Here is a 57671-nt window from a genome sequence, read left to right on the forward strand (position 1 = left end):
GGATATTCAGCGTCCGGAAAGCTTTGCCATCGTCAGTTCGACAATGAACGAAGTCATAGCTCCATACATGATTGCGATACTCAGGCCTCAGCCGAACACACGAGCCATCGTTCAGCCAGAGCCGTCCTTTCTTCGGTTGTTTCACTGGCACTTTCAGCCCCTCTCGTCGCCAAAGCCGTTCAATTCGCCCATCGCTGACAGACCATCCAGCCTCTCTCAGCAGTGCAGCGATCCTGCGATAGCCATATCGGCCATATTGACGGGTCAGCTCGATCATGCCGGCCACCAATCGGTCTTCGTCTGCGCGACCTTGTAGGCCACGCCGTTGCGTGGACCGGTGTTGTCCAGGCACGCGGCAGGCGCGTCTCTCGGAAACGTTCAGCTGGTTGCGTACATGGTTAATACAAGCACGGCGACGAGCGGGACTCAGTAGTTTCCCTTGGCCGCCTCCGCGAGGATCAGTTTGTCCAACGTCAGATCTGAAACCGCGCGTCTCAACCGCTCGTTCTCTTTCTGAAGCCGCTTGAGTTCTTTCAACTGATCTACACCCATTCCGCCGTACTTCTTTCGCCAGCGGTAATAGGTTTGTTCAACAACGCCGATCTGTCTGATCGCATCAAGACGGGACATGCCTTGCCCCATCAGAACTTCAACCTGCCGTAACTTCAAGACAATCTCTTCGGGCTTCGGTCGCTTGTTTGTCATTCTTAGTCCTCCGCTTCCTAAACATAACGGTGGACCCGTTCAGATGGGGAGACTCAGACTCAGCCTGCGCTTTTTATACGCCTGGTCAGCTTGTACTCATACATACGCAGGCGGGGCGGTTCGAGGTAGTTGAGCGAATCACGATCATGCCGCGCCAATTCACGACTGCCAATTCGGCTGTCCCTATCCACTTCGACAACTTCGGAGATTGGCGTGACGACTTTGACAGTACCTGCAAGACTATTTGTCGCCACCAACAGGCTATGACTTTGGCGATACCAAGCCTCCGGGCCTGTTGCTAGGCGGAACTGGGATAGTCGGACTAAGCATGCCTTTCAAACTACAAAAACAGATCAAGCCGTTTCAGATGAGCGACAAAACTACCGGATCTATCGTTCTTGGTCTTGCTGAACTCGTTACAACGACAACGATGTGCGCGGTGCGCGCGCTGCCCCCATCGTTGCCTGTTAAATGATTGACCGCATCGAGGAGCTATCGGGTGTCAACCGCAATCTCGGCGGCCATCTTCTGGACCAAGTGAAGCAGCGTAGCCGCTTGGTCAGGTGCAAGGACGTGAATCCCTTTTCAGTAATCTGTTGAAGGACTTCTTTTTTATTCCGAACCTGATGTCCCGTTCAGAGGCTACATTGGCTCAATCCTTCAAAACGCAGTCTTCGCACCAGATATCAACTGCGTTTTCCTAACCTTGCATTTTAAGGTTCTCCATCACTGCAGAACTGATAAGCCCGCGTGCGCCGGAGACCATTATGCGATAAGCTACATCCATATTGTAATCATTAGAGGCAGGTGTTCGCCGATCAGTTCATCGAATTAGGAAATCGCTTTCGCCGCTGATGCGATTACGCCAGTAGTCCAGCAGATCTAGCATGGTAGTTTCAAAAGGAATTTCCGCTTTCCAGCCTGTATGTGTCTCAAATTTTGCTGTATTGGGGACTTGTAAATCGGCATCGATAGGTCGCAAACGATCAGGGTCAATCTCCACGCGAATATCATTATGGGTGGACAACTCAATAAGTTTATCGAGCATGGCTCGGACAGAACAAGTGAAAGTACCACCGATATTGTAATACGCGCCCGGTTGAGGGTTCTCAGTGACCAGCATATAGTATGCGCGTACTGCATCACGGACATCCGCCCAAGTTCTTAGCGAATCCAAGTTCCCGACGTAGACCACCGGATCACTTTCTCCTGCTTCGATCATCGCGATCTGCTTAGCAAACGTGGATTCAGCAAAAACATCTCCACGGCGTGGACCTGTATGAGTGAACATCCGTGTGGTCATAACGGTCATTTCATATGCTTCTGCATAGTACCGACCGATCAAGTCAGTACCAACTTTTGAGATCGCGTAGGGGGACGCTGGGTGGAAAGTGCACTCTTCATCAATTGGCAGTTTTTCTTTTGGAACGCGACCAAAAACCTCCGAAGAAGCACAAACGTGAACCACGGCACTTGGGCAATGATTACGCAATGCCCCCAAAAGGCGCTCGGTGCCTTGGACGTTGGTATCCATTGTATCAATCGGGCTGTCGAAAGAGGTCTTTGGATAGCTTTGTGCGGCCAGGTGAAACACGAAATCGGGTTTGCACTGTTTCACCGCCGCATCAATCGACATCGTATCGCGCAAGTCTCCGTAGACCAGCTTAATTCGGTCACCCCGGTTGATAGCCGAAATATGATCGTTGATGTTGATAAGCGGACTACGCCAGCGGAGCAGTCCCCATATTTCCCAGTCAGTGTTTTTGATAAGGTAGTCAAGCAGGTGCGATCCGACCATGCCAGTGATACCTGTAATCAAAGCGCGTTTTGCTGCCATTTTTTTTCCTAACTTCATATGCTTTTTGTGCTTTCGCCTGCTGCGCAGGTTAGGCGGATTTCGACAGGCGCGAACCTTCGTCTTGGAACTCGACTTTGACGACGGCTTCTGCGCCAAACACTTCACGCATCCTAGTTATGGCATCGGGTGGTGCCAGGAACACGAAGAACCCACCGCCGCCTGCGCCAGCTAGTTTACCACCGTAAGACCCGGCTTTCATTCCGGCCTTGTAAATCTCGTCGAGCTCAGAATTTGATATGGACGACGACAGCGATTTCTTTATTTCCCAACTGTCGCTCAGCATTTGCCCGATCTCGACAATTGCTGCATCGGCATCAGGGCTTTGAAACAAGTTTAGCGCATCATAAGCCAACGCTTTGATCGAAGCCAAATCATTGTCTACATGTCCTGCCTTCGTTTCGCGTATCTGTTCTTCCAATATTTTTGATGCCGAGCGGAAGCGTTTGGTATGAACCAAAACCAAAGAAGCGTTCAAGTTGTCGCGAAAACTAGTGCTCATCTGAACTGGCGATATAGAGGTTTGAGTTTTTTTGAACTCATACAGGTTAAACCCGCCAAATGCCGCATGATATTGATCTTGGACGCCAACCCTTTCGTTCAATAGAACGGATTCCACGCGGACCGCAGAGCGCGCCAAATCTGATTTTGTCGGGCTCAAACCTTTAAGGTGACGTACAAGATTGAGGAAACCAACTGTGAAGGAAGACGAACTTCCTAAACCGCTACCTCCGGGGATATCAGAAATCACCGCGAGATTAAATGGAACATCATAGGCTTCGTCCTTCAAGACCTCGCGTATAACGGGGTGTTGAACTTCATGCGGATAGTCCACCTCTTCAACACGGCTGTAAGTCAGTCGGTAGCGGGTCTCTGCAATTGGGGACATCGGAAGACAAATGGTGTATATGAATTTGTCAATTGTCCCGCCAAGAACCGCACCGCCGTGGCGTTCGAAGTATTCCCGATAATCAGTTCCCCCACCGAACAAACTGATGCGTAACGGTGTCTTAACAATAATTGGCATTCAGATTCCTATTCTCTCAATAATCCGCGCAACATCCGTTCCATCGGTCATTACTGCGTCAATACCAAACGCGCGCGCAGCTTCAATATCGCTCTCTTTATCGCCAATCATTACTGCGTCACTGAGATCCAAATCCCAATCGGCTGCTGCCATTTCGAACAAACCAGTGCCTGGCTTGCGGCAGTTGCATGAAATCGACAAGCTTGGTTCCGTACCTTCTGGATGATGCGGGCAGATGTAGAAGGCATCAACATGCGCACCATTTTTTTGCAAGTGCTGGTTCACACTTCTATGAAACGTGTCAACCGCAGTCCGATCATAGTATCCGCGCGCGATCCCAGCTTGGTTTGTTAGTACGATGACCAACCGCCCAGCGTCGTTGCAACGTTTTATTGCGTCGGGCACATCAGGAAGAAGTTTGAGGTCCTCGACCTTGTGTGTATAGCCACGGTCCCTGTTCAAAGTGCCATCGCGGTCAAAAAACACAACTTTGCGTTTCCGCCACGCCGGCAGTTCATGCTGCGCTCTTTTGTAGCTTTCAGGGAGTCCAATATCGATAAAGTACCCGTCGAATACTTGCCCATAAACACAGCTGTGTTCCACCAATTCAGGGAGGACGTTGTTTTCAAGTGAAACCATGCCTGGCCCAATCCGAGCCAAAATGTCTCGCGAGACGATGTAAACACCGCCGCTTATCAAACCTGGTTCACCTTTGTTTGCCGATTTCTCAGCATACCCGATTACTTTTCCAGATTGGTCAAGGCTGACGCTTCCATACCGTGACGCATCACTTACCTTCGCCAGGGAGAGCGCAACTTTGGCCTTCGATTGCTCGAAAGTCTGCTGAAGGGCAAGGAAGTTAAAGTCAAAAAGCGAGTCACCGTTGGTTAGCAAAAAGACGTCATCTAGGTATGGCGCAGCTTCTCGCAGAGCACCACCCGTTCCGGCCGGTTTTACTTCATCGAAAACCCGTATTGAAACGCCGTCCACAGGGTTATTGGCGTAATGGTGGCTAATGTAATCTGCATTGTGCTGAGCCAATAGCAGGATCCGATCAAACCCAAAGCGAGCAAAGTTTGCAATCAGAATGTCCAGGAAGGGCAATTCACCGATCGGTAGCATTGGTTTCGGAACTTTTGTTGTAAGCGCCCCTAGGCGCGTACCAAGCCCGCCAACGAGTATGACTACTTGGCGGAGCATAGTGATTTCTCAATTGTGCCACATATGATGTGACCAACGGCAATGTGCATTTCTTGAATATGGTTGGTTGAACTCGACGGCACGCATATCGCGTGATCGGCAAGTTCGCTCATTAAACTTTGAGACTGCCCAGTCAACGCAATGCATTTGATACCCATAGTCTTGGCGACCTCAAACGCAGCAATGACATTTTTACTAGATCCACTAGTGGAAAGGCCAAATAACACATCACCCGCTTGGCAGATACCGCGCAATTGCCGAGCAAAAACCTGATCATAGCCGTAGTCATTCCCAATCGCTGTCAATGCTGACGTATCAACTGTCAAAGCCAATGCGGGCAATGGATTCCGATCAATTAAAAATCGGCCCATCAACTCGGCTGCGAGGTGCTGGCTATCTGCAGCAGAACCGCCGTTTCCGCAAAAGACAACTTTGCCTCCCTCCCGAAGGGATTCGATGCAAATTGCCGCGGCTTCATCGATGACTTCTGTCATTTGTCCGAGGGCGATGAAATTACTCGTTACGGTTTTTAGATAACTCTGGGTCTCGTTCACTGAATATTCCTTAAATTGTTTCGCTGACACTAGGCAGGGCGCGTTAGCCTTAAGAAACGCGGATAGTTCATTTCTGGGCGCGACATATCTGTTTTGCCTTTATATTCAATTCGCTACTAAAGATTGTTTGAAACGAAAAGACGCAACTATCATTCAACATTTTCGCTTTTCAATTGTTTTTGACCTTTCCGAAACTGTTGATCGAACAAGTTGCGGAACGCTCCGTTTAACTCCAAGAGTTCGTCTAAACTACCCTCTTCAACGACGGCTCCATCCTGAACAACTATGATTTTGTGGGCCTCTAAAATTGTCGAAAGGCGGTGCGCGATAACGACAACGGTCATACTTTGGGTCAATGTATTCAACGCAGTTTTGACCAATGCCTCTGACTCCGCGTCCAGCGCGCTTGTAGCTTCGTCCAGCAACAATATATCCGCGTTTCGCAAGATCGCTCGCGCGATCGCAATCCGTTGCTTTTGGCCGCCAGATAAGAAGGTCCCATTCTCACCGACCTGAGTGTCATAATCGTCCGGCAGATTGCAAATAAAATCATGAGCATAAGCCGCCTTGGCGGCTTCGACGACTTCTTCGTCGGATGCGCCCGGCGCAGAGCAGCGCAGGTTTTCCATAATAGATGCTGAAAACAAAAATGTGTCTTGGCCTACATATGACATTTTTCGTCTAAGTGACGAAAAGCTGGCTTCCTGTAAATTCTGGCCGTCGATCTCAATGCTTCCCGAAGCTGGATCATAGAAACGCATGATCAAACCAAAAATCGTAGACTTGCCACCACCAGATTGCCCGACCAAGGCGGTTGTTTTTCGGGCTTCAAAAGTCATGCTCAGGCCCTCAATGACAGGAAGCGTTCCGGTGTAGCCAAATGTGACATCGCGCAAGGTTATCTCGCCTGGCCCGTCTAGCAGGTCTCGAGCTGCGGGACTTTCCTGCATAGTGTCTTCCTGATCCAGCAGGCCAAACAACAATCCCACTCCAACCATGGCCGCTTCGATTTGAACGCGCATTCGAGAAAGTCGTTTGGCGGGCTCATAAGCCATCAGGAGCGCAGTTATGAACGACATTAACTGACCAGCTGTCGGTTGTTCCGCGCCTGCTATGCCGAGTGTCGAGACAATCAAAACGCCGGCAACGGCTAAGCCAGCCAAGAATTCCATCAGTGGACTGGCGATTGACTGCAGTCGCGCAATATCATTTGAACGCTCTTCGACTTTTAGGACTGCTGTTTCCATTCGGCTAATCATGCGGTCCTCAAGCGAGAACACCTTAATAACCTTAATGCCGGCAGAAGTTTCTTGAAGTACGCGAATGATTTCAGCGAGTGATTTGAATTCCTGCTGCATAATCGAACGTACGCTTTTCAGGAGGTATCGCACACCCAGAAGCGCAATCGGGCCCACGACAAAAAACATAACTGATAACACAGGCTGCTGGTAAACCATCACAATAACTAGGCCAAACAGAGTTAACGCGTCACGAACATATCCAGTTACGATAACATCAATCAATTTTCGAGCGGCTTGAGCGCCATGCGTTGTCCGCATTAGAAGATCAGACGACTCGTTCTCGGCAAAAAATGAAACGCCGTGCCGCAATAGTTTTCGATAGACTCGATCTTGTTGCATCGCGATGATCCGGTTTCCTGCGCGCGCGAGGTATATTGACTGAGTATAGGATGCGACCGCTTTAGTTAGGAAAAGCAGAACGACTCCTAGTGCAATCATACCCGCCCATTGACGCATATCCGGGCTGGTCATCGCATCCACGATGTATTCCATCATAAATGCAGATCCGGCTGTTGTGGCGGCAACTGCAATCATTGCAAAGATGGCTACTGCATACAGGGAACCTTGAGCAAAAAAACTCTCGGTGATGAGGCGGCCCATATAGCCTGATCGCCATTCGGTCCAGGCACGCTTAATCATCGAATTCTCCAAAACATGAAATCATGCGCTCGCTCATTTACCCTATTATCGTTTCTGCCAAAAGGGCAGAGCAATTGACGCGACAGAGTTGTCCATTTTAGTGCTATACGATGCGTCGACCAAATAGACGCTGTGTTCGAACGGTTCAAGTGCTTGATGTCGATAGGGTGCGCAGCGATGAGCCGCTGATATGCTGAGCGCTCAGATGATGGTTAGAGACCATGACCGGGAAATTAAACGGTCAACATGCGGGCGCTCGCACTTTAAACAACCTTTGAGCGTTTGAGGCAACAATGTGCTCGATTGAATAAAACACAGCAGCATTGGTGGGGCTGCGTCCGTGACTTGTCGCACCAAAGGATTTTCTTCATGGTTTCATTATGATATGATTATGTTACGCATAAAGTGAAGTTTCATCTTTCTCGAGGATTGTCCTTATTTTGCTAGTTATTGGCCGTTTTTCAGCAGATTTCTGCCGCGAAGGCGCTTTCGTGGGTGCGAAAAAAAGGATCGATCATTTACGCTTGTGCTTGGGCCCCTCGGCCCATAGGAACACAGTGAAAAGATTAACGGTTAAAGTAAAGTGTCTATAAAGGCTGTCATTCTGAGTCTGCCAAACGACGTGGAACGTCGACGTTGCTGCGAACATGAGTTTGATGGCCTTGGGCTTGAACACGAGTTTTGCGACGCCATCTCTGGCGACCAGACAAGCATTTCCGAGTTGAAGGGCATTTATGATGCGGACATGAACCGTATCAAGTTCAAGCGTCCGCTCAGCCGTAACGAAGTCGCTTGTACACTGGGCCATCGTATTATCTGGAAGGCAATAGCGGATTCCAAAGAGCCAGTAAGCCTTGTTCTGGAAGATGACGCAACATTTGTGCAAGATCCTCGAGCTTTTCTGGAAGCGCTTGCCGAACGTGGTACGTATTTTGAAGACGTGATGATAAAGCTCGACGGGGTCTCGAGGAAAAACGGGCAGGTAATCAAAACTGTCGGAGGTCAGGATCTAGTCCTGTCGGATCATCTTCCGCCCCGAACCACAGGCTATGTGATTGGCCGCCGCGCTGCGACTCGGTTGTTGGCCCTTGACAAACGTATCGCGCGGCCGATCGACATCGATTTGAAGTTCTATTGGGAACACAACGTTCCCATTCTGACGCTAAAGGAACAAATGGTTGCCGAGCGTGAAGGTGCCGTTAGCACGATTGACCACTGCAGAAGCCGAACCAAATCTGGTTCTCCCTTGTCCAGATTTGTCCGAAACCTGCTATATCAGGCCAAATACACCTATGGACGGTTGAGCCACCCGCTGAACCCGGACATGATTGAAGGGCTCGGCCCATTGATGCAGGCCGAAAATCGGGTTCGGAACCGCGCATGAAGAATAGCCTTGTGGTTGTCCGTGCGGGCAACAAGTCATTGCACCATCGGTGGCAAGAAATCCCCTATGAAGATCGCACCTACGATCTTCTGATCAGCTATTTCTCGGACGAGGCTTTTGCGGCATTCAAACCTGAACCCGGTGTTGAGGCCGTGCTGGTAAAAGGCGGCAAATGGGACGGGTTGTTCAAAACCCTGGCGGATCGTGACTTGGATCAATATGACTACTATTGGCTGCCGGATGATGATCTGGACATCAGCGCCACGGCGGTAAATGCGCTGTTTGATGCCATGCATGTTCACGGCCTGCGTATTGCGCAACCGTCGCTGACCCCCGAAAGCTATTTCTCGCATTTTGTGTTCAGCCAATGCCCGGGCTTCGTACTGCGCTACACGAACTATATCGAGATCATGGCCCCGTGCCTGCACAAGGATATCCTGAAGAAAGCACTGCCGCTTTTCCAGGGCACCATGAGCGGCTACGGCCTGGATTATATATGGTGCAGATGGGCCGAGGCTGGCGCGTTTCGAACTGCCATTCTGGACGAGATCGCGATGCACCACACGCGGCCGATCGGAAAGAACCTGAAAGCTGCGATGGCCGAGTCGAACAACCTCAGCTCGGAAGAGGAAGAAGCCGTTCTGAAGCAGATGTTTGATCTGTCGCGGCGTACCGTTCCGGTCGTCTTTGCCGCGATCCTGCAGGGAGGGCAACCCATCTCGGGTCGTCTGCAGCTGGGGTGGCATATGTGCCGGGCATGGATGTCGGTCCTGCCGAAATTCCGCAGTGCCAGCGAGGCGCGGTCGGGTATATTCAAGATTGCCCGCCGTCAGCTGATCAAACCGCTCGACATGACGACGATTTCGATGAAACAGGAAAGCCCCTGATATGCAGTTTTTGATGGTTGGGGCCGGATTGTCTGGGGCTGTGATCGGTCGCCAACTTGCGGAACAAGGGCATGATGTCACCGTGGTCGACAGCCGTGACCATATCGGTGGAAATTGCCACACAGAACGGGATGCCGATACCGACGTCATGGTCCATGTGTACGGGCCACATATCTTCCATACGGATGACGAAGAGGTTTGGCAGTATGTGAACCAATACGCCAACTTCCTGCCCTATAAGAACCGGGTCAAAACCACCTCGCGGGGGCAGGTCTATTCGCTGCCGGTGAACCTGCACACGATCAACCAGTTCTTTGGCAAGACCATGCGCCCGGACGAGGCCCGCGCGTTTATCACCGAAGAACAGGCTGATACATCCATCACCGACCCGCAGAGTTTCGAGGAACAGGCGATGCGGTTCGTCGGTCGCGATCTGTATGAGGCGTTTTTCAAAGGCTACACAATCAAGCAATGGGGCTGTCACCCGTCCGAGCTGCCGGCGTCGATCCTTAAGCGTCTGCCAGTGCGGTTTAACTACGACGACAATTACTTTTTCCATAAATTCCAAGGCATGCCCGAGAATGGGTATACCGACATGATTGGTGGCATCCTTAATCACCCTAGTATCACCGTTAAGCTGAATACCACTTTCGATCGCAACATGGCGGATGGCTTCGATCACGTGTTCTATTCTGGCCCGCTGGATGGCTATTTCGACTACGAGCTTGGGCGCCTGGGCTATCGCACGCTTGATTTCGAACGGTTCACCTATGACGGCGACTATCAAGGCTGCGCAGTGATGAACTATGGCGAGGAAGAGGTGCCCTTTACCCGGATCACGGAGCACAAGCATTTCTCGCCTTGGGAGGCGCATGAAGGATCGGTCTGCTATCGCGAGTATTCCCGCGCCGCTGGCCCAGATGACATTCCCTACTACCCGATCCGTCAAGTGAAGGAAAAGGCACTGCTAGGTGAGTATGTTGACTTAGCTGAAGAGACCCAGAACGTCACATTTGTCGGTCGCTTGGGTACCTATCGGTATCTGGATATGGATGTCACCATCCGCGAGGCTCTCGACACCGCGCGCGCTTCGTTGGAAGCGATCGCAGCGGATCAGGACCTGAAACCGTTTTTCGTCGCGCCGATTTAGGCGCGCCAGACCGCTTCGGTCCAGCGCTTAAGCGTTTCACGTTCTGGGCTGATCGGATCGATCATCTCTGTTTTGCAACCAACTTGGATGCAATTCACGCGCGATCGTAGGTGCTATAATGGGTGTCGGCCCTAATCGGTTAGCAGCGAATGGAGGTAAGCGCCATACGTTGATTTCGCGAATAGTTTAGCACGCTTCTCAAGAGCGGCATCATCAATCCACCCATTGCTCCAAGCGATCTCGTCCAGGCTACCGGTCTGCATTCCCTGACGTTCTGTCAGCGTTCGCACAAAACTTCCCGCCTCCAACAAAGTGCCGTGCGTCCCTGTATCCAGCCATGCAAAACCCCTGCCCATTGTTTGAACATCAAGCAGGTTTTCGTCCAAGTACATCTGCAAAAGCGACGTAATTTCAAGCTCGCCGCGCTCAGACGGTTGGATTTCTTTGGCACGCGCAGGTGCATCACCATCGAGAAAGTAAAGGCCGGTGACCGCGTAGTTCGACGGCGGGTTTTGTGGCTTTTCAATAATCTGGCGAACCTTTTGGCCCTCAAAAGCAACAACGCCATACCGTTCCGGGTCGGCGACCCGATATGCAAAAACCGTACCACCTTGTTTGTCGGCATCTGCCTCGGCCAGCAGGGTTGGAAGGCCGTGGCCAAAGAATACATTGTCACCCAAGATCATCGCCGAGGGAGCACCAGCGAGGAAATCTTCCGCCAACGTGTAGGCTTGCGCCAAGCCGTCGGGAGATTCCTGCACAATCCAGGTCAGTGACAAGCCATATTGGCTGCCGTCACCAAAAAGGCGGATGAACTGCTCTTGATCCTGCGGCGTTGTGATGATCGCAACCTCGCGAATCTGCGCTAGCATCAATACGCTGAGAGGGTAGAAAATCATCGGCTTGTCGTAGACCGGCAGTAGCTGCTTCGAAACAGCCATCGTGATCGGGTAGAGCCGTGTTCCCGAACCTCCGGCAAGAATAATTCCTTTACGTTGCATTCCCTAACCTTTCGAAGACGGGTTTTTGACCTGATCTGACTGCGCCAGCACGTCCGCAAGGCCTGCTTTCCAGTCAGGGCGTGAAAGCCCGTAGGCCTTTTTCAGCCGCGAGCAATCCAGCCGCGAGTTTTGAGGGCGCGCAGCGGGGGTCGGGTACGCGATGGTCGGGATATTCTTAACTGAGGTCGCAAGCCCTGCCTGCTGAAAGATCTCGCGCGCGAAATCTGCCCAGCTGGTATCCGGCGCGCCGGTATAGTGGAACAGGCCGCCATCGACCTTTGATCCTTTCTCGGCCATGGTCAATAGTGTCGTGGCGATATCCGCCGCAGACGTGGGCCCGCCAATCTGGTCGGCGACAACGCTCAGTTGATCACGGCTTTCAGCCAGTCTCAGCATCGTCTTCACAAAATTGCTTCCGTGCGCCGAGAAAACCCAACTCGTACGTAGGATTCCATGCCACCCACCGGCCGCAGTCACCTGTCTTTCGCCCTCCAGCTTGGTGCTTCCATATACGCCAAGCGGACCTGTTGGATCTTCTGTCGATCTCGGGGTGTCACCAGACCCGTCAAAGACATAGTCGGTGGAGATGTGGAGAAATGGAATACCGCGCACCGCCGCCGCGCGCGCCATGGCTCCTGGTGCGTCGGCGTTTACCAGTTGGGCAATATCGCGCTCATTTTCGGCCTTGTCGACGGCAGTATAGGCTGCGGCGTTTATCACAACATCCGCATCCGTATCGCGTATACGTTCGGCGCACATTGCGGGATCGGTCAGATCGGCTTCCGATCGCCCCAGCGCTTCCACCACTATGCCACGTGCGGGCGCTTGCTTTTGCAGTTCCGTGGCGACCTGTCCATTCAGGCCAAAGACAAGAACTTTCATTTGGCGACACCAAGTCGTTCGCCGACACCGTCGCGGGCCAAAAGCGTGTTCAGCCACGCTTCGTTGTCCAGGTACCACTGAACCGTCTGCTCCAACCCGGTCTCTGGCGTATACGCCGGATGCCAGCCGAGGTCTTCGACGATCCGTGTCGGGTCAATTGCATAGCGACGGTCGTGACCGGGCCGATCCGTAACGAAAGTGATCTGTTCAGCATAGGGTGTTCTGGCCGGACGAAGTCGATCCAGAATGCCGCACAACATTTGGACCAGTGCAAGATTTGTCATCTCATTTTCGCCGCCGATGTTGTAACTTGAGCCAGATGGGGCTTTTTCGAGCACCAGCAACAGTGCTTCTGCGTGATCTTCAACATGCAGCCAGTCGCGAATATTATCGCCCTGCCCATATATCGGAATCGGCTCCCCCGACAGGGCTTTTAGGATCACGACCGGAATCAGTTTCTCAGGAAACTGGAACGGGCCGTAATTGTTTGAACAATTTGTCAGAACAATCGGCAGCCCATAGGTTTCGTGCCACGCTCGGACAAGGTGATCCGAACTCGCTTTCGAGGCCGAATAGGGCGAGTTTGGCTGGTAGGGGCTGTCTTCGGTGAAAAAGCCGGTTTCCCCCAGAGACCCAAAAACCTCATCGGTCGATATGTGGTGAAAGCGAAAGTCTGCGGGCTTGCCGGCTTCGGTCCAATAGGCGCGCGCGGCCTCCAAAAACACATAGGTGCCGGTCACATTGGTATCGATAAATGCGGCGGGGCCATCGATTGATCGATCAACATGGCTTTCGGCCGCAAGATGCATTATCGCATCTGGCTGGTGCGTTTTTAGAATGGCCGCCATCGCCGCAGCATCGCGGATGTCGGCATGTTCAAAGGCATAGCCCGGCGCATCCGCGACCATTGCGACATTGTCGAGGCAGGCCGCATAGGTCAGCGCATCCACATTGACGACCGAGTGGCCCTGAGCAATTGCACGGCGAACAACGGCGGAGCCAATGAAACCGGCGCCTCCGGTAACCAGAAGTTTCATTCCGTATCCTCAAAAGAAAAGGGGGACTCTTGACCCGATAAGAGCAGCGCTGCGGCGTCCTTGTCCGAGAGCTTTACCTCGGCCGGCTTCAGCGGCCATTCGATGCCGATATCAGGGTCGTCCCAGCGTACGGCGCCTTCTGTTTCGGGGGCGTAAGTATCAGAACACTTGTATACGATTTCAGTGTCAGGCTCCAACGTCATGAACCCATGGGCAAAACCTGCGGGAACCAGCAGCATGCGCCCGTTTTCAAAGCTCAGCTCTTCGCCAACCCACTGACCGAAGGTTGGCGAGCCTTTGCGAATATCTACAGCGACATCAAACAACATACCGCGCCCGCAGCGTACAAGCTTTGCTTGTGCTTTCGGTGGTGCCTGGAAGTGCAGGCCTCGGACGGTTCCGACCTCGCTGGACAAGGAGTGATTGTCCTGAACAAAAACCGTTTCGATCCCGGCGGTTGAAAATTGAACGCTATTGTATGTTTCTTCAAAAAAGCCACGGTGATCGCCAAACCGCCTCGGCGAAATCAGCAAAACCTCGGGTATGGCGAGGGATTTGAATTCCATAATAAACAGTACCTATCAGTGCCAGATTACTGCGCTAGCAGAGCCCAGAATGGGCTAACGCAATCGCGAGCATTCGACAACATCCAATTTCTGTGATCGCGGATCGGGATTGTGTCACGTTCGCCATCGCAAGCGCACCGCATCATATGGCAAAATCGCGATCTTGCGAAGGTTCAACCGGCAATGTTCAGGGTAGGAAACTTGTTTGTAAGTATTTTTCGCGGGGCACGATTTGGTCTCTCAGTAGCGATAACTAATGCAAATCTTTTGAATCGGTTGATCGCAGGCTATCTTGAACGCCTGACGCGGTTTCATGTGGTCTTAGCCAAGCCCGCCTTCGTGCTACCAGGTGCTTACGTCTGTACTATCGGTTTGATAACTGGCAGCCTCTCATGAGACTTGGTATTAGTGCCGTTGAATTTGACACTTACCTCATGCTGGAGGGTTCATGACTTCGCTGGAACGAAACAGGGCCGAGATTGTTCGACGGACAGGGCGCGCGTTTTCGACATTATCGAACCTCATTGATAGTCATGATGTCATCTCGTTTGATGTGTTCGGCACGCTGCTGGCGCGGTATGTTCCAAGTCCACATGATGTTTTTCGGTACATGGGTCAATCGCTAGAAATCGACGACTTTTGCTCCGCAAGATTGAAAGCAGAACAGCTTGCGCGGCGGCGGTTCGGAACGGAGAAAAGTCCTGAAATCAGCCTGGACGAAATTTATGAGGTTCTTTCGGTCCTCCTGCCGGGCCACGGCGTCAAACCGGATGACGAACGGGTGTATGAGAAGGGCCTCGCCTATGCAGATCAGGCTTTTAAAATGGTTGCAGAAACCGCCCGGCAAAAAGGTAAGCGGGTAATCGGCATCAGCGACACCTATCTGAACAAGTCAGAAGTTTCGGGGCGGCTTGAAGCAAGCGGGATTGTACTGGATGAGGTGTACACTTCTTGTGAAAGCCGCCGACATGGACTTGGAAAATTCAACGGGCGCATGTTTTCTCACGTGGCCGACAAAGAAGGGGTCGCGCCGCAACGCGTTCTGCATTTTGGCGGAGATCTGATCGCTGATGTCGAAAATGCGTTGGCCCGCGACGTTACAACAATTCACGTGCGGTCACGCCAGGCTTGCCTGAAGCAAGACAAAGCCCCTTTTACCGACCCGAATTACGATGAGGGTTCACTTACTGCGGATTTGATATTGGGCCAAATCGCGGCTCGCCTGCCACATCTAGACCCGGAAGAATCCGACCTTTACGGTTTTGGTTTCAACATGTGCGGGCCCTTGCTGTTCGGGTTTTGTGACTACATCGCAGAGCGTTCAAAGCGAGATGAAGTTGATCATCTTCTTTTGCCGGCTGGCCAAAGTCACATTATCGAACAGGCGTTGGACATATTGCAGCTTTCAACACCGGAATATTCGGTCATCGACGTCAAAGAATCTCTTCCGGTCGATCTTTCAGAAGATCCCAAGGTTGAGGGCGAGCTTCTAAAGCGGGGCCTTGAGAAACATATCAGACAAGACGCACAAAATGCCGCCATCGTGGATGTTGACTGTAACCTTCCGCCCGTCGGTCCGATCGGCACAATGGGCCAGTCGCGTGTGCATTGTTACTGCTTGGGATTGCGCAACGACTCTGGCGACAGGGAAGGACTTTCAGCCTATTTGTTTGACGGTTTGAGCGTGGCGAATTTCGATGTGGCGGCAACGAACGGCGTCGTGCATTTCGAGTTTCTTTTTTCGAATCTGGATACGGAACCCAAATCTTCAGGTGACAAGAACGACGCGCCCAACCGGATTAGATGCATCGCTTTGCAAGATGTCCATCGAGGGGCTCTGGAATTTCTTCGCAAGATTGCCCCTATGAAAGACGCGTTAGACCGCCGGGGACTTACAGACTACAATCGACGTTGCTTTTCGCGCCTGGTTTCGATTCCAACGGAACCGGAAATCCGCGCACTCGAAGACGTGCCACATCTCTTGCATCGAGACCAAGATAGCTGGACATCCATCGGCTCCGTCTGGAAGTTTACGCCAGCGTCGCCTCACACTTTGCCGACCATGGAAAATCTGCTGACAGAGCGTCGGTTGGAAAACTATGATCTACTTCTTCCAGCTGCCATAAAAGAGTTGTCCTTGCGTGATGACATTGGGCAAATGAACTGGCGTCGAATTATGTTTCGTCACCCTTTAAAAATATCTTACTGGAACTCCATTCGGCGTTATTTGCGGCGCTCCGGGAACAATTGAGGCTGGATTATGAACACCAAAGTAAGAGATCCACTAAGGATTTTTGTTCCGTTTGTGAACGAGACGATGGCCACGGATCTGTTCACCAGAAACCCGTACTTGTCCGGCCAAGACATTCACCTAATCGATAATCGCGATAGGTCCGCAGGTTTGCCCGAGCTTTATAATGAAATCATAGAAAAACACCTTGATGAAGACGCATGGCTGTTCTTTGTCCACGAGGATTTTGAAGTTCAAGGTGAGTTGTTGGACACCGTAAGTCTGGCTAAAGAAGCTGTATATGGCACTTTCGGTATAAGGATGAGCGGGCACCTTCCGAACGCGTATGGGCAGCATAAATGCAGCGATCGGGATGGCACCAGCGTCCAGCAAGTTGGCTTGCCGATAACTGCCCCTACCTGGGTTGAAACATTGGATTGCGTAGCGATCCTGCTACACACCCGGCTTCTGCGGGAACGGTCGGGGTTGCGATTTGACCAAACCCTGACGTTCGACCTCTATGCCGAAGATCTTTGCATCAATGCTCAGGAAAATTTCGGCATCCCGGTTCTGGTCGTTCCGCTTGAGTTTCAACATTACTCAAAAGGATATGCCACCGAGCGCTATTGGCGCGGTATCCGGCATCTGGGCGAAAAATACCCAAATGTTGCTATGCCGGGAAGCTGCTCTTTTATCGGGGGAAAGGCGGCTGATCTTGAAGCCAACTTTACCTATGATATCCCAGCCAATACCAAAAAGCGGCGTGATCTCAGGAACAAATCCGCGTCCTGATCGCTCGGCTTCTGCAAACTCGGTGCGCCGCGGCTGGGCTGCTATAACTTTATCTTCTTTCGTTTGCGTAGCACAAACTTTAACCAGGCGTAGGAGAACGGGTTTAGCTGCGCACCGTACGCGGCCCGCCAACGGCTGTTCTTTGCATTGCGGTAATGTGTATTGAGTTCTCCAATTCGCGTCAAACTTTCGCCCGTGGTGTCGCCGACACCCGCAAAAACTCTGACGTTCTTGAATCGCAGAGCGTCCAGACGATGCGGCTTGCTCAGGAATTGCCGCATGTCCTTCTCATCCTTTGGGTCGGTGTACTTGGCCAAAGTGTCGACAGGCATCGCTTGCAAAACGGATCCGATTGCTTGTAGCGCGGCATCTTGAATTATCTTCGCCCGACGGAGGTTAGCCGCCTCCAATTCGCTGACTTCCGCGATGTCCCACGACATGTCACCAGTATCATCTTCGAGAATTCGCAGCACACTCCCGTGGTCTGCCGAGCAGAGAAATTCGACAATGTCCCGAAAATCATTGACCCACGGCTGCATGACCACAGGCATTCCATTTGAAATTGCGTAGCTCTCATATTCCAGTCCGCTACGGCTGAGGATCGAAGCTGCTTGCCAGCCTGTTCCAAAATACAGGCCCAACACATCGGCTTTGGGGTCCACGATCTCGCAAATGGATCGCTGTAGGCTGCCGCGCCAACCGACGTCAAAAACCGCAGTTTTCGTGCCCGCGGGGAAGGCCGTGCGGTAGTACTTTGTCAGCACGGCCCGTTCATGTTCGAAGGACTGAAAAAAGGTGTCAGGGTTGTCCTTCAGTAGGCCCAGGATCTTTTTTCTGGTTTTGCGCTCAAGCGGTTCAGTACCCTTGACACCATGGCCTTCAAACAACGTCTTCAGTATTGGCCCGCCTGAGATCTTGGCTAAGAAATCATCGATCGTTTCGGAGCCCTCAAGCGTGGCGTGAAGCATCCCGCCAATGGTCTCGGGCTCCAGAACCGTAAATGGCAAGGTGAGCAATCGTCGGGATGCGCCTACGTACTGGGTGTCAAAACCTTCAGGCCACATCAGTTCGAATGCGGCTTTGGGAAACATGCCATCACGCGCAAGAAATGCGATCCGTGAGATTTTTCTGCTTTCCATCTCCTGCTTCATCCAGATCATCATGGATGTGATCAAAGGGGCAACCAGTACCGCTCCGAAGGCCTCGAAATACTGGTCGTCGGATAATGTTCGAAAGTCCAGTTTCTCAGAGTCGTAGTGATGGGTTTCCAGGAAATTCGCAGCAAAAATCTGTGAAATCGGGCGTTGTCCAGCCAATAGATTGGAATGACGCTTTGGCTTTGGAGATCTTGCAGGCACATCCTTACTGGCCAAAACAACATGAGAGCGCATACCGGCGTTGATGGCCATTTTGCCATCTGCATGCCGATTGTCGCCAATGTGAAGAATTTGGTCATTCGGCACACCAAAGTGCGCGGCTACGTCGTCGAATAGACTACCGGAATGTTTGGTTTTTCCTTGCTCGTTTGAGACGAAAACGCGTTCCCAGCCTGTTATGCCTTTTGCTTGCAGTGCTTTCTCAAGATAGTCCTGCGGCAGGTACATATCCGATGTGATGACGAGACGCTTTTTAATTTTCTGTAAATGTGCAACCAGTTGACGGCCAAAACTGGTTGCGTGAAGTAAGTCCATTTCAGTTTCAAGTTCAAGCCGTTTGATTTGCTCAGCTTGTTGCTGACTGCAGTTCGTCAACAGTTCAAAACAAAGGTAAATCTCGTCCAGCGAGACATCTTCCAAACCTCGCTTTTCGGAATCCTCGCGCGCCAACTGTTCAGCAGCTTCCCGGTAGTCCTTGAAATACTCGGTTACTTGTTTTGTTTGTTGCCGCGTGGACATGAAATCAAAGACGTCGACAGGAGATTTGCAATGGCGAAACAGCAACGTATCAAAAACATCCACTGACAGGAAATCATGCGTTTCGATCTGCTCAAAAACCTTGCCGCTAGACGAAACGACGTTTTTTTTGTCAACTTCGCTTGTAGATGGCAATGATGCCTCACGCTGTTTAGTTTTGTCTGCCATGGTGCTCGTTTCAGAAATCGCCGTAATCTCGTAACAATTGTGGGGACGTACCTCGTTCAACGGATCAAAATTTACAAGCTGAAACTTGATTAGAACCACCCTTGTCTTCGGACACTGTCACACCCACATTACCGGCTGCTCGTACTAAAATTGCGTGGTGCGAAGTGTGGCGCACCACGCTAGGTCGTGGCGCGGGTAACTTTCATTATTGCAAACGATAGCGGATCGAAGCGAAACAGTCACATTCTAGATCGTTTCCTTTTCCGGAAACCACGCGCGTGTGCGGTTTGCGAAGGCAACCAGCGACAGCATCACCGGGACCTCAACCAGAACACCGACAACCGTCGCCAGCGCCGCGCCCGAGTTCAGACCGAACAGGCTGATGGCCACAGCGACAGCCAGCTCAAAGAAGTTCGACGTGCCGATCATGGCGCAAGGTGCGGCGATCCGGTGCGGCACTTTCAACGCAAAGGCTGTGCCGTAGGCTAGCGCAAAGATACCGTAGCTCTGGATCAGGATGGGTACTGCGATCAGGACAATCACCAGCGGTTTGGCCAGAATGGTCTGTCCCTGCAAGCCGAACAGAATGACGACAGTGGCGATCAGGCCCATGACCGACCACGGTTTGACACGTGCGGAAAATGCGTCGATGGCCTGGGGCGATCCCAATGTACGGCGCGTTATCAGGCCGGCGATCAGCGGTAATACCACATACAACACAGTTGCCAGAACCAGTGTCTGCCATGGAACCTGAATGTCGGTCACACCCAGCAGAAAGGCCACGATTGGGGCGAATGCCACCACCATGATCAAGTCGTTTACGGAAACCTGCACCAGCGTATAGGTCGCATCGCCCCTAGTCAGCTGAGACCAGACGAACACCATGGCGGTGCACGGTGCAGCACCCAGCAGGATCAGCCCGGCCGTATATTGAGCCGCGTCTTCAGGTTCGATCCATGGTGCGAAGACGTGCTCAAAGAACAAAACCGCCAGAAAGGCCATGGTGAACGGCTTAATCAGCCAGTTGACCACCAGCGTCACGATCAGCCCGCGTGGCTGGCGTGCAACGCCCGCCACTGCGCCGAAGTCGACGCCGACCATCATGGGGTAGACCATCGCCCAGATCAGAAAGGCCACGACCAGATTGACGCTGGCCACTTCGGCCGAGGCGATCAGTTGAACCAGGCCGGGTGCAACCAGTCCGATCAATACGCCGCCAACCATGGCCAGCGCGACCCAGACGGTCAGGTAGCGTTCGAAGATGCTCATGTATATGCCTCATTCGTCTGGTCGGTTAGTTTGCCGGATGTCAGGGCGGCCAGCGCGACCATAGCAGCAGCGGTGCCCAGAACCAGTGGAAGCCCGCCAATCTGATAGGTAAGTCCCGACAGGACAGTGCCGACCAAGCGACCAGTCGCGTTGGCCATGTAGTAAAAGCCCACATCCATCGTCACACGCTCGGACTTGGTGAAGGCCAGGATGAGGTATGAATGCAGCGCCGAATTGACGGCGAAGATTGCCCCAAATGCCAATAGGCCCACAACCAGCGTAACGGTCAGCCATGTCTCGGGGCCGGATGAGAGCAGAACCGCGATGGTCAGGGCAGCAGGCACGCAGAACAGCGCCGCGGCCCAATTCCTGGCGGCGAGGATAAGATCCCCTTCCGGGCGTTCCTTTGCGCGCAGGATTTTCGGCGCGCTGGCCTGAACAGCGCCGTAAAGTATGACCCAAACGGCCATGAATGTGCCGATCATAAAAAATGCGGCACGGTTGCCATCCTCAGTTCCATCCGACAGAACTGCGTAAAAATAGATCGGAATGCCGACCACGAACCACACGTCCCGCGCGCCAAACAAGAAGACACGAGCGGCGGATAGCCAGTTCACATTGGCGGATTTTGAGAAGACCTCGGAGAACTTGGCGCTTTTGCGCCCTTTGGGCAGGCCGGTCGGCATGAACAGGATGACGGCGACGAGGAATGCAGCAAGTATGATCGCCATAGCCAGAACGGCCCACATGAAGCCCACTGTCGCCAACAGTGCCGCCCCAAGCAGAAACCCAAACCCTTTCACAGCGTTCTTCGAGCCGGTCAAAATAGCGACCCAGCGAAACAACCCTCCGCCCTCGGTCGGGGCCAGCAGTTTGACGGCGGATTTTGAGGACATCTTGGCCAGGTCCTTTGCAACCCCACTGGCCCCTTGCACAATCATCACAAAGACAACTTTTACCGGGATCGCCCAATTAGGGTCTAGTTGCGTAAGAACCAGCAACGCTGCAATCTGCAGTGCCAGCCCTGCATAAAGCGTCGATGTCAGCCCGAACCGCGCCGCGATCCAACCGGCAGCAAGGTTCGTGCCCATGCCGGCGATCTCATACAGAACAAACAGATATGCCAACTGAACCGGCGAGAATCCCATGCTATGAAAGTGCAGCAGCACCAGCATACGCAGGGCCCCGTCGGTCAGCATGAAGGCCCAATAGGCTGCTGTGACCGTGATATAGGCCGACATACTTTCGGGCCTTTGGGTCACAGCGATGCACCAACCATCAGGGCAACGTCGACCAGACGATGCGCGTAACCCATTTCATTGTCGTACCAGGCATAGATCTTCACCTGTGTCCCGTTCACCACCATGGTCGAGGGCGCATCCACAATCGAGGACCGTTCGTCGTTGGTGTAGTCGGTGGAAACCAGCGGCCGCGTCTCATAGCCAAGGATATCTTTCAACTCACCTTCGGCCGCGGCCTTGAAAAGCGCGTTGACCTCTTCGACTGTGGTTTCACGCTCAACCTCGAAGACGCAGTCGGTCAGCGAGGCATTCAGCAAGGGAACCCTCACCGCGTGGCCGTTCAGCCGCCCCTTGAGTTCCGGGTAGATCAGCGTGATTGCCGTGGCCGACCCGGTGGTGGTCGGGATCAGAGAGTTCAAAGCAGATCGCGCCCTGCGCAGATCTTTGGCGGGGCGGTCCACGATGGTTTGCGTGTTGGTCACGTCGTGAATAGTGGTCATCGACCCGTGGCGAATACCAAGGTTTTCGTGGATGACCTTGACCACTGGGGCCAGACAATTCGTGGTGCACGAGGCCGCCGTCACGATGCTGTGGACATCCGGATCATAAGTGGCCTCGTTCACGCCCATAACGATGTTGGCGGTCGGGCCATCCTTGACCGGGGCCGAGACAACAACCTTCTTAACACCCGCTTCGAAATAGGGGGCCAGCTTGGCCTGAGTCTTGAAAACACCGGTGCAGTCGATCACCACATCGACACCGTCCAGCGGTAGTTCCGCCAGATCTCTGGTGCCGATAAAGGGTAGGCGGGTGCCGTTGATCGTAACGCTGTCGGCGTCATGCGCGAACGCGGCATCCCAGCGGCCATGTACGGTGTCAAACTCCAGCAGGTGCGCGTGCATCTCGGGGTCGCCCACCGCATCATTGATCCAGGCGATCTTTGCGCCTTTGTCGAGCAGCGGTTTCAAGGCCAGCTTTCCCATCCGGCCCAATCCGTTTACAGCATAAGTCGTCATTTCATGTCCTCAGTAGGCGTCCTGCCGATGTCATCAACAGCAGATTGCAGTGCGATCCGGTCGAGGCTTTCGACCGGCAAAGACGTAAAGGCCTCAATCCGGCGCTTGAGCGCGCCATATGCATGTTGAAATGCAAGGCTTTTTTCGGCATCCGTGCCCTCGGCCCTGACCGGGTCCGGCATGCCCCAATGGCCACTGATTGGCTGGCCTTCCCAAGCGGGGCATTCTTCATTTGCGGCCTGATTGCAGACCGTGAAGACGAAATCCATCTCAGGCGCGCCGGGGGTTGCAAATTCGGACATGTTCTTGGACCGCAGGATGGATGTGTCGTGTCCTTTGTCGTCCAGAACTTGCACGGCCATCGGGTTGAGCTCGGATGTGGGTTGCGTGCCGGCCGAGAAAACGTTGAACCGGTCGCCCCCCAACGTGCGCAGCAGGGATTCCGCAAAAATCGAGCGGGCAGAATTGCCCACACACAAAAACAAGACGTTGAACTTACGGTCTGTCGCGGCCTCATTTCCCTGAGAAAATGGCATGCAGATATCAGGGCGACCGCGACAGCAATCGACAATCAGATAATCAAGCATCTGCTGCACGTTTTTCATTTCAATCGAATAGAGCAGCGACGTCCCAGAACGTTCCTGCTTGACCAGCCCCGAACGCTGAAGCGCGTTCAGATAGTTCGACAAGGTGCTGGCCTTCACGTCGAGCTCCGCCGCCAGCTCGCCCGCCGGAACACTGTCAGGAAAACGTCGCATGAGCATGCGAAACACAAGGATACGCTGCGGATGACCCAGGATGGCCAATTGGTCTGTTATCTGTTCTATCATATTTCATGAAATATTAAAATAAGACAAACCAGTCAACCGAAAATACATGGCCATCGAAGGTGAGCGTAAGCGTTGGAACAGGCGTGATATTCTTGCTGGAGCGTGGTGATGGAATGGGCTTCAAGCGATCTGAGCTGTGGGAATCACCATCACACACCGGTAGGCGTCCGAGGATATCGAGACTTGCACGCATCTGCCCGAGGGTTTAAAGGAACCGTCGCTTGCCTCAATAGCTCAGCTGGTAGAGCAGGTCCTTCGTAAGGACAAGGTCGGGGGTTCGAGTCCCTCTTGAGGCACCACTTTCCCTTGGATAGTCAAGCTAGCGGCCTACCTCGTAACTCACTTTTGGTTCGATCCTGCGGGCTATCATCGGATGCTAGCGCAGCTCAATCTCCGAAGCTTTTTGCCTGCGTGATTTTCATCCGCAAGGGCCATGCTTCCGATCGGTAAGCAGGTATCAGGGAACCGTATGTGCGGTGGAAAAACGCTTTCAAGTGACGGGTTATGATACAAACGAGAATCGTCAGGAAATTTGCAAATACCTATTTTAAGACAGATATTTGAAGGTTTTGGGTTAAGCCGCTCTGGTGGTAGCATTCAGCTTTAAAAGTTGTTTCCACGCCAGTTCTTAGACATAGACAAGGAGTTTCATCATGAAAGGTGACAAAAAGGTAATTGAATACCTGAACAAAGCTCTGCGCCACGAACTAACGGCCGTCAGCCAATACTGGTTGCATTATCGCCTGCAAGACGATTGGGGCCTTGGCAGCATGGCCAAGAAAAGTCGAGAAGAATCCATTGAAGAGATGGAACACGCCGACAAACTGATCGAACGGATCATTTTTCTGGAAGGTCATCCCAACCTGCAAAAACTTGATCCCCTGCGGATCGGCGAAAACCCCCGGGAAACGCTGGAATGCGATCTTGCGGCGGAACAAAGCGCGCGCGCGCTTTACAAAGAGGCGCGGGATGTCTGCAAAGAGGCCGGAGATTATGTCTCGATGGGATTGTTCGAAAGCCTGATGTCGGATGAAGAAGGCCATATCGACTTTCTGGAGACTCAGATCGAACTGTATGATCGCGTCGGGCCAGAACTTTTCGCGCAACTCAACGCAACAAAAATGGAAGACGCCGAATAGGTGGTCGTGTTGGCGACAATGGCCGCAGACGTTGGGATTCTTGACAGCAGGCGGTTGCAGGATTAGGGCATCGTCGGCCTAAGCGCATTCCCGCACACCGAGACCTATCAGGTATTCACCGGTCACGAACAAAAGCTCATTTGGTTCGGCAAACCGCGCTTTGGACATGAACCAGGTTCTGACCGGATTTGGGTAGTAGCTGGATAGCGACGCGCTTTTCCTGTCGAACTCATCTGCCGTCATTTTCGTTCGGTTTGGGTGATGGGGGCCGTGAAAACCAAAGATCGTCTCGGGCGAAACACAAACATCGTCCGCACCCAGCAGCATGGTGCAACTAGAGTGGCAATAGTCCCCGTTGATCTGGAATTGCGCGTTGGTCCGGTTGGCGATTTCGATCTGGACCATGCGATCCACAATCCGCCCGCCCGGATCATTGCCAACCTGAATCTCTTTTGAACTTGCCGCCACGCTCATCAAAAAAAGCGCGACCAAAGCTGCCATTATGTTTCTCATCCGCCCGCCTGCTCAAGGGTGGAGTTTTTGTTTTTCTTACTACTATCAGAAATGCGGGAAAGCGGGAACGTTGCGCCGCGACTCAAGTAGTTCCTGTGTTCTCAAGGACTCACCCAAAACCGGCTGAATTCGGCGGCTGCCCGAAATTTCCGCAAAAGCGGTGCTCGCAGATTTTCAAACAACGGTGAAATTCAGTTGCCTAGCGTCATGACTCAGGCACGTTTTTCACCGATGGTTGCAACACCCAGTACGGACAGCACTTTGGCCTCGATTTGCTCGGCATTCAGACCCGCGACTGCGTACATATCCGCAGGGTTGGCCTGATCTATGAAGGTGTCGGGCAAAACCATCGAGCGATACCTGAGACCCTGGTCAAAGGCGCCTTCATCGGCCAAAAGTTGGGCAACATGGCTGCCAAAGCCGCCGATGGCACCTTCTTCAATGGTGATCAACGCCTCGTGGTTGGCGGCCAGATCCAAAATCAGGTCGTGGTCCAAGGGCTTGGCAAATCGAGCATCAGCGATAGTGGGGTTGATCCCACGCGCGGCCAGAGCTTCAGCCGCTTTCTGCACTTCGGCCAGCCGTGTCCCGAAGGACAACAGTGCGACCCGCGCGCCTTCTTGGATGATCCGGCCTTTGCCGATTTCCAGAACTTCCCCACGTTCGGGCAAGTCGACGCCGACACCTTCGCCGCGAGGATAGCGGAAGGCAATCGGGCCTTCATTATGCGCGACGGCGGTGGCCACCATATGCACCAACTCGGCCTCATCCGCCGCGGCCATGACCACGATGCCGGGCAGGTTGGACAAATAGGCGATATCGAACGACCCCGCATGGGTCGCGCCATCCGCGCCCACCAACCCCGCACGGTCGATCGCAAATCGAACCGGCAGGCGCTGAATGGCCACGTCATGCACGACCTGATCGTAGCCACGCTGCAAAAATGTGGAATAAATTGCGCAGAAGGGCTTCATCCCCCCCGCAGCCAGAGCGGCGGCGAAGGTCACACCGTGTTGTTCGGCAATCGCCACATCGAAACAGCGCGACGGATAGCGTTCCGCAAACAGGTTCAGCCCAGTTCCGTCGGGCATCGCGGCCGTGACAGCAACGATCTTGTCATCGCGTGCGGCCTCTTCCACCAGGGTTTTGCCAAAGACCGACGTGTAAGACGGTGCGTTTGAGGGCGCTTTCTTCTGCTCCCCCGTTACCACGTCGAACTTTGCTGTCGCGTGACCTTTGTCCCTGGCTAGCTCGGCGGGGGCGTACCCCTTGCCCTTCTTTGTCAGCACGTGGATCAGGATCGGGCCAGTGGCGCGGGCCTTGACCGTGCGCAGGACAGGCAACAGCTGATCCATATCGTGCCCGTCGATCGGACCGAGATAGGAAAAGCCCAGCTCCTCAAACAATGTGCCGCCCACGGCCATGCCCTTGAGCATCTCCTTGGCGCGTTTTGCCCCTTCGCGGAAAGGTTCCGGCAACAAAGACACTGCACCTTTGGCGGCGGCTTTCAGATCATGGAACGGCTCTTCTGCGTAAATTCGGGACAGGTAATTGGACAGGGCACCAACCGGCGGGGCTATGCTCATTTCATTGTCATTGAGAATGACGATCAGGCGTTTTTTCAGATGGCCTGCGTTGTTCATCGCCTCAAAGGCCATGCCTGCAGACATTGAACCGTCACCGATCACGGCAATCGCGTCACCCAATCCCTCGGGCGTCACACCGCCCAGATCGCGCGCAACGGCAAACCCCAGCGCGGCACTGATCGAGGTTGAGCTGTGTGCTGCGCCAAACGGGTCATAGGGGCTTTCGCTGCGCTTGGTGAAGCCGCTCAGCCCGTCCTTCATGCGAAGGGTACGGATACGGTCGCGCCGTTCGGTCAGGATTTTGTGCGGATAGCACTGATGACCAACGTCCCAGATGATCTTGTCGCGCGGCGTGTCGAACACGGCGTGCAGGGCGGTCGTCAATTCGACCACGCCCAGACCCGCGCCCAGATGCCCGCCGGTAACAGACACGGCCGATATTGTCTCGGACCGCAATTCCTGCGCCACCTGATGCAGCTGCGCGTCCGAAAACTGCTTGAGATCCGCAGGGCGGTTCACAAGGTCCAGCAGGGGCGTATTCGGGCGGTCAGACATGTGGCGTTCCTGGCTTAGCTGTCCCGGGCAATAACGAAGCGTGCCGCGTCCTTCAAGGTTTCAGCATTGGCACCGTAACCATCCAACGCCGCGCAGGCCTGATCGACCAGTTCTACGGCGCGGGATTTCGCGGCGTTCAGACCCAAAAGCGAAACAAACGTGGCTTTGCCGGCCTGGGCGTCCTTTTGCAATCGTTTGCCGGCCTTCTCGACATCACCTTCAATATCCAGAATGTCATCAGCGATCTGAAAAGCAAGGCCAAGCGCCTGGGCATATTGGCGCAAGGGTTCGGGATCTGCCTGAGCCAAACGCGCACCGGCGCAGGCGGACCATTCAATCAGAGCACCGGTTTTGCCCGCCTGCAACTTGGTGATCTGCTCCAGTGTCAGGGGCGCGGCCGCTGTTTCAGCCGCCATATCCAGCGCTTGCCCCAGCACCATTCCCTGCGCACCGCTTGCTTTGGCCAGGGTTAGAGCCAATTCAGCACGAGCCTCTGCATTTCCGACCTCGGGCCGGGTGCACAGCTCAAAGGCCAATGTCTGCAGGGCATCACCGGCCAGAACGGCGGTGCCTTCGTCCCACTTTAAGTGCACGGTCGGACGTCCACGTCGCAGATCGTCATCGTCCATGCAGGGAAGGTCATCATGGACCAGCGAATAGGCGTGCAGGGCTTCGATGCCTGTCGCAGGCCAGATTGCCTGTGTTGAGTCGATGCCATGCATCCGCGCGCTTTCCATCACGAGAAACCCACGCAATCGCTTGCCGCCCTGCGTGGTGTAGGCCATCGCCCGGGTAACATCCAATTCGTCCAGCGCGCTTAGGACCAGATCGAACTGAGCCTGAATCCGCGAGGCATCCTGCGCCAGAATTTCCTTGAACATTTACTGACCTTCGACAGGCGTCGTCCCGGTTGGCTGCCCATTGGCATCCAAAGTAATGGCTGCGACCTTTTCTTCAGCCCGCTTCAATTCGTCTTCGCAGCGTTTCTTCAACGCGGCACCGCGCTCATACAGCGCAATGGACTGATCCAGCGCCACGTCACCACGCTCCAACTGGCCGACAACGGCCTCAAGCTCTTTCATCGCTTGTTCGAATGTCATCTGATCAACAGGAGTATCGGTCATCGGGCTGCCTTCATCAGTTCTTCCACATGGGCACGAGTGGCCTCGGCAAGGGCGTTCAGATCATACCCGCCCTCCAAAGTCGAGACGATACGACCCTCACACAACTCATCGGCGATCTTGCACAGCTCAGCCGTAACCCAGGCAAAATCGCCTGTGGACCAGTTCAAGTTGGCCAGCGGATCGTCCTGATGCGCATCGAAACCTGCCGAAATGATGATCAGCTCCGGCTTGAATGCGCGCAGTCTCGGGAAGGCTTGCGTTTCGTAAGCTGTCCGCATCTCGGCCCCACCTGTGCCGGGCGCCAACGGGATGTTCAAAACGGTCTCATAAGCGCCGGTTTCATCCGGGCGCCCTGATCCAGGCCAAAGCGGCATTTGCTGGCTGGTGATCACCAGTGCACGTCTTTCGTCCCACAGCAGATCCTGCGTGCCGTTTCCGTGGTGAACGTCGAAATCGACGACGGCTACGCGTTTCAATCCATGATGATCCAATGCGTGCTTGGCCGCCAGCGCGGCGTTTCCAAACAGGCAGAACCCCATTGCCGTTTCGGTTTCGGCATGGTGACCGGGCGGGCGGATGGCGCAAAACGCATTCGAGGCTTCGCCACCCAAAACCATATCCACCGCCCGCACAACCGCACCGGCAGCCCGGTAAGCCGCGTCCACCGACCCCGGAGACATGAAGGTGTCGCCGTCAATCTGTTTGAAGCCATCGGAGGGCCTGTTGTTACGGATTTTACGGATATGGCTTTCCGGATGCACGCGCAGAAGGTCGTCATCCGCCGCCAAAGGGGCGGTTACACGTGTCAGTTCCAAGCCTTCTAATGCGTGAAGAATGTGCTCTAACCGCGCCACCCTCTCGGGGTGACCTTGCGGTGTCACGTGATCAAGGCAATCGGCGTGGGTCAAAAGGGCGGTTGTCATCGGGATCCCATCTTCATCTGGCCAAAAATATCCTCGCCGAAGGCAAGAAAGCGCCGCGCCGCGGCTGAATCAATCTGGTGCCAGCATATATCCGGCGCCGCGGACGGTCTGCAGGTAACGCGGCTGCTTGGGGTCTTGTTCAATCTTGCGGCGCAGACGGGTGATCTGAACGTCCACCGCGCGTTCCTGCGCCTGACCTTTGTCGCGGCCCAAATCTTCGACCAGTTTGGTGCGGCTGATCGGTTCGCCCGGCTGGGCCGAGAAAATTTTCATCAACTGGCTTTCGGTCGCCGTCAGGCGCACCGGGTCTTCACCCTGCCACATCTCGCCACGCTCGATATCGTACCGGATCGGGCCAAGATGCAGTATCTTCGCCGTCGCGTCCTGCGCAGGTGTTTCTGGCATCCGACGCAGGATCGCATTGATCCGCAACAACAGCTCTTTTGGCTCGAACGGTTTGGCTAAGTAGTCATCCGCACCGGCCTCAAGCCCGGCAATGCGATGTTCGGTTTCACCGCGCGCGGTCAACAGCAGGATAGGAGTGGTATGGGTTTCGCGCAGCGCCTTGGTCAGGCTGACCCCATCCTCGCCGGGCATCATCACGTCCAGCACGATCATGTCGAAATCCAACCCCGAAAGCACCCGCCGTGCATGTGGTGCATCCCTTGCAGCCGTGACCAGAAATCCGTTCCGCATCAGAAACTTCTTCAACAGATCGCGAATGCGCTCGTCATCGTCGACGATCAGCAGATGGGCATCCATTTCGTTCATGAGGTGGTTTCCCGCAGTTTCGTATAGGCATGACGCATATCAGCATCCATCATCGCTTCAAGCACTTTACGAAACCCCGACACAGCCTCGGGTCCCGCCTTTTTGTACGCTGCACGCATTCGGACGCGCTGCGCCTCAGACAGTTTGCCTTCTAGTGCCTTGCCCTGTTCTGTCAGAAATAGGTGTCTTTCGCGTTTGTCCACTGATCCGACCCGGCTTTCGACCAGACCGTCGTCGATCAACGTCCGTAAAACCCTGTTCAGAGACTGTTTTGTTACGCCCAGAATGGCCAGAAGGTTATTGACCGTCGTACCCGGCGCACGGTTGATGAAGTGGATTGCCCGATGGTGCGCCCGTCCATAGGCCATTTCGGTCAGGATGCGATCGGGATCTGCGGTAAAACCGCGATAGGCGAAAAACATCGCCTCAATTCCTTGCCGCAACTGCTCGTCGGTCAAAAACAACAGGCTCTCGCCACCAAAGGCTGGGGCGGGACGGGTATCCGACATAGTATGCCTCATTCGTTACTCTATCCGAGTTTATGTCAGCGTTATTGACATTCCAAGAGTGGACAGGTATCGAATCGCAGTTTTTGCGTAACTTTATGTCCGAAACGGACTTAACCAGCGCAATAATCGGAAATTTTTCCCAGGTCAGGAGGTTTCGCATGGCGGGGTATGATGATCGTGACGGTGTCATCTGGTTGGATGGCAAACTGGTGCCCTGGCGCGAAGCCAATGTGCACATCCTGACCCATGCGATGCACTATGCGTCTTCGGTGTTCGAAGGTGAGCGTGCTTATAACGGCAAGATCTTCAAAAGTCGCGAACATTCTGAGCGTTTGATTGCCTCGGCCGAAGCGCTGGATATGCCGATGCCCTATTCGGTGGACGATATCGAGGCCGCCAAGGAAGAAGCACTGAAAGCCAGCGGCTTGCAGGACGCCTATGTCCGGGCACTGGTCTGGCGTGGTTCGGGCGACGATATGGGTGTGGCATCGGCCAAGAACCCAGTCCGGATGGCCGTCGCGGTCTGGCCCTGGGGTGCCTATTATGGCGACGCCAAGATGCAGGGCGCCAAGCTGGATATCGCGGAATGGAAGCGCCCCAGCCCGGAAACCATCCCGGTTCACGCCAAGGCAGCGGGTCTGTACATGATCTGCACCATCTCGAAGCATAAGGCCGAGGCCAAGGGCTGCTCGGACGCGCTGTTCATGGATTGGCGCGGTTACGTGGCCGAGGCGACCGGTGCGAATGTGTTCTTCGTAAAAGATGGTGAGGTTCATACACCTCTGGCCGATTGTTTTCTGAACGGGATCACCCGTCAGACCGTCATTCAGATGCTGAAAGACAAAGGTATCACCGTCCATGAGCGCCGCATCAAGCCCGAGGAAATGGCGGATTTCGAACAGTGCTGGCTGACCGGCACCGCAGCTGAGGTGACCCCGGTGGGCCAGATCGGCGATTATACGTTTGAGGTCGGAGACCTGACCCGCGAGATCGCCGCCGATTATGAGGCACTTGTGCGCGCCTGATAACTCTCAGATGCATTGACAGAAGCCCTCGCGCTTTCGCGGGGGCTTTTTCATTGCCGCACGTCCAAGAATCTTTGCAGATCGTCCACATAGCTGGACGAACGCGCAGCCGCGCTTATCTTAAACCAATGTTGGATCTGCTTAGCGATATTCTCACCCGCCTGTCCTTGAAGGGCACGTTTTACTTTCGAACCTCTTTCACGCCGCCCTTTGGTATACAGGTGCCGGCCTATCAAAATGTGGCCAGATTTCACTTTGTACAACGCGGAGAGTTGAAAGTTTTTGTCTCTACCACAGGGCAAACTCTGCGATTGAAGCAAGGCGATCTGATCGTGATCCCGCACGGATCAGCCCACGCGTTATTGTGCAATGAGGTTCAACCGCTGGATGCCTTGCCGCTTGAACACGTATTGGAAGAGGCCGGGTACAAGGGCGACGGGGTTCTGATTTATGGCGGCGAAGACAAAAGCCGCGATACGCAATTGATCTGCGGTCATTTCTCTTTCACCGGACCGCCGGGGCGACAGGGAACCGGGCATATGCTGATTGATCGGCTTCCCCCATACATCCTAATCGAAAACTATGGCGAAGAAGCCGGGGCTTGGATCGAAGCCACGCTGCGCATGATCGGGTCCGAAATCAACGGCGCGCGGATTGGTGGTGACCTCATAGCGCTGAAACTGTCCGAGGTCCTGTTTGCGCAGGCCATACGCGCCCATCTAGAACATCAAAGCCCCAGCGAAACCGCGCTTGCCGGGTTCGCCGATTCCCGCATTTCGCGTGCATTGACTGCGTTTCACCATTCGCCCGCGCAAGAGTGGAGCGTCGAGTCTCTGGCACGTGAGGCCGGAATGTCTCGCACTGCGTTCGCACAGCTATTCGCAGACAAGATGGGGACAACGCCCATGCAGTATCTGACCGATTGGCGGATGCAGATTGCGTGTCACGGATTGACTGAGGCCCGCTGGAACGTGGCCGATGCCGCGGCCGAGGTCGGCTATGCCTCGGAAGCCGCCTTTTCGCGGGTGTTCAAAAAGCAGGTTGGCGTATCGCCAGCCGCCTATCGATCAATGCACTGATCGAATTGAAACTCTGGACGATCTGCAACGTTTTACGAACGATCCGGAATTAAACGTTCCGACTTACTTTCCTAGCTTGAGGTTGTCTCATATCAGGAAAGGAACTCTCATGTCTCTCCGCTTTGTCACCCGCAATATTCACGCTTATCTGGACTACCCTGTTGCCTTTGCGCTGATGGGGCTGCCCTTTTTGCTTGGACTGGGGCAATCCAACCCGATGGCGTTGTGGCTGTCGGTGGTCACCGGCGTCGCGGCGTTTGTCCTGACGGTGTTGACCGATCACCATTTGGGGATCTGGCGCGTTCTTCCCTACAACTTTCACTTGGCGGTCGATCTTCTGGTCGGAGTCGTTTTCCTGGCCGCGCCCAGCCTGTTTGGGTTTTCGGGCCTGGATGCGATCTTTTACTGGCTGAACGGGGCTGCGGTTGTCGCTGTCATCTCGCTTAGCGCACCAGAGCAGGGTGTTACGGCTTGAACCTGACGCACCTTGGATTGATCGCAACAAGGTGAATTCTCAAAAAACCAAAGCCGCTTGTCCCACCGACAGGCGGCTTGCTGATCTGTTTGTTCGCGCCGTGTATCAGCATATGTGAGCCTAATAAGTAAGAATTTAGGAAATTGGTTTCCTCAAAACGCCTGAAATAGTTCCGCTCCAAGCCAGTTAACTTCGGGGTTACTCAGGATGTGTTTTTTTGATCTTGCAAATTCCGACAAAAATAATCAGATAAAGATTAAGGCCAGATGTGCTAACATCCAGCACGGGGTTTCGAGGCGGTCTGCGGGCTTAGCGTATAGCCTGGTGAGAGCGCGCCACCGCCTCGGAAACGACACGCGCAACAGGAAATGACGATGGGTGACTCACTTGACGAAATCATGGCACGGCACGAAGCGGCCACCGCTTGCGGATGTTGCTGTGACGACGATTATTGCGCCTATGTCGATAAACCCAAGTCAGCCCAGGGCGACGGGGCTGCACAACCTTTGCCGGACAGCGCCGCCTGCCGACGCGGATCGGTCAGGTTTCTCAACGAAAACCCGCCTGCGTAACAGCCCCTGAGGGGGGCTGTTTAGACTCTGATGTTCAGAAATCCACCCCGCGCTGGGCTTTGATTCCGGCCTGAAACGGATGCTTTTCCTCGGTCATCTCTGTGACCAGATCGGCATAATCGCGCAGCGCCTGCGGTGCATCCCGGCCCGTTAGGAAAACACTGGTCTTGTCAGACCGTTCTTTCAGCCCATCGATCACCTGTTCAACCGACAGGTATTCGTACCGAAGCGCAATGTTGATCTCGTCCAAAACGACTAGATCGTAGTCACCGCTGGACATGAGGGCGCGTGCCTTGTCAAAGGCGGCGTTTGCGGCAGCAATGTCGCGTTCGCGGTCCTGGGTATCCCAAGTGAAACCCTCGCCCATTGTGTGCCAGGTCACCAGTTCGCGTTCTTCGAAAAAGCGACGTTCGCCGGTTTTCCACTTGCCTTTGATGAATTGAACAACGCCGACCTTCTGACCCCAACCCAGCGCGCGGATCACGACCCCGAACGCGGCCGAAGACTTTCCTTTACCCTTGCCAGTGTTGATCAGCACCAGCCCGCGGTCCGGATCAACGGCCTCGGACACTTTCTTGCGGTGCTGGGCCTGCACCTTCTGCATCTTTTCCTTGTGGTCTTCTGCGTCGCTCATAGGAAACCCTCATCTTCTGTTGGGCACACCCTAGGGGAAGTTCTGCAAAGGTAAAGGTCAGGCTTTGGGATCCGTGACCGCGCGCGCCTTTGCGCGCTCCAAGCCTAGTTGATGTTCGCGCCAGATCACCACGACGTTACCGACAATCACCAGCGCCGCTCCGGCCAGCATGACCAGCGTAGGCAGTTCACTGAACCAGACATAGCCAATGACGATGGCAAACAGCATCGAGGTGTAATCATAGGGCGCCAGCATCGAAGCCTGCCCAAACCGATAGGACGAAGTCACCAGAATCTGCGCAACACCTCCGATCAGACCAGCCAGAATCAAAAAGCCTGCCTGCTCCCATGTGGGCATGACCCATCCCCAAAAGAAAGTCAGCCCGGACAGGATGGTCGCTGTCATCGAAAAATAGAACACTATCGCCGCCGGATGGTCGACCTGCACCAACTGCCGGATGTGGATCTGCACAAAGGCCCGGGCAACGGTCGCACCCAGAATACACAATGCGCCGAAGGTGGCAGCAGCTTCCATGTTGTTGCCGCCCAGTCTGGGCCAGATCATGATCAGGACACCCAAAAGCCCGATGGACACGGCCGCGATTCTGATCTTACGGATGCGTTCGCCTAACATCACCGCGGCAAGGATCAGGGTGAAAATCGGGGTGGCATAGCCAATCGCCGTCGCTTCGGGCAGCGGGATCAAGCCAAGGCCGGTAAATGTAAGCCCCATCGCCGTGGTGCCCAACACGCCGCGCCAGAAATGACCCGAGGGTTTGCGGGCTTTGAACCCTTGCGCCAATTCTCCGCGCGCCATCAGCCAGATGACAATCACCGGAATGGCAAAAAGGGATCGGAAAAACACCATCTCGCCAGGAGGGAAGTGATCGGACTGCGCTTTGACTATTGCCGCCATGACCGTGAACAAAAACACCGCGCTCGTTTTCAGAGCGACGGCCAGCAAAGGTCGATGCGATGTTAAGGGTTTTGCCATCGGCGCGAACCTGCGCTTTTGGTCGGGAAAGATCAACGCGTTGTTTACAGATTGGTCCAATCGGTCGGCAGTGGGCTGCCGATCTCTTGCGCGAACTCTTCCAGAAAGCGGATCATGCGTGTGATTCTGCGCTGTGCGATCTCTTTGCCACCCTCGGTCAGCATATCGCCAGGAAGGCCCAGTAGTTTGACCTTCCAGTGGTCGATTGAAAAATGCAGGTCGTCCAGCGGGCGGTTGGCAGCAAAGGGATCTGCCGGATCATAAAGCGACCGTCCCAAAGCACCGGAAACCGAGAAATTCCGGGCAACTCCAATCGCGCCCAGCGCGTCCAGCCTGTCGGCATCGCGCAGAATGCAGGCTTCGAGCGTTTCCGGCGTGATGTTGGCCGAAAAACTATGTGCCTCGATAGCATGTTTGATTGCGTGGATCTGACCTGCAGAATAGCCTAAGTTTACCAAAATAGACTCTGATTCTTCGGCCGATCGGCGCGATGCCAAATGGCGGTCTGGGTCGTCCTTGGACAAATTTACCAGATCATGCAGATAAGCGGCGGCCAGCAGCACCGGCATGTCGGTCTGGTCGTTTGCAATGGCCTGCGCGTTTACCCAGACCCGGTCCAGATGGGCCAGATCATGCGCCGGGTCGGTTTCCATACGCTGCGCAACGACGGCCCGCAGGCGCGTGCGCAGATCAGCCGATCCGTCCACGGTTCTCTCCGATCTGGCCGCGATGCAGCAGCAGGTGGTCGAGGATCACGCAAGCCATCATCGCCTCACCCACCGGAACGGCGCGGATGCCTACGCAGGGGTCGTGACGGCCTTTGGTGATGATCTCGGTCTCTTCACCGGATTTGGTGATGGTTTTGCGCGTGGTCAGAATGGATGAGGTAGGCTTGACAGCAAACCGCACAACAACGTCTTGTCCAGTCGAGATACCGCCCAAGATACCGCCCGCGTGGTTCGAGCTGTATTGCGGGCCGTTCTGGCCCATGAAAATCTCGTCCGCATTGGCTTCGCCCGTCAGTTCGGCGGCGGCCATGCCTTCGCCAATCTCGACACCTTTGACGGCGTTGATGGACATCATCGCAGCGGCCAAATCAGTGTCTAACTTGGCGTAAACCGGCGCGCCGATGCCTGCGGGGACACCGCGAGCCACAACCTCGACAATCGCACCAACCGAGTTCCCGGACTTGCGCAATTCGTCCAGATAGTTGGCCCAGTCTTCGGCGGCTTGTGCGTCCGGGGTCCAGAACGGGTTCTGTTCGACCTGGGACCAGTCGAAATTGCCCCGGTCAATCTTGTGCGGGCCGATCTGGGTCATGTATCCGGTAATCTGCACATTGGGCGCGATTTGCCTGATCGCTTCACGCGCAAGCCCGCCTGCGGCCACACGCGACGCAGTTTCACGGGCCGAGCTGCGCCCGCCGCCGCGATAATCGCGGATGCCGTATTTCTGCCAGTAGGTGATATCGGCGTGCCCGGGACGGAACTTGTCCATGATATCCCCGTAGTCTTTCGAGCGCTGATCTGTGTTCTCGATCATCAGCTGCACCGGTGTGCCCGTGGTTTGCCCTTCGAACACGCCCGACAGAATTTTGACCTGATCTGGCTCGCGCCGCTGGGTGGTGAACTTGTTCTGACCCGGTTTGCGCTTGTCCAGCCATTGCTGAATCATCGCCTCGTCGATCGTAACACCCGGAGGGCAGCCATCGACGGTCGCACCCAATGCGGGCCCGTGGCTTTCACCCCAGGTGGTGACGCGGAAAAGGTGGCCAAAACTGTTCATCGACATGGGGCATGCTCCTTTGCGCGTCGTGATTAGCGGGCGAGGCTCTTGGCCTCAAGCGGATTTGCGGTTGGGGCAGGGGAACCCCAACCAGCTGTGCCTATGCGGCACGGGTCAACGACGCACGGGTTTGGGTGATCTTCAGGGCCGCCTGCGCAGCCTCGCGACCCTTTTCGACAAAATGCGCGCGGTAGATGGCATTGTGGTGATCGGTTTCCTGATACTGGTGCGGCGTCAGCGAGACTGACAGTACCGGAACACCGGTGTCCATACTGGCGCGCATCAGCCCATCGACTACGGCTTGCGCGACGAAATCGTGCCGGTATATGCCGCCATCCACGACAAACGCCGCGCAGGCGACCGCGGCATAGCGCCCGGTTTGGGCCAGATCGCGGGCCAGCAGCGGCATTTCGAATGCGCCGGGGACGTCGAAAACGTCAACCTGTTCGGCGGGGACAAGCTCCAGAAACCCTTCGAGAGCCTGGTCAACGATATCGGAATGCCAGTTGGCTTTCACAAAAGCATAGCGGGTGTGTGTCATCATGATCTCCTTTCGCAACAGACACGTCACCCAAGGCGATCACGGGCAGGCGCAAGCCAGGGCCGACGCGCTGCACGTTCTCTTTCATCCGGACTTTAACCGTCGGCTCTGGCATCTCACCAGATCTGCTGACACCCCGCACACCGGGGCCGCTCGCGGGCTTACGGATCATCACCCGCATACCGCCGGTGGGGAATTTCGCCCCGCCCTGAGAACAGCCGGACCTTGCCAATGTACGAAGGGTTCTGCAAGAGATTTTGCAGGAGGATAGCCATGCACCCCACTCCAGCCTTCCGCGCAGGAGAGACCGAGCGCCACGTTACCTTTGCGCGTGACCGCGCGTTCGGGGTTCTTGCGGTGTCGACGGATGAAGCGCCGTTGATTAGCCACGTGCCGTTTCTGCTGTCTGAGGATGGCGCGCTGGCCGAGCTGCATCTTGTCAGATCCAACCCGATCGTCCGAATGCTGAAAGAGCCTAAACCGGCAAGAATCGCCGTCACCGGACCAGACGGATATGTATCTCCGGATTGGTACGGGATCGCCGATCAGGTTCCGACATGGAACTATGTCGCTGTGCATCTGATCGGTCAATTAGAACAGCGCCCGCAAGAAGAGTTGCTGAACCTGTTGGACCGCCAGTCCGCCTTTTATGAGGCACGCTTGCTGCCCAAACCGCCTTGGACTACCGGCAAGATGAGCAAGGACGCGTTGAATAAGATGATGCGCATGATCGTGCCGTTTCGGTTTCGCATTGACGACATTCAAGGCACCTGGAAGCTAAACCAGAACAAGCCCGATGCAGCCCGCCTGAGCGCGTCAGAACATATCGCCAACGGCGGGATCGGGTCCGAGCTTGATGCTCTGCAAAAGTTGATGAGAGGGTGAGGTTGGCGCACCAATTGACGGGTTTTGTTTTGCATTGGGTGATGTAGAGTTCCGGCAATTCAGGGAGATCTCTTATGAAACTCTATTTCAGCCCCACTTCGCCCTATGTCCGCAAAGTCATGGTTTTGTTGCATGAAACAGACCAGTTGCAGCATGTCGAACTGCTGAATGTTGCAACAACGCCAATGTCCCCGGCCGAGCCGCTATTGGCCAAGGCCCCGCTGACAAAGGTGCCCGCGTTAGAGCGCCCCGATGGGCCGACCCTGTTCGACAGCCGTGTTATCTGTGCGTTTCTGGACGCGCGCGGGCAGGCCGGTCTTTATCAGGACGGTGCCCGGCATTGGGATGTGCTGACGCTTGAGGCGCTGGCGGATGGTATTCTGGATGCGGCGTTGCTGATCACCTATGAGGCTCGGATGCGGCCCGAAGACAAGCAGTGGGAGGGCTGGGCCGATGCGCAATGGGACAAGATAGAACGCGCCTGCGCCGCGTTGAACCAGCGGTGGATGGCGCATCTGTCCGGATCGTTGGATATGGGGCAGGTCGCGGTGGCCTGCGCGCTGGGCTACGTCGATTTCCGCCACGATGCGCGCGGGTGGCGCAAGGGAAATGACGCGCTGGCCGCTTGGTACGAGAAGTTCGCCGAGCGTCCCAGCATGGTCGCAACGCAACCGCCGGCCTGATCGGGGATCAATGCGCTGGTCGCTCTGATGGCAGAACGACCAGCGACAGACATCATTCGTTGAACGTCGCCAGATAGGCCGCGATGTCATCGGCGCCCTTTTTCAGTTTGACGCTCATGTTTGGGCGCGCGGTTTCATCATCCAGATATTCCTGGATAAATGCGATCGGGTTTTTGGAATACGTGGCGATATTCTCTTGTGTCCAGACCAGCCCTTTCTGACCGGCGCGGATCATGTCGTCGGTGAACATTCCGATGGGCAAACGTTCGCTTCCGTTCAGGTAATCTGACTCGGTTCCTGCGACGCGACCGACGACTCCGTAAAGATTCGGGCCAGTGATGCCGCCTTTGACCAGAACTTGGCCATCTTTGATGATTGCGTGGCAAGAAGAGCAGCGATTGTAGAGTTTTTCGCCTTTCGCCGGATCACCGGCCGCGGCAGCCTGAGATGACATAGTCAGCACGAATGTCAGTACGGGTGCAAAGAGCTTTGACATAGAGAACGTCCTAAAGTGGTTCGGATATCTTCAGGGCCATCGTCGATTCCCAACAAAAGTGCAATCGAAAAAAAACCGTAGCTAGGTCGTTGTAAAATATGTATTTTCTACTCAATTTATCTGCCGTTGCGGACCTGTTGCACAATAAGACCTGAGTGGCAAAACAAGGGCAGGATTTCGCAAATCTGCACCCGATGAATCGTCCGGGACTGGAACAGGTCGACAGAACTTGGGTATGCGTACCCCGAGCGAATCACATTGGAATTGATCAGCGGCGGTTGGCAGATTTCTTCGCATAAATGCGCCGAGAACTTGAAAATTTTGCCCTTCGTTGTGACATGAAAGCCCAGATACGGTGCACTGCGCGCCTATGACCGCTGGACGAACCGATTTCTCCCGGCTAGATAGCCGCGATGAGACGCCGCTTTGATGCGGTGCTGATGCATGTTTGCTCGGGTTACCCCCGGGCGCCGGAATCGGAGAAAACCTCGTGTCCCACGCAGAAGACCACGAAGGCACCCGCAGAGATTTCCTCTACTACGTCGCAGGCGGCGCAGGTGTCGTCGCGACGGGTGCAGCCGTATGGCCCCTGATCAATCAAATGAACCCTTCGGCAGACGTTCAGGCGCTGTCCTCGATCCGCGTGGATGTGAGCGGCGTTGAACCCGGTACGCAGCTGACCGTGAAATGGCTGGGTAAACCGGTGTTTGTTCGCCACCGCACAGGTGCCGAAATTCAAGAAGCACAGGAACAGGACGCCGACGGCGTCGACGCACTGCCTGATCCGCTGGCCCGCAACTTCAACCTGAACGCGGATGCTCCGGCAACCGACGCCAACCGCGTGATGCCGTCGCCTGAGGGCGAAGCACCGGGCGCTTGGATCGTTCAGATGGGCGTATGTACGCACCTTGGCTGCGTGCCGCTGGGCGATGCTGGCGACTTTGGTGGCTGGTTTTGCCCCTGCCACGGATCGCACTACGATCTGGCCGGACGTATCCGTAAGGGCCCCGCGCCTGAAAACCTGCCCGTTCCGCCTGCAGAGTGGACCGACGCCAGCACCATCAAACTCGGCTAAGGGAGACCCAAACTTATGTCCGGAATTCCCCACGATCATTACGAGCCGAAGACAAACGGCGAGAAGTGGCTGAACAGCCGCTTGCCCATCGTCGGCCTGATTTACGACACCATCATGATACCCACCCCCAAGAACCTGAACTGGTGGTGGATCTGGGGCATCGTCCTGGCGTTCTGCCTGGCGTTGCAGATTGTCACCGGTATCGTTCTGGTGATGCACTACACCCCGCATGTCGATCTGGCCTTCGCCAGCATCGAGCACATCATGCGCAACGTGAATGGCGGCTATATGCTGCGCTACATTCACATGAACGGCGCGTCGCTGTTCTTTGTTGCGGTTTACATCCACATCTTCCGCGGCCTTTTCTACGGTTCGTACAAAGCCCCGCGTGAGATCACGTGGATCATCGGTATGCTTATCTATCTGATGATGATGGGTACTGCCTTCATGGGCTATGTTCTGCCCTGGGGTCAGATGTCCTTCTGGGGTGCGACCGTGATCACCGGCCTATTTGGCGCGATCCCGTTTGTGGGTGACGCGATCCAGACCTGGCTGCTGGGCGGACCCGCGGTGGACAATGCCACGCTGAACCGCTTCTTCTCGCTGCACTATCTGCTGCCGTTCGTTATCGCGGCTCTGGTCATCGTGCATATCTGGGCCTTCCACACCACCGGCAACAACAACCCCACAGGTGTTGAAGTTCGCCGCACGTCGAAAGCCGATGCCGAGAAAGACACGCTGCCATTCTGGCCGTACTTCGTGATCAAGGACCTGTTCGCTCTGGCCGTGATCCTGGTCGTGTTCTGGGCCATCGTCGGCTACATGCCGAACTATCTGGGCCACCCGGACAACTACATCGAAGCCAACCCGCTGGTAACGCCTGCACACATCGTTCCCGAATGGTACTTCCTGCCATTCTACGCGATCTTGCGCGCCTTCACCGGTGAGGTCTGGGTTGTACAATTTGCCAGTTTCATCACCGGTGGCATCGTTGACGCCAAGTTCTTTGGTGTGATTGCGATGTTCGGTGCGATCCTGGCAATGGCGCTGGCGCCCTGGCTGGACACGTCGACCGTGCGTTCGGGCAAATACCGCCCGATGTTCAAATGGTGGTTCTACCTGCTGATCATCGACTTCTTTGCCCTGATGTGGCTGGGTGCGATGCCCGCGGAAGAGCCCTATGCGACCTTCTCGCTGATCGCGTCCGCCTACTGGTTCGCCTATTTCTTCGTGATCCTGCCGATCCTGGGTGTCATCGAAAAACCGCTGCCACAGCCAGAGACCATCGAAGAAGACTTCAACGCGCATTATGGCAAGGCTGACGCTGACGCCACGCCGGCCGAGTAAGAAGAGGGACCGGAAACATGTTCAAGAAACTTGCAATCGGTGCCGCGTTTGCTTTGGCCCTTACCCCTGCTGCGTCATTCGCAGCAGGTGGGGGCGAGCAGCACATCGAAGACTTCCACTTCTCGTTTGAAGGCCCCTTTGGCACCTGGGATCAAAACCAGCTGCAGCGCGGCCTTCAGATCTATACCGAGGTCTGTGCAGCCTGCCACGGCCTGCGCTATGTGCCTCTGCGTGATCTCGAAGCGCTGGGCTATTCGGAAGAAGAAGTCATCGCCTATTCGGCAGACAACTTCGAAGTGTTCGATCCCGAGCTGGACGATTTCCGTCCGGCAATCCCGACCGACCACTTCCCGGTCAATGACGGTGTTGGCGCACCGGACCTGAGCCTGATGGCCAAGGCCCGCGCCGGGTTCCACGGGCCTTATGGTCTGGGGATCAACCAGTTCTTCAAAGGCATGGGTGGCGCTGAATACATCGCCTCGCTGCTGGACGGCTATACCGGTGAAGAGAAAGAAGAAGCAGGCACCATCCTGTATGAGAACAAAGCCTTCCCCGGAGGCTGGATCTCGATGGCACCGCCGCTGTCCGAAGATCAGGTCGAGTTCGCCGATGCTCACCCCGCCACGGTTGAAGCCTTGTCCGAAGACATCGCAGCCTTCCTGATGTGGACTGCCGAGCCAAAAATGATGGAGCGCAAGTACTCGGGCTTCGTCGGCGTGCTGTTCCTGTCGCTGTTGTCGGTGCTTCTGTACCTTGTGAACAAGCGCCTGTGGGCAGGCGTGAAAGGCAAGAAACGAGGCTGAGTTTCACAGCCCCACAATGTTTGAACCCCCGCGCCACCGGCTGCGGGGGTTTTTTTTGTTGCAATCGGGCAGGGGTCAGATGAAGGCCGGATCAGGCTTGTAGCTGCGTGCCGGTGGCGCTTGTGATTGTTGCCTTCACGATTTGCCCTTCGGGCTGTGGTGCCTCAAAAGCGACCTCGGTGAATTGTTCGGTGCGGCCCATATGCGGGTTTTCCATCAGGATGTGATGAGTTTTGCCGATTTGGGCTTGCAGATGCTGTGTGACCTGCGCCTCACCGGCCGCGCGCAGGCGGGCGGCACGGTCCTTGATGATGTTCCCATTCACCTGCTGCGGAATGCGGGCGGCCGGGGTGCCTTCGCGCTTGGAATAGGGAAAAACGTGCAACCAGGTCAGATCGCAATCTGTCACAAGTTTCAGCGAGTTTTCGAAATGATCATCCGTTTCGGTCGGGAAGCCAGCGATGACATCGGCGCCAAAGGTCATTTCGGGGCGCAGCTTGCGGGCTTCTTCGGTGAACCGGATGGCGTCATCGCGCAGATGGCGGCGTTTCATCCGTTTCAGGATCAGATCGTCGCCATGTTGCAGGGACAGGTGCAGATGCGGCATCAGGCGCGGTTCGGTCGCGATGGCCTGCATCAGGTTCTCATCCACTTCAATCGAGTCGATTGAACTGATCCGCAGGCGTGGCAAGTCGGGCACCAGTTTGAGGATACGCATGACCAGATCGCCCAGCTTGGGCTGCGCAGGCAGGTCGGCGCCCCATGAGGTCAGGTCAACGCCGGTCAGTACAACCTCGTTATAGCCCCGATCCACTAACCGCTTGATCTGATCCACGACAACGCCGGCAGGGACGCTGCGCGAGTTCCCGCGGCCATAGGGGATAATGCAGAAAGTGCAGCGATGGTCACAGCCGTTCTGAACCTGAACATAGGCGCGTGAGCGGGTGCCAAAACCGTCAATCAGGTGGCCTGCGGTTTCGGTGACGGACATGATGTCATCGACCTGCACGGCCTCGGTCTGGCCGATAAAGTCCGCTGCCATGCCTTTCCAGGTCTCGGGCTGCATTTTTTCGGTATTGCCAATGACCGCGTCGACCTCATCCATTTGGGCAAAGGTGTCAGGCTCGGTCTGGGCCGCGCAGCCTGTCACGATCAGCCGCGCGTCAGGGTTTTCCCGCCGCAGCTTGCGAATTTCTTGCCGGGCTTTGCGCACCGCTTCTGCCGTGACGGCGCAGGTGTTCACGATCACCGCGTCAGTGAGCCCGGCTTGCGCTGACAGCTCTTTCATCGCCTCAGTCTCATAGGCGTTCAGGCGGCAGCCCAGGGTGGTGAACTTCGGCGCGCTCATTCCAGTGATTCCAGAAATTCCGGTGTCAACGTGCCCGAGAAGACGTGGCGGGTTGGTCCGGTCATCCAGACGCCATCGTCGCGCCAGTCGATCCAGATCGTCCCGCCGTCCAGTTCAATTTGTACTTTGCGCCCGGTCAGGCCGCGACGCGCAGCAGCAACGGCTGTGGCGCATGAGGATGATCCCGAAGCCAGGGTGATGCCCACGCCACGCTCCCACACGCGCATGCGGATGTGGTCCGATCCAATGATTTGTGCCACTTGGACATTCGTACGCTCAGGATAGAGTGGATGGTGCTCGTAACGCGAACCGAACTCGGTCAGAGGGATAGCCTCGGCATCGTCGACAAAAAAGGTGCAATGCGGATTGCCCATCCCGGTGGCCGTCGGCGCTCCCTCGATGGGCAGTTCCAGCGTGTCGACCTCCTCAGACAACGGAACCTCGTTCCAGTTTAGTTGGGGGTGTCCCATATTCACTGAGGTCAGGCCGTCCCCGGCGTCCTTGGCGTAAAGGGTGCCGCGTTCGGTCGTCAGTGTTAGGTCGGATCTATCCGATTCCTCCATCAGGAAACGGGCGATGCAACGGGTGGCATTTCCACATGCTGCCGACGTAGATCCATCTGAATTGTAGAACACCAGATGCGCATCCGACCTGCCGTTTTCGATCACGGCAAGCTGATCGAAACCTACGCCGAATTGACGATGCCCGATTCCCTGCGCAAGTGCCGGGCTAATCCGCGTTGCAGACGCGCGCGCGTCCACAATGACAAAGTCATTGCCCAGCCCGTGCATCTTCATGAAGGGCAAACCAGTGTTCTGTAATCCTTGCATGGCGCGCATATAACCCTGCGCCTGAAAGGAATCCACCCTGCGGCGCAGATTCCTTTAAAAAGGGGGTTGACCCCCCAGCGCCACCTGCCTAATTAGGCCGCCTATCGGGTCGCCGGAAATACTGATTAATCTGGCGAAACGAGGTGCAAATAAGGTCTTGAACCCGGTCGGGAAAAAGACTTAAAGAGCGCCACGGATCAACAAGATCCAGCAAAAGAGTGGGCCGTTAGCTCAGTTGGTAGAGCAACTGACTTTTAATCAGTGGGTCGCAGGTTCGAATCCTGCACGGCTCACCACTGTTTTCTAACTATTTCATGCTGTTAAGTGCAGTACACGGCTTAGAGCAGCCGTTTGCATTTCTTTCTGACCCAACTGGGGCCCAATGGTAGTGCTTCCAAGCCCACTTCCCGTATGTGTAGTGAGCAACTTTGGTTGGGCCGGGAAGCTATTGCATTAGTACAAACGGCTAAAGTGGCGTTGGTTTCTTCTCGGTGCTAACCGTTCAAGTGCATCAAAGTGATTGCTCTGCCTTACTCATGGATGTCGCCTTTGCTACTATGCAGTTGTGTTTCATACGCAAAGGATGGGATGTGCAGACAAGCAGGGTTCGCAGTTGCCAGCCAAGCCACAGCAAACATCCCATGCTTTGCTATCGGACGCCTTGCAAATTGACCATGGCTTCCGCTTCGCCAACTTCAAATTTGCATTTGCTACCTTGCAGCCAGTCAATCAGAGACTCAGTCGTTGCTCCGGCAAGATCAGTTCTTCGCAAACCACACGACCACACAACTGCAACTCTGAGACCAAACTCTAACAACTCAGTAGTGACCCTTAGGTCGCGGTTAAGGTTTGCTTGGAATTTGTTACGCCAAAAGTCTTGTCTCGTTTTAGGCATGGTTGTGTATCGACAGCCTTGATGTCGGTGCCAGAAACAGCCGTGCACGAATATTGCTGCTTGGTATTTCGCCATCCATAAATCTGGGCACCCGGGAAGCTTCTGTACATGGACCCTGTAACGAAATCCGCGGGAATGTAATGCGCGCCTCAAAACTAGTTCTGGACGTGAATTCTGGCTCTTGATGTTTGCCATAATGGCGGAGCGCTTAGGTTTATCGAATCTGTCGGCCAGTTTGAAACCATGGCTTTGTCTGCTTCGCAAATTGGATCACGGGCGACGCAGTCAAGCAATCCAGAAGGACATGACCTTTAGTGTGACTTGGCTTGACCAGCATTTCGTAAACTGCGCGGAGTAGATTCTCCAATCTGCAAAGCTCTGGATTGGTGTCGTTGGCTCAGGTAGTGTCTTCGGAAATTTGACTATATCGCCGTATGAAAAAGAAGCGGAGTTCCAATGCCTTGGCCAATCTCCAATCATGAGAGCCCTGATGTAGATCTTTCGATCCCTGAAGTCACAGCACCGCATTACCTTTGGGCAATACTGAAGGCAGATGGCACCAGTTTCAGAGATGATAGTTATGCATCGACGCGCGCTGCGTTGAGGCTAGCAGTCACTCGATTCTCCGCCCGATCTACGGGTGGCCAATCACCAAATCCGGAAATTTCAGACCAGAGGCTCAGAACTTGGAAAACAGCCTTCGAAGAAATGGGTCTTTTGACCGTAAATGAAGACGGAAGGGTTAGTGCAACCCGGTTTGGTCGAGCCATCGTAGATGGAGTAGATCAAGTTGCCGATGCGCTGGAGAACGCCAATCACCGCATAGGGCGATTGGGGTCGGCTGTCGCCAACCGAGTACTTTTGGCAAAACCGGATAGGTCTGGAAATCCCGCTACTGGAGTGCCTACAAATTCTGACCTTCGTCCACTCCGTGCAATTTGGAAGGCTTTCCGAATGCTAGGAAATCGTCTGCATTGGCAGGATATAAATAGAGTGCTGGGGCATATCCATTACGAGAATGAGTTGGATGACGCCATCCAGCATATCGCCAACTTTCGCGACCGACACAGTGACGGGTACAGCGACACAACGCTGCTGAGCGAACTCGGAAGCGCAGTGCTTACAGAAGACCCGAGGCATATCACGCCCTGGTTTAATCGAGCTGGGCTGGGGGGTATTTTGATTCCATCAGAGGCCGACGGAGAAGGGTTTCGAACCCTGCCATCTGATTCGATTTCAATTTTGGATGACCTTCTTGGAGAAGTTGCTCCGCAGGTCCCAATTGAAGCTCTGACGGATAGATCAAAGTACATCGCTTACTTGATGGCCCCTGTTGAGACCGCCCAGAGACCAGTAGTTGCCGACGGCGACCAAAAAGTTGTTGAGGAAGTTCTTTCGGCGGTTAGAACGCACGGAAAGCGAAAGATTCTAACGCTTGCTGGAATACCGGGGACAGGCAAAACGAGGTTGGCTCGAATTATCGCGGACCAACTCTCAGATGGTGACCCTTCGCGAAAGAAGGAAATCCAGTTTCACGAGAGCACTACGTACGAAGATTTTGTTGAGGGCTTTGTTCCTAAACCGGACGGTCAAGGTTTCGAGCTAAGGGAAAAAACACTGCGAGTGATCAATGAACGTGCCCTTGAGGACCAAGGTCGAATCTACGTTCTACTGATCGAAGAGTTCACCCGGGCCAATGCGCACGCAGTGCTTGGAGAGCTTTTGACTTACATTGAGCATCGGAATCGAAAATTCACTCTCACAATTTCGCAAAACGAAACGACAATTGCCCCCAACCTTGTCGTCTTGGCGACACTCAATCCTAGAGATCGTTCAGCACTTACACTAGACGATGCGGTTAGCAGACGAATGCATCGCTTCAACGTCCCGTCATCCAGTGCTGCACTGCGCCAAATGCTGTCTGGAAAGCTTGAATCCGCACTTCTAGATGACTTGGCCTATTGGTTTGAGCAACACCTTGAAGATTTACCATTCGGCCATGGGGTTTTTTCCGATGCTACCAGTTCTCAGTCGCTCCGAGAAATTTGGGAAGGAACCGTTATTCCATTGCTATCGGACCCCTTAGGGAGAACTCGCGAGCAGTACTTAAATGCCCATGATTCATTCCCATTTTCGAACAAAGAAACCGTAGGATCGGATATCCCTATTTCCGCGGAAGTTGCCTCGTCCATGGAAACTCAACGATCTAACGTAGAAGAAAGCGATAGCGGCGCAAGCTGATGGAAGTCTGTTTAACAGAAAGAGGTAATCCCGAGTTCATTTCTCTTGAGGTGTGGCGTGAGGCCGGTCTCGATCAACCTATGAAATCACTTGCTGCCCAAGGCGCAGTGAAGTTCTCCAAGAGTTCTTTGGGGGTTATCGTTACACCGGGAAATCATGTTGGCACGCTAACACTTCCGGGAGCGAAATTGAGGATAGTGGCCAAAGCACCTGCCATACTAGATGCAATGGACCAACTGGCGCTGTCGGCAAGTCAGAAGACTGTTTCGAATGTCATTGAAATCGGTTCAATAATGGGCGTTGTTGGAGATAATCCCGCAAGCGAGTTTCTCAGCGCCTTAAATGACAGTATTTCAATTGGTGTTCCTTGGAGCTACGCGAAGGAGAAGAAGACTACTTCGTTTCCTCGTGGCAAATTGGAGATCAACGACACCATAAGAAGGCTTTCTGCTCGTGGCATTAAGCACCAAGTAGTCGCTTCGAGACCGATACAGGTACAGGATTCCGACTACGTTAGGGTCGTTATGGCTGCCGTCGAGCTGCTTCCTGAACTCAAAGGCGTCGATCATCAAATACTCGCAGATGCACAAGTTTTGACCGCAGCATTGGAAGTTCTTGAGCCTTTCGAAGCGGTAGAAGATGCTCTGTCCGCTGCAAGATCGCTTTTATCAAAGTACTCAGCATTGCAACTTTCTGAGCATATCGCGCTGATCTCCTGCTGTATTGCCGTATTGGAGGAGAATTTCACAAAGGGAGGATGGGTGAAGCGCCTACCCGACGGGCTAGCAAGATTTCGCAACATTGAGGATCTTTGGGAGAAGTGCACTTTTGCATTGGTCGCGAATTGGCTGGACAAGGCTAAGCTCTCCGGGGCAGCAAGACTTCACCCATACCGAAATCTTGGTGTTTCATTATTCCGGGATGGAGGCCCGAAAATTGACCCAGATGTTACAGTTGAACTAAACGGTCAGACATTGGCGGTCATAGATGCAAAGTATAAGGTGCTAAAGCCGGGTGCTAGTGTCGCAGCGGCTGATGTGTACCAGATGTCTTGTTACGTCAGAAGAGTCGGGGCCAGACTAGGTATCCTGATTCACTTGACTGAGAATTACGAAGGGCTCCGCCACGTAGGAACAACGCCCGAGGGCGCACCGATAATTGCGGCAGCAATATCCGATGAAATACTTCTAAAGACTGGCCAAAGCGCTTTGCTGAGTCTCTTTGAACGACAACCTACTATTCTCCAGCGCGTCAATGATAGCCTGTCCCACGGCCTTAGCGAGATTGGGCGGCACAGCATTCCCAATCTGTCTAGCGACATCCTTCTTGGGGCCTGAGAAATGAAAGTTGTCAGGAAAGGACTGAAGCCTTGCGCCTTCTCGACTTGTGATATTTCGGTTGCGTTCGGGGTGAGCAAAGCGACCGCGTGTAAAATTATCGAACATTGCGGTGATTGTACCTGAAGGCCGATCCCACCAAAGCCTGCCAAACACGTCGAGATGCCTGTGGCCGTTTGATTTCCGATGGCAAGGCAGTTGTAGGTGTTCCGGAACATCCAACCGGCCGCCACCTTCCGGAACATAGCTAATTCGTTCGATATTCTTCTGAGATACCGCAACCATCTTGTGGTTTCTAAAACTTGGGTGCTCCAGATAGTTTTCCGGTGGTTCAGGGAGATCGCCGATTGCGTCCCTAACTGTTCGGTAGCCGTCGGGTTGTAAATCGGCCTCGGGAAACGAAAAGCCGCCATCGAAGTCCTTCCGGATTCCTACAATGAAAGCTCGTCTCCTGTATTGCGGAACCCCAAACGAAACGGCATTCAAGACCTTTTTGTGAATTTTGTAACCCGCTCGTTCCCACTCGTCGGTAACGTAATTCAAGTACTTCTTGCCACGAACACCAAGAATAGTGGGTACGTTCTCCATTACGATAGCTTTGGGGCGCAGCACTAAAGCGAAATCACAAAACCGTTTTACTAGGTCATTTCGAGAGTCGCTTTGAGGTCCACGCCTTTGAACTGAAAAACCCTGACACGGTGGGCCACCCGCAACTACGTCGACTTCAAGACAGTGCTCATTCACAAGCTCCAGTAGTTGCATCGGCGCCAAACTTGCGAGATCGATCTCACGTATATGCGTACCAATATTCTCTCGGTATGTAGCACAAGAGTGTGCGTCAAAATCTGCTGCAAAGACCGGCTTGAGACCAGCTTCCTGAAGGCCGAGAGAAAGCCCACCTGCACCACAAAAGAGGTCGACCAAAGTTAGTGTCATCAAGCTGCCTCAGCTTCTTTTTCTCTTAGGCGCAATTGCCTTTTCATTCCTGCTAGAGCAGAGGAGATTGATTTCTCAATTGGCGAAGTGATGTCCTCGTCTGAAGGATTATTCTCGGCCTCGCCAACCCAAGCCCGGTCACAGTGAATAGCAAGCGCCTTTGAGAAAGTCGGAGCAACCGCATTCCCAATTTGCTTGTATTTGTCATCGAATGGCCCTTCGAAATTGAAGTCTTCTGGAAACCCTTGAAGCAAAGCTGCCTCTCGAATGGACAGCCCTCGGTCTTGGGTTGGATGGACAAACCGGCCACACGAAGGTGTTCTACATCTCGCAGTAATCGCAACAGACGGTCGGTCCCACCACAGCCGTCCATATACATCTCTAAACCCATCGACTTTTGTGTGACACTTTGGTCCGATTCCTTCCGGAAGTGAGCTGCGACTTCCGCCGTCGTGGGGGATCATGCTCATCAGCTCGATGGTAGAAGCGCGGTGCTTCGAGGTTTTGTGCATTGGATCTGACGGACAGGTTTCTCCTGCGGCCAGCGGAGGTAGATGTCCTATGGCCTCCCTAACAGTTGAGAATTCACTGGGGCGAAGCATCGGCATGGGCATCTCAATACGGAATTTTTCTCGGGCTGAAAGAACAAGAGCCCGGTAACGCTCTTGGGGAACTCCGTAGGATGCAAGGTTATGCAGCCGCGCTCTGGTATGGTAGCCAGAACTTTCTATATGTTTTACAAAGGATTGGTAATGCGCCCAGTGCTTTTTGTGCAGCATCTCAGGCACGTTCTCCATGATCACTAATTCTGGCTGCAAAGTGCTGACGATTTTGCCAAATGCTGTTAAGAGCTCATTCCGCTCATCAATTCGCTTGTCTTTCTTTCGATGTGAGCTGAATCCCTGACAAGGCGCGCAGCCGATAAGCAGCAACGGTTGGTCAGGATCGTAGCCCCAACTATCAAGCGCATCGTTTAGATTATCCTTTGAAGTTAGTTCCCGAATATCTTTTTGAAGTGCTGGTTTTCCAAGCATACGCTCGTATGTGGCGTTCGCATGTGGGTCGATATCAATACCGCCGAGCACTTCGAACTGAACGTGTTGGGTCTTTGCTCTTTGGAAACCAAAGGACATTCCACCGCAACCGCTGAAGAAATCGATTACTTGGACGCGTTCTCGTCCCAATTTTCTGTCTTCATTGCTCATTTTTTGCTCGATATTTGCCCTTGTCTGCCGGTCGCCGCCGCGTAAGCGCCTAGTGCTTATTGCTCTGCGCAGCGAATAGGCTTGTCTGTTCTGCAAATCCCTCTTCGTCGAGGTGATCCCGTATTAATCGGGCTATTAAGGTGGACTTCTTGAAGCCTTTCTCTTCGCAGTAGGCTGAGAACCGTCGATCCTCTTCAGGCTGCAGCAAGACTGTGATTTGACGTCTCTGTTCCCGTGCCATGGCCTCACCTTGTTCCCGTTTTGTGCTCGCTTGACCTAAAAGTCAACACAAGTGCAGACTCGTACAGACAAGTAAGAAAAGCAACAGGCTTTGACATACTTCAACTGTGTGGAAGCTCTGCGACTTAACCGCGAGGTTCGACAGGCCTACAACTATTGTCGCGCGCAAAACGCATGGCGATCGCACCAGCCACATCAACTAAGTTTGCTTGATGTAGCCAACTTCTTTAGCGCGAGGGACGATCTGAAATCTTCGAACGCGTCGAAGGCTCTCGGAGACATGGGTTGCAGCACCTGCAAAGACTGGCGTCGCAACTTACGCGACAAGCGGCCTTTGGTTGGTGTGCACAGGCTATTTCTCAGTACAGAAAGTCATGATTGCTTTTCTCGATGCATCACCTGACAATCAGCCAACCGGCGATTACTGTAGGTGTCAGCGTTAATGCACTTCTACTATTTGGACGAAACAGGCTGCTCTGGGGCCGACTTGAACCCTGCCCAAGAGCCAGTTTTTGTATTGGGCGGTTTGTCAGTAAAGGATCAAGGTTGGGTCAAGACGACGTCAGACTACGAGGCCATTGTCAAAGACTATTATACGCCCGGCTTGGTACCTGCCAACTTTGAGTTGCATTCCCATGAACTGCTTAGTCCCAATGGAGAAGGGCCGTTCCTAGGTCACGACCGCGCACGGCGTAATCAACTTGCCTTTGACCTCTTAGACTTGGTGGCAACCCGCGGGCACTCGGTGCACTTCATTGCTATCGACAAAACAAAGCTGGCGGCTAACGCAGATGGAACAGAACACGGAATGTTCGACACACGCATCCCGTATCTACTTGCCTTCGACTACACCATCACCGCAATCGACTACGACGTTAAGAACCGCCTGGGTCACACTGCGCGAGGGATAACGATAATTGACGAAAAGGACATGTTTGAAGATCAGATTGCGATGCTGACCCGCTACCGGCGCTTTGAAGTTCCAAAGACTAGGCGGGTTAAGTGGTTGGTCGAGTTCAGCTACTCGATTGATTCACGCAAGCACCCCATGATCCAGCTCAGTGACTTGGTTATTTACTGCGCGAAGAAATTCCTTGAGTTAGATGGCGGCTATAGGGGGGCCTGGCCGCAACCAGCAAAAGAGTTTTATGCGCAATGCTTTGAGAAGATCTGGGCTCGGGTAAAACAGAAATCGATACGTGAGCAGGGTGGGGCGCATGCGAATGGCGTAAACAATTTGCTACCTCTGGTCGCGGCTCGACCGAGACACAACTGGAAGGCGCATCATGGAATTTAGCGAACAGGTTACCTAATCACCGCGGTTTTGCGGATGTTGTTTGGTTCGCTGAAGCCAGCAAGTTGCGTGGATGTAATTTAGACAATTGTGTATGTTTCGATCATGAAAAAGATAACTGATGTCATACAGCTAAGCGCTTCTGATCTTGTTGGTCATTTAAATTGCAATCATCTCACGGAACTCGATCTGAACGTCGTTTCCGGTACGCTTCAAAAGCCCCAAGTTTGGGATCCCTTGCTGGAGATATTGCGTGAGCGCGGACATCGTCACGAACAGGAGTTCGTACAGCATTTATCCGATCAGGGGCTTTCCAATGTAACAATCGATGGCGTGGACATCACAGATGATGCCGTGGCCCAAACCAATGATGCAATGGCAAAAGGCGCGGATGTTATCATCCAGGCGGCACTCCGCCAAAATCGCTGGTCGGGCCGCGCGGACATCCTTCGCCGCGTGGAAAAACCTAGCAATTTCGGGGCGTGGTCCTACGAGATCATTGACACCAAGCTCGCGCGCGAGACCAAGGCAGGTTCCGTTCTTCAACTATGCCTCTACGCCGATCTTCTTGGTCAGGCACAAGGCACCGCCCCTGAGTTCATTTATGTCGTCGCGCCGTGGTCAAACTTTGAACCGCAACAATTTCGTTACGCTGATTATGCAGCCTATTTTCGGAAGGCGAAATCGGCCATCGAAGAGGCTACGTTGGAGGATGCGCCTCCTGCGCATTACCCAGAACCAAAAGAGCATTGCGATATCTGTCGGTGGCGTGGGCGCTGCGAAACCAAGCGCCGCGAAGACGACCATCTGTGCCTTGTGGCCAATATCAGCAAGAACCAAACAACCGAGCTTCAAGAAAATGGCATCATAACCGCCTCTGCCCTTGCCGGGATGCCCACACCTCTGCCCTGGAAACCCCAGCGCGGTTCAGCGCAATCATTTGAGAAGATTCGAGAACAAGCGCGCATCCAAATCGAGTCCCGGAATGCAGGCCAGCTGAAATTCGAACTTCTGCCCGTAGCCCCGGAAACAGGACTCTGCATTCTTCCTGAGCCGTCCGAAGGCGACATCTTCTTTGATATTGAGAGTGATGCATTTGTGGGTGAACACGGCATCGAATATCTGTTCGGCTACACATACCGCGATGCGGACGGGAACTGGGACTATACGGCTGACTGGGCTTTTGACCGAGACGGGGAGAAGGCCATCTTCGAGCGTTTCGTTGATTTCGTTGTCGAGCGACGCAATACCTACCCCGACCTCCACATCTACCATTTCGCGCCATATGAAACCGCTGCACTCAAGCGGTTGATGGGCCGCTATGCCAGCCGCGAAAACGAGATCGACAATTTCTTGCGCGCAGAACTCTTCGTCGATCTGCTCGCCGTCGTGCGCAATGCCATCCGTGCGGGTGTCGAAAGCTACTCCATCAAGAAGCTTGAGCCGATCTATGGCTACGAACGGCAAACGGAACTCTCCACTGCCAACCTGGCCCTCAAAAGCCTACAAGCGGGATTGGAGCTCGGCGATATCGAGTCGATTAGCGACGAAGATAAGGCGATTGTTCAAGGCTATAATCTCGATGACTGCGCCTCCACCGCTGCCCTCCAAGACTGGCTTGAAGAGCAACGACAAAGCCTGATCGATCAGGGCATCGAGGTGCCGCGCCCTTCGCTGAAAGACGATCAGGAACAGGAAGAACTGAGCGAGCGCCAGCTTGCGATCCTCGATCTCATTGAGCGCCTGACGTCAGATGTTCCTGTCGATATTGAGGAACGAACTTCAGAACAACAGGCGCGATGGCTACTCGCCTATCTACTGGAATGGCATTGGCGGGAAGAAAAATCGACATGGTGGGAATTTTTCCGCTTGAAAGAACTCACTGCCGAAGAGCTCTTGGATGAGCGCCCAGCGCTCGCTTTCCTTACCTATGTTGACACTGTCGATCACACCAAGACAGGGATCCCAACAGATCGGTATCGGTTCATGCAACAGGACACCGACTTGCGCGGCGGAGAAAAGCTCCGCTCCGCTGGCGGTGAACCATTCGGCATCATTATCGAGATCAATGCCGATGCGCGAACGGTGGATATCAAGAAGTCGAAAAAGACCGCAGAGCTGCACCCTGAGGCTGTCTACGCCTTCGATAACTTTCCTGGGAAAGAACAAGCCAATGCTATTTTTCGGATTGCAGAATATGTGGCCGATCATGGCATTGAGGGAGACGGCCCGTATCTCGCCGCCCGCGCTATGCTTCTCCGCGAGCCGCCCCCGATTGGTGTTCAGCCAATTAGACAGGAGGGAGAAGACACTCTGGCGGCGGCACTGCGCATAGCGGATGCCATTGATGGCGGTCTGCTACCAATCCAAGGCCCGCCCGGAACGGGCAAGACATTTACAGGCGCACGGATGATCTGCCGCCTTGTTAAACGTGGCCTCAAGGTCGGGATCACAGCGAACTCGCACAAGGTCATTCGCAACCTCATCGACAGCGTTGTCAAAGCATCGCATGAGATGAGTGTTGATCTGACCTGCCTTCAAAAGCTCTCCGAGAATGCCGACGATGAGGACAGGCTGGTTTTCACCAAGGACAACGCCGAAGTCTTTGGCTTGTTGAGTTCGGGCGCGTGTCAGGTTGCCGGTGGAACAAGTTTTTTGTGGGCGCGCGAAGATGCCCAAGACGCGCTGGATGTCCTGGTCGTCGATGAAGCCGCACAGATGTCGCTCGCTAATGTGGTCGCGGTCTCTCAAGCTGCACGTACGCTGATCTTGCTCGGCGATCCCCAGCAACTCGATCAACCGAGCCAAGGCTCACATCCTGATGGAACGGACGCCTCATCGCTTCATCATATCTTGGGCGATGACCACACAATCAGCGCAGATCGCGGGTTGTTCCTCGAACAGACCTGGCGTCTGCACCCTGAGATCTGCGCCTTCAATTCAGAGCTTTTTTACGACGCCAAGCTCCATGCCAGGGACAGCTGCGCGCGGCAAAGGATCATCTCTGATGGTCTGATCAACGGAAGCGGCCTGTGCTACCTCCCTGTCCTTCATACTGGCAATAAGAGCTTCTCCATAGAAGAAGCAGAGGCCACCGCGCAGCTAATCAACGAAATTCTCGCAGGCACACCAAGCTGGATAAACCGCGACGGTGAAGAAAAACCCCTCACCTTGGACGACATTGTCATCATCACGCCATACAACGCTCAAGTGTTTGAAATACAGCAACGTCTACCGAATGCACGGGTTGGAACGGTTGATAAGTTCCAAGGTCAGGAAGCGCCGATCGCAATCTATTCAATGGCAACATCCAGTCACGCCGATGCGCCACGAGGCATGGAATTTTTGTACAGCGCCAACCGCTTCAATGTAGCAATCTCCCGCGCCCAGTGCATCGCAATCCTGATCGCCTCACCGGATGTCTTTGAGGCGGAATGTAAAACCCCAAGACAGATGCAGCTCGCAAACGGCTTCTGCCGCTATCTGGAATGTGCGTCTTCTCTAGGCAAAGCATGAGGATGGTTGGAGAGTGGCCAAGATACCCAATTGCTTGTGAAAAATGAAGAGTGTCCTGAGTTGAGGGCGCGTGAACGGAGGAAATAATGTCAGGCTTACCGAAGGGAACCCAAATCTGGTTGCGCTCATTCTACGGTTTTTCGCCCGAAGAAGACGGGTACGTCGGCTGGACGCAAGAGTCTGCCCGCGATCGAAAACTAGAACAATTGAACGACGGTGATCTGTTGATGATTTATGGTGCGTCCAGCGCTGAAACCGAAGCTGCATTGCGCTCTTACGTACTTGGTTTCCTGCAAATCGACGCCACTCCGATCCGCGACTTCGACAAGGCGTCTGAGTTTGGCATGACCCGCAAAATAGACGCCGGTCGCGAAAACAAGTGGAGCTACGCACTACCTGTTCGTCGAGCATGGCGAGCTGAAGAGAAAATGTTAATCAGCCGAATTGCGTTCAACTCTTACAGGGCCGAGGCCGGGCAAGCGCTGGCTGTCCACGGGGCCGCATTGGATGAAGACGAGATCGAGCAAGCCATGAAGATCCGCGTGCGCGAGGTGAACGTGTTTGGCGAAACCCCTGTAGTGGATGAGGCGACGGTAGTTCAGCCCTTTGGAAAAGTGTTCAAACCCTCGCGTGCGTTTCCAGGAAGTTTTGGAGAACGAAACTCCACAT

General features: G+C 54.3%; 51 protein-coding genes, 2 tRNA genes, 2 pseudogenes and 1 riboswitch (1 of these 56 running past the window's edge). Of the genes and pseudogenes, 22 read left to right on the forward strand and 33 right to left on the reverse strand.

Annotation, left to right across the window (positions count from 1 at the left end):
- The 6 genes and pseudogenes from AC2FIB_RS11755 to AC2FIB_RS11780 form a co-directional block, all read right to left on the reverse strand.
- Positions 1-705 (reverse strand): annotated as a pseudogene (locus AC2FIB_RS11755) (transposase); the annotation flags it as partial.
- An 823-nt stretch (positions 706-1528) separates the two neighbouring features.
- Positions 1529-2542, reverse strand: a complete 1014-nt coding sequence (locus AC2FIB_RS11760) for a GDP-mannose 4,6-dehydratase (protein WP_496842107.1) — start codon at positions 2540-2542, stop codon at positions 1529-1531.
- 49 nt (positions 2543-2591) lie between these two features.
- A complete protein-coding gene (locus AC2FIB_RS11765) occupies positions 2592-3587 on the reverse strand; it encodes a GHMP family kinase ATP-binding protein (RefSeq protein WP_496842108.1) in 996 nt (331 codons plus the stop codon).
- Positions 3588-4787 carry an HAD-IIIA family hydrolase gene (locus tag AC2FIB_RS11770; protein WP_496842109.1) on the reverse strand — a complete coding sequence of 400 codons (1200 nt, stop codon included), beginning with the start codon at positions 4785-4787 and terminating at the stop codon, positions 3588-3590. It lies immediately after the preceding gene.
- Complete coding sequence (locus AC2FIB_RS11775) at positions 4772-5341, reverse strand: D-sedoheptulose-7-phosphate isomerase (RefSeq protein ID WP_496842110.1); 570 nt, start codon at positions 5339-5341, stop codon at positions 4772-4774. Before AC2FIB_RS11775 ends, AC2FIB_RS11770 begins: the two co-directional genes overlap by 16 nt.
- 149 nt (positions 5342-5490) lie before the next feature.
- Positions 5491-7281: an ABC transporter ATP-binding protein gene (locus AC2FIB_RS11780; protein ID WP_496842111.1), complete on the reverse strand. Its 1791-nt coding sequence runs from the start codon at positions 7279-7281 to the stop codon at positions 5491-5493.
- Between the two features lie 583 nt (positions 7282-7864).
- Between AC2FIB_RS11780 and AC2FIB_RS11785 the strand changes: the two genes are divergently transcribed.
- The 3 genes from AC2FIB_RS11785 to glf are packed head-to-tail and all read left to right on the forward strand — an operon-like array spanning position 7865 to position 10702.
- The gene (locus AC2FIB_RS11785; protein ID WP_496842113.1) at positions 7865-8665 is read left to right on the forward strand and encodes a glycosyltransferase family 25 protein; all 801 of its coding nucleotides are present in this window, start codon (positions 7865-7867) and stop codon (positions 8663-8665) included.
- On the forward strand, positions 8662-9552 hold the full coding sequence (locus tag AC2FIB_RS11790; RefSeq protein ID WP_496842114.1) for a hypothetical protein: 891 nt from the start codon (positions 8662-8664) through the stop codon (positions 9550-9552). The genes AC2FIB_RS11785 and AC2FIB_RS11790 overlap by 4 nt, the downstream gene beginning before the upstream one ends.
- Before the next feature lies 1 nt (position 9553).
- Positions 9554-10702, forward strand: coding sequence for a UDP-galactopyranose mutase (gene glf, locus AC2FIB_RS11795; protein ID WP_496842116.1), 1149 nt, complete (start codon positions 9554-9556; stop codon positions 10700-10702).
- Between the two features lie 131 nt (positions 10703-10833).
- On the opposite strand, the gene rfbA is transcribed toward glf, so the two are convergent.
- From rfbA to rfbC, 4 genes are read right to left on the reverse strand one after another with little or no spacing between them, the layout of a single operon-like run.
- A complete protein-coding gene (gene rfbA, locus AC2FIB_RS11800) occupies positions 10834-11703 on the reverse strand; it encodes a glucose-1-phosphate thymidylyltransferase RfbA (RefSeq protein ID WP_496842117.1) in 870 nt (289 codons plus the stop codon).
- A gap of 3 nt (positions 11704-11706) precedes the next feature.
- On the reverse strand, positions 11707-12585 hold the full coding sequence (gene rfbD, locus AC2FIB_RS11805; protein WP_496842118.1) for a dTDP-4-dehydrorhamnose reductase: 879 nt from the start codon (positions 12583-12585) through the stop codon (positions 11707-11709).
- On the reverse strand, positions 12582-13622 hold the full coding sequence (gene rfbB / locus AC2FIB_RS11810) for a dTDP-glucose 4,6-dehydratase (RefSeq protein WP_496842120.1): 1041 nt from the start codon (positions 13620-13622) through the stop codon (positions 12582-12584). The genes rfbD and rfbB overlap by 4 nt, the downstream gene beginning before the upstream one ends.
- Positions 13619-14188, reverse strand: a complete 570-nt coding sequence (rfbC, locus tag AC2FIB_RS11815; RefSeq protein WP_496842121.1) for a dTDP-4-dehydrorhamnose 3,5-epimerase — start codon at positions 14186-14188, stop codon at positions 13619-13621. The genes rfbB and rfbC overlap by 4 nt, the downstream gene beginning before the upstream one ends.
- A gap of 553 nt (positions 14189-14741) precedes the next feature.
- Here rfbC and AC2FIB_RS11820 point away from each other — a divergent pair.
- Positions 14742-16439: a hypothetical protein gene (locus tag AC2FIB_RS11820; protein WP_496842122.1), complete on the forward strand. Its 1698-nt coding sequence runs from the start codon at positions 14742-14744 to the stop codon at positions 16437-16439.
- A 9-nt stretch (positions 16440-16448) separates the two neighbouring features.
- Positions 16449-17210: a hypothetical protein gene (locus AC2FIB_RS11825; protein WP_496842123.1), complete on the forward strand. Its 762-nt coding sequence runs from the start codon at positions 16449-16451 to the stop codon at positions 17208-17210.
- Between the two features lie 41 nt (positions 17211-17251).
- Here the strand turns inward: AC2FIB_RS11825 and AC2FIB_RS11830 are convergent, their stop codons facing one another.
- The 5 genes from AC2FIB_RS11830 to AC2FIB_RS11850 form a co-directional block, all read right to left on the reverse strand.
- Positions 17252-19291, reverse strand: coding sequence for an HAD-IA family hydrolase (locus AC2FIB_RS11830; protein WP_496842124.1), 2040 nt, complete (start codon positions 19289-19291; stop codon positions 17252-17254).
- A gap of 246 nt (positions 19292-19537) precedes the next feature.
- Positions 19538-20560, reverse strand: a complete 1023-nt coding sequence (gene arsB, locus AC2FIB_RS11835) for an ACR3 family arsenite efflux transporter (protein ID WP_496842125.1) — start codon at positions 20558-20560, stop codon at positions 19538-19540.
- Positions 20557-21801, reverse strand: coding sequence for an organoarsenical effux MFS transporter ArsJ (gene arsJ, locus AC2FIB_RS11840; protein WP_496842126.1), 1245 nt, complete (start codon positions 21799-21801; stop codon positions 20557-20559). Before arsJ ends, arsB begins: the two co-directional genes overlap by 4 nt.
- Before the next feature lie 17 nt (positions 21802-21818).
- Positions 21819-22817: an ArsJ-associated glyceraldehyde-3-phosphate dehydrogenase gene (locus AC2FIB_RS11845; RefSeq protein WP_496836336.1), complete on the reverse strand. Its 999-nt coding sequence runs from the start codon at positions 22815-22817 to the stop codon at positions 21819-21821.
- A complete protein-coding gene (locus AC2FIB_RS11850; RefSeq protein WP_496842127.1) occupies positions 22814-23647 on the reverse strand; it encodes an arsenate reductase/protein-tyrosine-phosphatase family protein in 834 nt (277 codons plus the stop codon). Before AC2FIB_RS11850 ends, AC2FIB_RS11845 begins: the two co-directional genes overlap by 4 nt.
- A gap of 223 nt (positions 23648-23870) precedes the next feature.
- Here AC2FIB_RS11850 and AC2FIB_RS11855 point away from each other — a divergent pair.
- Positions 23871-23946: transfer RNA gene (locus AC2FIB_RS11855), tRNA-Thr, on the forward strand.
- Positions 23947-24300: 354 nt separating this feature from the next.
- On the forward strand, positions 24301-24786 hold the full coding sequence (gene bfr / locus AC2FIB_RS11860; RefSeq protein ID WP_108860610.1) for a bacterioferritin: 486 nt from the start codon (positions 24301-24303) through the stop codon (positions 24784-24786).
- 78 nt (positions 24787-24864) lie between these two features.
- Here bfr and AC2FIB_RS11865 read toward each other — a convergent pair whose 3' ends face one another.
- The 7 genes from AC2FIB_RS11865 to AC2FIB_RS11895 all read right to left on the reverse strand — a co-directional run bounded on the left by AC2FIB_RS11865 (position 24865) and on the right by AC2FIB_RS11895 (position 30767).
- Complete coding sequence (locus AC2FIB_RS11865; protein WP_496842129.1) at positions 24865-25287, reverse strand: hypothetical protein; 423 nt, start codon at positions 25285-25287, stop codon at positions 24865-24867.
- Positions 25288-25511: 224 nt separating this feature from the next.
- Complete coding sequence (gene dxs / locus AC2FIB_RS11870; RefSeq protein ID WP_496842130.1) at positions 25512-27440, reverse strand: 1-deoxy-D-xylulose-5-phosphate synthase; 1929 nt, start codon at positions 27438-27440, stop codon at positions 25512-25514.
- A 14-nt stretch (positions 27441-27454) separates the two neighbouring features.
- Positions 27455-28321, reverse strand: a complete 867-nt coding sequence (locus AC2FIB_RS11875) for a polyprenyl synthetase family protein (protein ID WP_496842131.1) — start codon at positions 28319-28321, stop codon at positions 27455-27457.
- Positions 28322-28564: an exodeoxyribonuclease VII small subunit gene (locus AC2FIB_RS11880; RefSeq protein WP_058272726.1), complete on the reverse strand. Its 243-nt coding sequence runs from the start codon at positions 28562-28564 to the stop codon at positions 28322-28324.
- Positions 28561-29487, reverse strand: coding sequence for a histone deacetylase family protein (locus AC2FIB_RS11885; protein ID WP_496842132.1), 927 nt, complete (start codon positions 29485-29487; stop codon positions 28561-28563). Before AC2FIB_RS11885 ends, AC2FIB_RS11880 begins: the two co-directional genes overlap by 4 nt.
- Positions 29488-29556: 69 nt before the next feature.
- Positions 29557-30258, reverse strand: coding sequence for a response regulator (locus AC2FIB_RS11890; RefSeq protein ID WP_496842133.1), 702 nt, complete (start codon positions 30256-30258; stop codon positions 29557-29559).
- Positions 30255-30767, reverse strand: a complete 513-nt coding sequence (locus AC2FIB_RS11895; RefSeq protein ID WP_496842135.1) for a MarR family winged helix-turn-helix transcriptional regulator — start codon at positions 30765-30767, stop codon at positions 30255-30257. Before AC2FIB_RS11895 ends, AC2FIB_RS11890 begins: the two co-directional genes overlap by 4 nt.
- Positions 30768-30925: 158 nt before the next feature.
- Between AC2FIB_RS11895 and AC2FIB_RS11900 the strand changes: the two genes are divergently transcribed.
- From AC2FIB_RS11900 to AC2FIB_RS11915, 4 genes are all read left to right on the forward strand, one after another.
- On the forward strand, positions 30926-31792 hold the full coding sequence (locus tag AC2FIB_RS11900) for a branched-chain amino acid aminotransferase (protein ID WP_170561661.1): 867 nt from the start codon (positions 30926-30928) through the stop codon (positions 31790-31792).
- 128 nt (positions 31793-31920) lie between these two features.
- Positions 31921-32871 carry an AraC family transcriptional regulator gene (locus tag AC2FIB_RS11905; protein ID WP_496842137.1) on the forward strand — a complete coding sequence of 317 codons (951 nt, stop codon included), beginning with the start codon at positions 31921-31923 and terminating at the stop codon, positions 32869-32871.
- Positions 32872-32980: 109 nt separating this feature from the next.
- Positions 32981-33346, forward strand: coding sequence for an SPW repeat domain-containing protein (locus AC2FIB_RS11910; protein ID WP_496836325.1), 366 nt, complete (start codon positions 32981-32983; stop codon positions 33344-33346).
- A gap of 374 nt (positions 33347-33720) precedes the next feature.
- On the forward strand, positions 33721-33918 hold the full coding sequence (locus tag AC2FIB_RS11915) for a hypothetical protein (RefSeq protein ID WP_496726176.1): 198 nt from the start codon (positions 33721-33723) through the stop codon (positions 33916-33918).
- Positions 33919-33952: 34 nt separating this feature from the next.
- Here AC2FIB_RS11915 and cobO read toward each other — a convergent pair whose 3' ends face one another.
- From cobO to AC2FIB_RS11940, 5 genes are all read right to left on the reverse strand, one after another.
- The gene (gene cobO / locus AC2FIB_RS11920) at positions 33953-34552 is read right to left on the reverse strand and encodes a cob(I)yrinic acid a,c-diamide adenosyltransferase (protein WP_496842138.1); all 600 of its coding nucleotides are present in this window, start codon (positions 34550-34552) and stop codon (positions 33953-33955) included.
- A gap of 57 nt (positions 34553-34609) precedes the next feature.
- On the reverse strand, positions 34610-35545 hold the full coding sequence (locus AC2FIB_RS11925; protein WP_496842139.1) for a DMT family transporter: 936 nt from the start codon (positions 35543-35545) through the stop codon (positions 34610-34612).
- Between the two features lie 44 nt (positions 35546-35589).
- Positions 35590-36252, reverse strand: a complete 663-nt coding sequence (locus tag AC2FIB_RS11930; RefSeq protein ID WP_496842140.1) for an HD domain-containing protein — start codon at positions 36250-36252, stop codon at positions 35590-35592.
- Positions 36236-37336, reverse strand: a complete 1101-nt coding sequence (aroC, locus tag AC2FIB_RS11935; protein ID WP_496842141.1) for a chorismate synthase — start codon at positions 37334-37336, stop codon at positions 36236-36238. The genes AC2FIB_RS11930 and aroC overlap by 17 nt, the downstream gene beginning before the upstream one ends.
- Positions 37337-37430: 94 nt before the next feature.
- On the reverse strand, positions 37431-37871 hold the full coding sequence (locus AC2FIB_RS11940) for a 6,7-dimethyl-8-ribityllumazine synthase (protein ID WP_058272775.1): 441 nt from the start codon (positions 37869-37871) through the stop codon (positions 37431-37433).
- A 72-nt stretch (positions 37872-37943) separates the two neighbouring features.
- Positions 37944-38091: riboswitch (FMN riboswitch) on the reverse strand.
- A gap of 53 nt (positions 38092-38144) precedes the next feature.
- Between AC2FIB_RS11940 and AC2FIB_RS11945 the strand changes: the two genes are divergently transcribed.
- Together AC2FIB_RS11945 and AC2FIB_RS11950 are read left to right on the forward strand one after the other, a co-directional pair.
- Entirely contained in the window at positions 38145-38756 is a 612-nt protein-coding gene (locus tag AC2FIB_RS11945; protein ID WP_496842143.1) for an FMN-binding negative transcriptional regulator, read from the forward strand.
- 74 nt (positions 38757-38830) lie between these two features.
- A complete protein-coding gene (locus AC2FIB_RS11950) occupies positions 38831-39439 on the forward strand; it encodes a glutathione S-transferase (protein ID WP_496842144.1) in 609 nt (202 codons plus the stop codon).
- A gap of 52 nt (positions 39440-39491) precedes the next feature.
- Here AC2FIB_RS11950 and AC2FIB_RS11955 read toward each other — a convergent pair whose 3' ends face one another.
- Positions 39492-39935: a c-type cytochrome gene (locus AC2FIB_RS11955; RefSeq protein ID WP_496842145.1), complete on the reverse strand. Its 444-nt coding sequence runs from the start codon at positions 39933-39935 to the stop codon at positions 39492-39494.
- A gap of 490 nt (positions 39936-40425) precedes the next feature.
- Here AC2FIB_RS11955 and petA point away from each other — a divergent pair, with 490 nt between their 5' ends.
- Genes petA through AC2FIB_RS11970 form a run of 3 tightly spaced genes read left to right on the forward strand, consistent with a single transcriptional unit; the run spans position 40426 to position 43160 of the window.
- The gene (gene petA / locus AC2FIB_RS11960) at positions 40426-41010 is read left to right on the forward strand and encodes a ubiquinol-cytochrome c reductase iron-sulfur subunit (RefSeq protein WP_496726165.1); all 585 of its coding nucleotides are present in this window, start codon (positions 40426-40428) and stop codon (positions 41008-41010) included.
- Between the two features lie 15 nt (positions 41011-41025).
- Positions 41026-42357, forward strand: coding sequence for a cytochrome b (gene petB / locus AC2FIB_RS11965; protein WP_108860628.1), 1332 nt, complete (start codon positions 41026-41028; stop codon positions 42355-42357).
- Between the two features lie 17 nt (positions 42358-42374).
- The gene (locus AC2FIB_RS11970) at positions 42375-43160 is read left to right on the forward strand and encodes a cytochrome c1 (RefSeq protein WP_496842146.1); all 786 of its coding nucleotides are present in this window, start codon (positions 42375-42377) and stop codon (positions 43158-43160) included.
- Between the two features lie 91 nt (positions 43161-43251).
- Here AC2FIB_RS11970 and mtaB read toward each other — a convergent pair whose 3' ends face one another.
- Both mtaB and dapF read right to left on the reverse strand, forming a co-directional pair.
- Entirely contained in the window at positions 43252-44508 is a 1257-nt protein-coding gene (gene mtaB / locus AC2FIB_RS11975) for a tRNA (N(6)-L-threonylcarbamoyladenosine(37)-C(2))-methylthiotransferase MtaB (protein ID WP_496842148.1), read from the reverse strand.
- On the reverse strand, positions 44505-45347 hold the full coding sequence (dapF, locus tag AC2FIB_RS11980) for a diaminopimelate epimerase (protein WP_496842220.1): 843 nt from the start codon (positions 45345-45347) through the stop codon (positions 44505-44507). Before dapF ends, mtaB begins: the two co-directional genes overlap by 4 nt.
- Positions 45348-45558: 211 nt before the next feature.
- On the opposite strand from dapF, the gene AC2FIB_RS11985 reads away from it, so the two are divergent.
- A tRNA-Lys gene (locus tag AC2FIB_RS11985) sits at positions 45559-45634 on the forward strand.
- 353 nt (positions 45635-45987) lie between these two features.
- Here the strand turns inward: AC2FIB_RS11985 and AC2FIB_RS11990 are convergent.
- A complete protein-coding gene (locus AC2FIB_RS11990) occupies positions 45988-46497 on the reverse strand; it encodes a very short patch repair endonuclease (RefSeq protein ID WP_496842149.1) in 510 nt (169 codons plus the stop codon).
- A gap of 192 nt (positions 46498-46689) precedes the next feature.
- Between AC2FIB_RS11990 and AC2FIB_RS11995 the strand changes: the two genes are divergently transcribed.
- Together AC2FIB_RS11995 and AC2FIB_RS12000 are read left to right on the forward strand one after the other, a co-directional pair.
- A complete protein-coding gene (locus AC2FIB_RS11995; RefSeq protein WP_496842150.1) occupies positions 46690-48474 on the forward strand; it encodes an AAA family ATPase in 1785 nt (594 codons plus the stop codon).
- A 293-nt stretch (positions 48475-48767) separates the two neighbouring features.
- Positions 48768-49556, forward strand: a pseudogene (locus AC2FIB_RS12000) (5-methylcytosine restriction system specificity protein McrC); the annotation flags it as partial.
- Positions 49557-49661: 105 nt separating this feature from the next.
- On the opposite strand, the gene AC2FIB_RS12005 reads toward AC2FIB_RS12000, so the two are convergent.
- Together AC2FIB_RS12005 and AC2FIB_RS12010 are read right to left on the reverse strand one after the other, a co-directional pair.
- Positions 49662-50747 carry a DNA cytosine methyltransferase gene (locus AC2FIB_RS12005; protein ID WP_496842151.1) on the reverse strand — a complete coding sequence of 362 codons (1086 nt, stop codon included), beginning with the start codon at positions 50745-50747 and terminating at the stop codon, positions 49662-49664.
- Positions 50747-51952, reverse strand: a complete 1206-nt coding sequence (locus AC2FIB_RS12010; protein ID WP_496842152.1) for a DNA cytosine methyltransferase — start codon at positions 51950-51952, stop codon at positions 50747-50749. The genes AC2FIB_RS12005 and AC2FIB_RS12010 overlap by 1 nt, the downstream gene beginning before the upstream one ends.
- A 682-nt stretch (positions 51953-52634) precedes the next feature.
- Between AC2FIB_RS12010 and AC2FIB_RS12015 the strand changes: the two genes are divergently transcribed.
- From AC2FIB_RS12015 to AC2FIB_RS12025, 3 genes are all read left to right on the forward strand, one after another.
- Positions 52635-53489: a DUF3800 domain-containing protein gene (locus tag AC2FIB_RS12015; protein ID WP_496842153.1), complete on the forward strand. Its 855-nt coding sequence runs from the start codon at positions 52635-52637 to the stop codon at positions 53487-53489.
- Between the two features lie 102 nt (positions 53490-53591).
- On the forward strand, positions 53592-57002 hold the full coding sequence (locus tag AC2FIB_RS12020; protein WP_496842154.1) for a TM0106 family RecB-like putative nuclease: 3411 nt from the start codon (positions 53592-53594) through the stop codon (positions 57000-57002).
- A gap of 86 nt (positions 57003-57088) precedes the next feature.
- Positions 57089-57671, forward strand: the 5' portion of a protein-coding gene (locus AC2FIB_RS12025) for a GIY-YIG nuclease family protein (protein WP_496842155.1). The gene runs 359 nt beyond the window's last position; the window shows 583 of its 942 coding nt (coding positions 1-583); its start codon is at positions 57089-57091; the stop codon falls past the right edge of the window.

This window comes from Ruegeria sp. YTSA072 (genome assembly GCF_059610285.1).

Excerpts from the sequence above, each read along its gene's own strand:
- AC2FIB_RS11760 (WP_496842107.1), bottom strand. The coding sequence starts at position 2,542 with ATGGCAGCAAAACGCGCTTTGATTACAGGTATCACTGGCATGGTCGGA.
- AC2FIB_RS11765 (WP_496842108.1), bottom strand. The coding sequence starts at position 3,587 with ATGCCAATTATTGTTAAGACACCGTTACGCATCAGTTTGTTCGGTGGG.
- AC2FIB_RS11770 (WP_496842109.1), bottom strand. The coding sequence starts at position 4,787 with ATGCTCCGCCAAGTAGTCATACTCGTTGGCGGGCTTGGTACGCGCCTA.
- AC2FIB_RS11780 (WP_496842111.1), bottom strand. The coding sequence starts at position 7,281 with ATGATTAAGCGTGCCTGGACCGAATGGCGATCAGGCTATATGGGCCGC.
- AC2FIB_RS11790 (WP_496842114.1), top strand. The coding sequence starts at position 8,662 with ATGAAGAATAGCCTTGTGGTTGTCCGTGCGGGCAACAAGTCATTGCAC.
- glf (WP_496842116.1), top strand. The coding sequence starts at position 9,554 with ATGCAGTTTTTGATGGTTGGGGCCGGATTGTCTGGGGCTGTGATCGGT.
- rfbA (WP_496842117.1), bottom strand. The coding sequence starts at position 11,703 with ATGCAACGTAAAGGAATTATTCTTGCCGGAGGTTCGGGAACACGGCTC.
- rfbD (WP_496842118.1), bottom strand. The coding sequence starts at position 12,585 with ATGAAAGTTCTTGTCTTTGGCCTGAATGGACAGGTCGCCACGGAACTG.
- rfbB (WP_496842120.1), bottom strand. The coding sequence starts at position 13,622 with ATGAAACTTCTGGTTACCGGAGGCGCCGGTTTCATTGGCTCCGCCGTT.
- rfbC (WP_496842121.1), bottom strand. The coding sequence starts at position 14,188 with ATGGAATTCAAATCCCTCGCCATACCCGAGGTTTTGCTGATTTCGCCG.
- AC2FIB_RS11825 (WP_496842123.1), top strand. The coding sequence starts at position 16,449 with ATGAACACCAAAGTAAGAGATCCACTAAGGATTTTTGTTCCGTTTGTG.
- AC2FIB_RS11830 (WP_496842124.1), bottom strand. The coding sequence starts at position 19,291 with ATGGCAGACAAAACTAAACAGCGTGAGGCATCATTGCCATCTACAAGC.
- arsB (WP_496842125.1), bottom strand. The coding sequence starts at position 20,560 with ATGAGCATCTTCGAACGCTACCTGACCGTCTGGGTCGCGCTGGCCATG.
- arsJ (WP_496842126.1), bottom strand. The coding sequence starts at position 21,801 with ATGTCGGCCTATATCACGGTCACAGCAGCCTATTGGGCCTTCATGCTG.
- AC2FIB_RS11845 (WP_496836336.1), bottom strand. The coding sequence starts at position 22,817 with ATGACGACTTATGCTGTAAACGGATTGGGCCGGATGGGAAAGCTGGCC.
- AC2FIB_RS11850 (WP_496842127.1), bottom strand. The coding sequence starts at position 23,647 with ATGATAGAACAGATAACAGACCAATTGGCCATCCTGGGTCATCCGCAG.
- bfr (WP_108860610.1), top strand. The coding sequence starts at position 24,301 with ATGAAAGGTGACAAAAAGGTAATTGAATACCTGAACAAAGCTCTGCGC.
- AC2FIB_RS11865 (WP_496842129.1), bottom strand. The coding sequence starts at position 25,287 with ATGGCAGCTTTGGTCGCGCTTTTTTTGATGAGCGTGGCGGCAAGTTCA.
- dxs (WP_496842130.1), bottom strand. The coding sequence starts at position 27,440 with ATGTCTGACCGCCCGAATACGCCCCTGCTGGACCTTGTGAACCGCCCT.
- AC2FIB_RS11875 (WP_496842131.1), bottom strand. The coding sequence starts at position 28,321 with ATGTTCAAGGAAATTCTGGCGCAGGATGCCTCGCGGATTCAGGCTCAG.
- AC2FIB_RS11880 (WP_058272726.1), bottom strand. The coding sequence starts at position 28,564 with ATGACCGATACTCCTGTTGATCAGATGACATTCGAACAAGCGATGAAA.
- AC2FIB_RS11885 (WP_496842132.1), bottom strand. The coding sequence starts at position 29,487 with ATGACAACCGCCCTTTTGACCCACGCCGATTGCCTTGATCACGTGACA.
- AC2FIB_RS11890 (WP_496842133.1), bottom strand. The coding sequence starts at position 30,258 with ATGAACGAAATGGATGCCCATCTGCTGATCGTCGACGATGACGAGCGC.
- AC2FIB_RS11895 (WP_496842135.1), bottom strand. The coding sequence starts at position 30,767 with ATGTCGGATACCCGTCCCGCCCCAGCCTTTGGTGGCGAGAGCCTGTTG.
- AC2FIB_RS11900 (WP_170561661.1), top strand. The coding sequence starts at position 30,926 with ATGGCGGGGTATGATGATCGTGACGGTGTCATCTGGTTGGATGGCAAA.
- AC2FIB_RS11905 (WP_496842137.1), top strand. The coding sequence starts at position 31,921 with ATGTTGGATCTGCTTAGCGATATTCTCACCCGCCTGTCCTTGAAGGGC.
- AC2FIB_RS11910 (WP_496836325.1), top strand. The coding sequence starts at position 32,981 with ATGTCTCTCCGCTTTGTCACCCGCAATATTCACGCTTATCTGGACTAC.
- AC2FIB_RS11915 (WP_496726176.1), top strand. The coding sequence starts at position 33,721 with ATGGGTGACTCACTTGACGAAATCATGGCACGGCACGAAGCGGCCACC.
- cobO (WP_496842138.1), bottom strand. The coding sequence starts at position 34,552 with ATGAGCGACGCAGAAGACCACAAGGAAAAGATGCAGAAGGTGCAGGCC.
- AC2FIB_RS11925 (WP_496842139.1), bottom strand. The coding sequence starts at position 35,545 with ATGGCAAAACCCTTAACATCGCATCGACCTTTGCTGGCCGTCGCTCTG.
- aroC (WP_496842141.1), bottom strand. The coding sequence starts at position 37,336 with ATGTCGATGAACAGTTTTGGCCACCTTTTCCGCGTCACCACCTGGGGT.
- AC2FIB_RS11940 (WP_058272775.1), bottom strand. The coding sequence starts at position 37,871 with ATGACACACACCCGCTATGCTTTTGTGAAAGCCAACTGGCATTCCGAT.
- AC2FIB_RS11945 (WP_496842143.1), top strand. The coding sequence starts at position 38,145 with ATGCACCCCACTCCAGCCTTCCGCGCAGGAGAGACCGAGCGCCACGTT.
- AC2FIB_RS11950 (WP_496842144.1), top strand. The coding sequence starts at position 38,831 with ATGAAACTCTATTTCAGCCCCACTTCGCCCTATGTCCGCAAAGTCATG.
- AC2FIB_RS11955 (WP_496842145.1), bottom strand. The coding sequence starts at position 39,935 with ATGTCAAAGCTCTTTGCACCCGTACTGACATTCGTGCTGACTATGTCA.
- petB (WP_108860628.1), top strand. The coding sequence starts at position 41,026 with ATGTCCGGAATTCCCCACGATCATTACGAGCCGAAGACAAACGGCGAG.
- AC2FIB_RS11970 (WP_496842146.1), top strand. The coding sequence starts at position 42,375 with ATGTTCAAGAAACTTGCAATCGGTGCCGCGTTTGCTTTGGCCCTTACC.
- mtaB (WP_496842148.1), bottom strand. The coding sequence starts at position 44,508 with ATGAGCGCGCCGAAGTTCACCACCCTGGGCTGCCGCCTGAACGCCTAT.
- dapF (WP_496842220.1), bottom strand. The coding sequence starts at position 45,347 with ATGCGCGCCATGCAAGGATTACAGAACACTGGTTTGCCCTTCATGAAG.
- AC2FIB_RS11995 (WP_496842150.1), top strand. The coding sequence starts at position 46,690 with ATGCCTTGGCCAATCTCCAATCATGAGAGCCCTGATGTAGATCTTTCG.
- AC2FIB_RS12005 (WP_496842151.1), bottom strand. The coding sequence starts at position 50,747 with ATGACACTAACTTTGGTCGACCTCTTTTGTGGTGCAGGTGGGCTTTCT.
- AC2FIB_RS12010 (WP_496842152.1), bottom strand. The coding sequence starts at position 51,952 with ATGAGCAATGAAGACAGAAAATTGGGACGAGAACGCGTCCAAGTAATC.
- AC2FIB_RS12015 (WP_496842153.1), top strand. The coding sequence starts at position 52,635 with ATGCACTTCTACTATTTGGACGAAACAGGCTGCTCTGGGGCCGACTTG.
- AC2FIB_RS12020 (WP_496842154.1), top strand. The coding sequence starts at position 53,592 with ATGAAAAAGATAACTGATGTCATACAGCTAAGCGCTTCTGATCTTGTT.